Below are 55623 nucleotides of genomic sequence, written 5' to 3'. Positions count from 1 at the left end.
AGCCGAGGCGCTGTTTCTGACCCAGCCGGCGGTTTCCGACCAGGTGCGCAAGCTGGAGGAAGAGTATGACGTTCTGCTCTTCAATCGGAACAAGAAGCAGGTGACGCTGACGCATGCCGGCCAACAGCTACTGGAAGTCACGCGCCGCATGTTCGACGTCGAACAGCAGGCGCTCGATCTTCTTTCGGAATCGCGCGCATTGAGAGCCGGAAAGCTCCGGATCGTCGCCGACGCCGCGCACCATCTGCTGCACATCCTGGCCGCCTTCCGGCGCGCCTACCCGACGGTTCAGGTGTCGATTGACGCCGGCAACACCGAGACGGTCATTACCAGTCTGCACGCCTATGAGGCCGATATCGGTGTGCTCGGTGAAATCCCTCAGGTCGGCGACTTCGACGTTCTCAAGCTCAATTCCACACCGATCGTCGCCTTCGCAAGCCGCGACTATCCTCTTGCAGCAGGCGAGAGCGTCACCTTCGCGGAACTGGCAAATCACCCGCTCGTCATGCGCGAACGCGGCTCGAAGACCCGCCAGAAGCTCGAGGCGATGGCCGAACAATGCGGCGTGACGCTCACGCCGCTAATCGAGGCCGAGGGGCGAGAAGCGGTGCGCGAGATCGTCGCCGCCGGCGGCGGTATCGGCTTTGTCTCGTCCGCCGAGTTCGGCCAGGACAACCGTCTCGTGCCAATCAGGATCGATGCCCCGGAAATGCTGATGGATGAGGCGCTCATCTGTCTGCGCGAACGCAGCAACGGCAAGCTTGTCCATGCGTTCTACGAAATAGCGCGCAAACTCACTCAAAGCGGAGGAGAAGGAAAAGTCTCTTGAATCGCGACATGGGCAAGGACCTGGTCACCGGCCGGACTATGGTTGACCACCCCGACACCCTTGATCGGCTTCAACGGCCCGCAGATCAGCGACGCGGTCGCCCCTCAGCTTGATCAACTGGAAATGACCTGTTATGACCAGTTGGGTATGAACCCTCTCTGGGAAGGTAAGCGATGTCATTTCAGCCGAGCGAAGTAACGTCAGCAATGATAGATGCGGCGCGTGCTGGTGGCGCCACGGCCCTGGAATATTATGCCGCGACCGAGACGATCGGCATGGTCGAGAAGGCCCCCCGTGACTATCAGCTGGCAGCAGACATTGCGACGGAACGAACAATTGTCGCCCTGCTCAAAGAGAAATGCCCGGATGCAGGCATTGTCGGCGAGGAAAAGACAGGCGACACGGCAGGTTCCGGCCGGCGGACATTCATCATTGACCCGATCGACGGGACGTCGAACTTCGCGTTTCATATTCCATTTTTCGCGCAGGTCATTTCGCATGTGGAAGACGGTCGGGTAATGGCAGGCGTCGTCTTCGACCCCGTCCGTGACGAGATGTTTGTCGCGGAAGCTGGCCGAGGCGCATACCTGAACGGCAAGCGGCTGCCTGCTTGTGGCGACGTTGCGCCAGAACGGTCCGTGGTCGGCGTCGGACTTCCCATCCCTGGACAGATCCAGGGTGTTTCGGTGGAGCGCTATCACACCGCCTTGCGTGCGGTGATCGATCGGGCGGCCGTCACCAGACGGCTTGGCTCTGCGGCACTTTCTGTCGCCTATGTCGCGGCCGGACGGCATCACGCCTGTTTCGAAGATGGGCTAGATACGCTCGACTACCTTGCTTCAGCGCTGCTGGTCAGAGAGTGCGGAGGTGTCGTCACGGACTTCCAGGGAAACGAGCAGAATGGCAATGGCGCAGTTCTCGCGAGCGTGCGGGCTCTTCAGCCATGGCTGCTCAGCCTCTTTGTGGAATGACCCGGCTTAGCAGGTTTTCAAGAACGCGCGGCTCGTCCGTGGTGATTTGATCAACGCCGGCTTGAACCAGACGGTCCAACGTCTCCTCGACCCTGCTGTGGTCGGCATTCAAGGTGTAGGCGTCCACCTTCATGCCGGCCGATTGAAAGGTCGAAATGACGTTCACGCCGGCATCGAGCCCCGCAAGTATGATGGGGTATTCCAGATAGACATAGGCGGCGAATGGCACCGCGCTGACAGCGTCGCGCGCGAAAGCCTCGAACGCTCCGCTTCGTTGCAGCTGTGTCAGCGTATCGTCACGGCAAGGATCATAGCCGATCTTGAGCCCCGAGAGGCCAGCCCCGAGGCTGAGAAGCCCTGCCGGATCATCTCCCGAAAGGATGAAGCGGCTCGCGCAGGCCGCGAGACAATCGTGAAACCGCCGACGATGATCTGCCGAAAGTGTTCCTATGTCGTCCTTGAAGTCCAGCTGCATCAATGCGCCCGGATGAACCGCCTCGCCGCCCATCTCGGCGGCAAGATCACCAAGAAGTATGGGCCGCACGTCTGCCAACCGACCATCATCGTTGCGCATCAGTATTGATCCGACGTCCGACGACGTGAAGTCGCGCACCGGACCGGCGGCATTGGTTTCGCGATCGAACGTCGCATCGTGCAGACAGACGAAATCGCCGTCACAAAGCGCGCGCAGATCGACTTCCATCGACGCGCCGCACGCGGCGCCCTGCATCATGCTGGTGAGCCCGAACGCGCAGTCTGTCCGGACCTGGCGCAAACGGTGCCACTTGAGAGCGGGCCGAAAGCTCATCTGCTGACTGCGGCCGAACGGAAGACGTCGTGCCCGTCCTTGAAGACGGAAAAATGAACAGGATCGAGGAATATATCCTGACCCGGTTCGAGTACCGTCTCGGTGTCGGCATGTATCTTCACGCGGTTGATGCCGTCGGTTGTCGCCTCGACGGTGCGGTACGCTCCGAAATGCACTATGCGGGTAATCTTTGCCGATGCCGAGATACCTCCGGCCTGAGCCGCGATCGCCAGCTTCTCCGGCCGAACCGCAAGTGTCGCCTCCCCATCCGGCAACGGAACGCTGACTTTGAAGCCGGCGGCATCCATTACGCCCGACGAGACATGACCATCGATCATGTTCATCGCGCCGATGAAGCCGGCAACAAACTTGTCCTGCGGCTGCGCATAGATATCGGCGGGCCCGCCCACCTGATTGATCTTGCCAACCGACATCACAACGACCCGGTCCGCTATCGCAAGCGCCTCGTCCTGCCCGTGGGTTACGAAGACGGTGGTGATCCCAAGCTCGCGCTGAATATTGCGCACTTCCTCGCGCAAACGCTCCCTGAGATGTTGGTCGAGGCTGGCGAACGGCTCGTCCATGAGCAGGATCTTCGGCTCCAGAACGATGCATCGCGCAATCGCCACGCGTTGCTGCTGACCGCCCGAAAGGCGCAGCGGGCTGCGCTTGCCGTAACCTGTGAGGCCGACCAGATCGAGCGCCGCATCCACCTTGCGAGCGATTTCCGCCCGGCTCAGCTTTCTGAGCTTCAGCCCGAAAGCGATGTTCTCGAAAACATTCATATGCGTCCAGAGCGCATGGCTTTGAAAAACCATCGCCGTCGGGCGGTTCTCCGGCGCACTCGCCGTCACGTCGACACCATCGATCAAGACGCTGCCTGCCGTCGGCTTTTCGAAGCCGCCCATGATGCGCAGGAGCGTCGACTTGCCCGATCCCGAGGGCCCGAGCAGGCAGACCAGTTCACCCGACGCGATTTCGAGGGAGATGTCGCTGACGGCGGCCATGTTGCCGTAGCGCTTCTCGATACCCTTCAATTCCAATTTCGCCATTTCAACAAAACTCCGACAACACGCGTGCGTGCGGCGTCATGCGCCAAATCCTTTTGCAAACTGGTTCGACGCCAGCACCCGGCGCGCGAACAACAATGCGATGAATGATGGCACCCAGAGCAGAACGGACAGGACCGCTCCATATTGCACTACGATCTGCCCGGTGATCATCTGCAACATCACCATCGGCATCGTGCGCAGCTTGGGTGCCCCGACCAGCCATGCACCTTCCGTCTCGTAGAACGTCGAAACGAATGTGAGCAGCATCGCGGCCCCGATAGCAGGTGCCGCCTGAGGGATGGTGATGCGAATGAATGTTCGCACCGGCCCGGCCCCCACGTCGCGGGCGGCCTCCTCCAGTCGGCGGTCGACGCCGCGAAACGCCGCTGACGGCAGCCAGATCATGATCAGCATCGTGTTCAGCAGCTGCACGAGGACGATACCCCAGAACGTGCCCACAAGTCTGAGGCTCAGGAACAGCGTCGCGATCATCACGATCAACCCGAACCGCGGAAACGCGTTGATGGCGAGGAACGACATCATGAAGGTGCGGCGCCCGACGAACTCCATACGGGCAAAGGCATAGGCCGCCGGCAGGCAGATCACTGCCGATAGCAGTGTCACCGTGACCGAGAGCGCAAGCGACAGGCGCAAGGCTGAGAGAACATCGGCGCGTGCCAATGTCGTGTGCCAGTATTTCAGGCCCCACTCGGTCGGAAGCAGGGCCGGATAGGTCCATTTCTCGGCGAAAGCCCAGAGAAACACCGTCGCAATGGGCATCACCACATATGCGATCAGGACGAGCATGATGATGCTGCCCACGATCGTGCTGGCGCGGATCTTCATACGTCCTGCTTTCTCGTCAGCATGACGACATAGAGGATGCCAAAGACAGAGCAGGTCAGGAAGGTGATCACGGCCTGCGCTGCGGCAAAATCGGGCTGACGGACTTCCGAAAATGTCCTCAGCATATAGGGGCCCATCATCTCCGGAGATGCCGGTCCCAGCATGTAGGGGATGACGAACGAGCCGAAGAGGCTGATGACGTTCAAGGCCATCACGACCAGAAGCGACTCGACCATCAGCGGCAGGATGATGCGATGGAATATGACGACATAGCCGGCTCCGACATCACGGGCCGCCTCGATGGCTTCCTGTGATACCTTCGCCATGCCCGCGGTCAGGATAAGCAAGGTCAGAGGCATGTGATCCCAGACCAGACCGATCACCGGCCCCCACGGGGTCAGATACGGCGAACTGTACGAATTGAACCCGACGACTTCCAGCAGCGACTGAAGCAGGCCGTTCGGGCCGATATATCGAATGAGCGCATAGGCGACGATGATCCCGGGCACAAACATTGGAAAAAGTGCCAAGGCCTGAACGACGGCGGCCAGGCGGCTGCGGGTGAAATGCAGATAGATGGCAATCGGCAGGCAAATGGCGATCAGCAGGATCAGCGTCACCACCGTCGTCCACACGGTGCGAACGTAGTTGGCGACACTGTAGGGATCGGTGAAGAACCGATGATATCGAGCAAGGCTCCAGGAGACGGAGCCATCGGCTGCGGTCTCCTGGAGCGTTTGCACGATCGATACGCCGGCGGGATAAAGCAGCAGGCAGACCATGACTGCAAGCGGCGGGCCGATGAGCAGCAGCCCTTTCAGGTTTCGTGTAGAGGTGCCTTCGCTTCCCAAACCAGCGCTCCGATCTCTTAGTTACGCGCGATCGCGGGCGCGACGTTGCGATACCAGCCGTCATTGACGGCTGCTTCCCACTCGCCGTCCGGGAAGGCCGGGATCGACTTCGGGATGATGTCGGCATTTGCGGTGCGGATCTCGTCCGAAAGATAGGACCATTCGATCGACGGGAACCCGGCGATCTGATCGACGATCTGTTCCTGGACAGCCGGAGAAATGAGGACGTTTGCGAGTTTGGTCGCAGCCTCGATGTTCGTGGCATTGGTCGGGATGGTGCAATAGGCAAACCCGCCGACGAATGCCAGGTCCTGCAACTGCGCCAGCTTGATGTGAGAAGGCAACTCGCCCGATTTCAGGCCGGACAGGGCCTGGTCGGACCAGGTCGGTACCATCGACACGACGCCCGAGACGAGCAACTGAAGTGACGGCGTGTTGCCGGCAGTGTAGGATCCGCCCTGATAGAGCGAAGGGGCGAGATCCTTCAGGATCTCCCAGGCGGGCGGCAGCATCGCGTCAGCCTTTTCCTTGCTGAAATTGGACGCAGTGAATGCGGACGGGTCCCGACCGTTGGCCTCGTGGATCGCGCGCCGTACGAAATTGCCGCCGGATCCGCCCTTGTCGGGGCGATTGTAGATGAACTGGCCGGGCGTGGCCTTGATCCAGGCGGTCAATTCCTCCCAAGTCTTCGGAGGCGTTTGCACCTTGTTGGAATCGTAGGCCAGAACCACCTGCGAGCCACGGTATGGAAGGCCGAAATTGGTATCGATCGCCAGCGTGTTGAGCTTTGCGTAGTTGCTCATCGATGCCTTTGAAAAATCGACCCAAAGACCGGCATCGATCGCGCCGACGGTGTTGCGCGGATTGAAGGCTTCCATCACATCGACCTGTGGATCGCTCTTCGTCTTCAGCGCGGCAAGCGCGCGATCGGCCAGGGCCATCATGCCCGAATTGCCGTCAGACACTGTCACGTTGACAACGAGGTCCGGGAGTTCCTGCTGCAAGGCCGGAACGACCACATTGGACCAGAAGTCCGCCACGTTCTGATCGCTCCCCACGATCACTTCGACCGCTCCGTCAGCGCTGAAGGCCAGCCTGGGACTGATGGCAATTGCCGCAGCAGCTGCCGCTGCGGATGCAAGGAATTCCCGACGTTTCATATGCATGCTCCCACGTTGCGTTTGATGTGTCGTTCTTTACCAGGTGGCTTCTGCCATGCTTTGAAGAAGCTCACTTTCTCGGGGCAGCGCCTTGCCGCCATGTGCCGTCACCGAGGCCGAGCCACAGGCAACGGCGGCTCGAAGCGCCTTCGCCATCGGCCAGCCCTGCAACAGGCCGTAGATGAAGCCGGCGTTGAAACTGTCGCCGGCACCGGTCGTATCGACGACTTCGACTTGCGGCGCGCCGATTTCGATGACCTGGCCGGCATGGAGTGCTGCGGCACCGCGTGCGCCGCGTTTGATCACGGCTGTCGGGCAGTATCCGGCAATGGCCAGCAGCGCCCCATCATGGCTCGCGCTGCCTGTCAGCCGCGTTGCCTCGGTCTCATTGCAGATGAAGCAATCGGTGTGGCGCAGAATGTCAGCGAGATTGCCTTCAGCGATACCCTCGTCGACATGCTGGCAATCCAGACAGCAAAAGATGCCGATGGAGCGGGCGAAGGCGAACAGATCTGCCAAATCGTTCCGGCAGGTGAGCCCTTGCACGATGAGGACCCGCGGCCCCAGCCGTTCGATTTCGGCTTTGGACGGAAGCGTCTCTTCCCCTTGGAAGTGACTGATGAATCCCCGATCCTGTGCCATGGAGAATGCGGCGCTCAGGCGGATCCGGGCCTCTGCGCGCCGCTGGAACAGGGACACGTCAATCGCGTTGCGCGTTGCCGCCGCAATCATCAACTGGCTGAAGAGATCTGTTCCGGTCTCGCACCACCAGCCGGCCTTCACGTCGAGCAAGGAAAAGGCACGAGCCGTCGTGTAACTGGCGCCTGGGACGGCATCGAAGTCCTTCGACCATACGTCGGCGCCGAGCCTTGGCACGTCGCCGAGGCCGGAAAAAATCAGGTCGTAATAGTACTCTCCAGCCAGCACCACATCGTACGGAGCGGCCCTGCCCTGTCTTGAAAGTATCAACGCCATTCTCCGGCAAAGGGTTGATGGGCGGCGATGTATTGCTCGACCAACGGCTCCGCGCGCGAGTAGGACAACACAAGCGGATGCGCGACCAGAGCCTCGACGGCCAGATCCTTCCGCCGCTCTGCAATCGCCCTGACAGCGAGCCGTTCATAACGCTTGATGTTGTGCACGAGTTGCGCCTGTGCCTCCGGCATCGCCCCAATCTTTTTCGCCTTGATGCCGTCGCGGCCGACGACGCAGCTGACTTCCACGACGTCATCGGGCCTAAGGCCGTCGATAGCCTCACCGTTGCGCACGTTCAATCCGATATGGCACTCGGCGCCCGATTCCATCGCATCGATGATGTTGAGCGCAACACCGGCATAACCCTCGCCGACGCCGTCCGCCGCATGCGCACTGACGGCGCGGATTGCCCTGTCGGCATCTTCCATGCTCGGCGCTTCGGGCCGAGCGTAATGCATGTAGGTCGCCTCACGGCGCTGTTCGTAGGCGAAGTAGGCAGCCAGGGCAGCATCCGCGTCGCGCTCGACGCCGATGTCGGATAGTTCCGCGATCAAGGTACGATTGAGGTCGCGCACTTCTTCACCACGGGTGCGCGCATCGGCCTGGATGTCGCCAAGCGCCTTCTCGGCATAGTAGAAGTAGTAGAGATATTCGTTGAGCCAGAGCCGATGCCGCCGGATGATCGCCGGATCGAAAATGCGCTGCGCCGTTTCGGCAAGAAACGCATCGTCATCCAGCAGACCCTGCAGAACCTCCTGCCCTCCGACGACTGCTGACCGGGTGAACGACAGGTGATTGAGGCCGAAGACTTCGGTTTGCACGTCCCTGACGGCAACGCCGAGCTTTTGTGCCACCGCTTCCTGGGCAGCATTGGCGCCGTCGCAGATGCCGACGACACGATCGAAGCCCGCGTCGCTCAGCGCCTGTGCCACCAGACCCGCGGGGTTGGTGAAGTTGAAGAGCCAGGCATCCGGGCTGACCTCTTTCAGCAGCTGAGCATATTCAGTGATGACGGGAATGCTGCGCAACGCCATGGCAAAACCGCCAGGTCCGGTGGTCTCCTGGCCGAGAACGCCGTGCGACAAGGCAATCCGCTCGTCCTTGACACGCCCATCCTCGCCGCCGGGCCGAACAGTGGTGACGACGTAGCGCGCGCCCTCAAGGGCTTTCTCGGCAGTTACGGTGGCGGAAATGCGGACGGGCGACTGCATCCTCAGAGCAATCTCGCGGGCAAGCCCGCCGAAGATTTCGAGTTTCGATTGATCGACGTCATGCAGGCAGATTTCGGTAAGCCCGCTGCGTTCGGCCCTGCGAAGAGCCGAAGCTACGAATAGGGGCGCTCTTACGCCGCCGCCGCCAATCAGAGTGAGCTTCATCGGATACCTCGGTTGTCTAATAACGCCAGTCGTAACTGGTCATATCCAGACATGTCAAGATAGGCCGTTGCCTTGCTGCCATATTTCGTGCAGCACTAGAATCGTCACAAACGGTACGGAAAAGATGCCCGCAAAGAAGCCGACAGTTCGAAGCAATCCGTTGGCGGAACGCGCCCGGCTGAAGCCACTCGATCGCGATGACCAGCAGCCTCTCTACAGGCAGGTCAAGCAGAACATCCTGGATCTGACGCGAGACGGCACCATCCCCGCCCATTCCAAACTTCCCTCCGAGCGCGAGCTGGTACAGGCCTATGATGTCAGCCGCATTACAATCAGGCAGGCACTTGTCGAACTCGTCCAGGAGGGCCATCTGCAAAGTCAGCCGGGCAAGGGCTTTTACGTTGCCGAAAAAAGCGAACCGTTCGAGTTGCATTTGCTGACGAGCTTTACTGCCAACGCGATCGCCAAGGGCATGGTGCCCGGCAGCCGCCTGCTGGAAGCCAAGATCTATGCTGCTCCGCCGGAGATTTCGCGCGCGCTCTACCTGCCGGAAGCCGCTGACGTCGTGTTGTTGAAACGCCTACGCACGCTCGACGGCGTGCCAGTGGTCATACAGTATGACTGGCTGCAGCCGGCCGCTTGCCCGGGACTGCTGGATCTGGACTGGTCGACTGGAAACCGTTCGCTCTACGCTGAATTGCGCGAGCGCTACGGCCTGCGCCCCGTGCGGGGACAGACAACGATCAGCGCGCGCTATCCCGACGAAGACGAAGTCACCTTGCTCAAGCTGGAGCAGAAAACCGCGGTACTGACATTGGATCAGATCGCATTCTCAGCCGAAAATCGCCCTATCAACATATCAACCTCCGTGCACCATCCCAAGCGCTACCCCTTGAGCATTCAGCAAGGCGAATAGGCCACAGAGCCAGATCGGTGACGAAAAGGAAATACCCATGGCAACGACACCCCGAAGACCAGCAAATCCGAAAGATGCAGCCGAGGCTCTGTTCAAGCCGGCAAAGAAAGTGGCAGCGCCCGCGGTCGAAAGACCTGCGCTCCCGAATGCCAAGGAACTCGTTTCGCTCAAGATCGACAGCGATGTGCTGGCGCATTTCCAGGCGGACGGACCCGGCTGGCAAGACCGCATCAACGATACCTTGCGCGCCGCCATGAAATCGTCGGCGTGACCGTCCTCGCCAGACGCAGCTGGCATTCACGCCGTTGAGTGGCCTGGAGAGGCGGAAGCGGCTGTTGTCCAGGGATATCAAAGGGTGTGCCTTGTCGAAGGAGAAGACTTCGGCAGAATAGCCGAAGGATTAATCCGGCCCTTCCCGCATCCATCCTCCGTTCCACGTTCGGCGCCGACAAAGGCGAAAAGGCGCCGTTTAGGCACGTGGGCAGGCGGTGCCCGAGATCGCCGTGACGGCAAGACCACAGTCGATTGCGCTCGATGCGCATGAAATGTCCCCCTGCCCTTTACAAAGCGGATTAGGCGTGAACTCATTCGCGTTTGGAGGAATGGAGGAGCATGGCAGCGATGCCATCGAAATTCCATGGTTTCACATTCGGAACATGTTCGCGAAATCGAGCGGGTAGGACAAGGCCTGGCAACCGGCCGCGATGAGGTCGTCGTCAAATCGTGGCTGCGGTGTCTCGATCAGCACAAGCTGGATCCGGCGCAGACTTGCGAAGCCTATATCTTGCCCGAGCTTCGCCTGCGTGAGCATCGGCAGGAGGCCGAAGACCTTATCAGGATCGCGCGCTCTGGTCTTGAAAACCTCTATAATCAGGTCGCCGGACAAAACTACGTCCTCCTGCTTTCCGATCGAAAAGGCGTGACGGTCGAGTTTCTGGGCGATCCCTCCTTCGACAACAACCTGCGACGAGCCGGTCTCTATCTCGGATCGGATTGGGCGGAGGCGCGCGCGGGCACGTGCGCGGTCGGAGCCTGCCTGGAAACCGGCGAAGCGCTGACGATCCACCAGAGCGACCATTTCGATACGACGCATACTCCGCTCTCCTGCACCGCCGCGCCGATCTACGATACCGAAGGAGGGCTTTCGGCCGTCCTCGACATTTCGCTGCTCAGTTCCCCGATCCTGAAGGCGAGCCAGAACCTTGCACGCCACCTCGTCGCCGCCACCGTGCGGCGGATCGAACTCGCCAACCTGATGGCGCGCACGCGCCATGAATGGGTGCTACGTTTTGCCCGCTCGCCGGAGTTCCTCGACGTCGATCCCGAGGCTGCGATCTCGATAGACGGGCGCGGCCTCATCATCGGCATGACCCATGGGGGCGCCCGCATCCTTGCGCGCGCGGCCGGGCTCGACTGGCGTGACCCGCAGAATCTCATCGGGCAGCCGATCTCCCGCTTCTTCGATATCGGCGTCGATGGCCTGGTTGATTTGACGCGCCGCAGGCCGACGGAGGAGCGTCTTTTGACCGCCCGTGACGGAAACGCGCTCTTTGCCCATGCGATCGAACCGCAGTTTCCTGTTGGCAGGACGGCCGGCAAGATGGCAACTCTTTCGGCTACGCGCCGGCTCGGCGGCAATGTGCCAGTGATTGCCGCCCTCGAGGAGCGGATCGCCAAGCTGGCGCCAACTGCGCTACCGGTCCTTATTCAGGGAGAGACCGGTTCGGGCAAGGAGCACCTCGCGCGGGCCATCCACGACAGCAGCGGCCTCAAGGGCAAGTTCGTTGCCATCAACTGCGCAGCGTTGCCCGAACACCTTATCGAGAGCGAACTCTTCGGATATCTGCCAGGCGCTTTTACCGGCGCATCGCCCAAGGGGCGCAAAGGGCTGATAGAACAGGCGGATGGCGGAACCCTGTTCCTCGATGAGATCGGCGACATGCCCCTGGTCTTGCAGACCAGATTGCTGCGGGTCCTGGCGGAACGGGAAATCCTGCCGCTGGGTGGGGTGGAACCGAAACCGGTTAGCCTGCGCATTGTCTCGGCGACACACCGGCCGTTGCAGCAGCTTGTGCAGGAGGGACGGTTCCGTGAAGACCTGTTCTATCGCCTGAATGCCGCTGTGTTCCTTATGCCGCCGCTTCGCGACCGGCCGGATTTCGAATGGTTGCTTGCAGCACTGCTCGATAGGCACAGGAGCGAAGGGCGACCTTTACACGTTTCTTCCGACGCACTGGCCGCACTGAAAGCCCATGGCTGGCCCGGCAATATCCGCGAACTGGACAACGTCCTGGCTGTCGCGGCTGCCGTTTGCGACGAAAACCGGATCGAGCTCGCCGACCTGCCAGAGCATCTCATAGCCGCGCTGACGAACAAGAAGGAGGGGCCGCCCCCAAGCGGACAGTCCGACGACGGCGCGTCGCTCCAGATCGTGCTCTCATCCTGTGGTTGGAACATTTCCGAAGCGGCCCGACGCCTGGGCGTCGATCGCTCCACCGTTCACCGCCAGATCAAGCGGCACGGGCTGCGCGCCAAGCACTAGCACGCAACAGGTGTGGTGCCACACCTGTTGCAGCCGCTCAGGTGAACAACTTCAACAAACGCCCTTAAGTTGCTGATTACAGGTTTCAATCACCCCTGAGAGAATTCTGGCACGTGCCTTGCTCCGTATTGTCGCAACAAAGACAGAACGGAGGAAACATGCGCGCACTCAGATTTCATGCAGCCAGGGATTTGCGGCTTGAACAGATCTCGCCACCCGATCGCAAGCCCGCACCGGGTCAGGTCCTCATCCGCAACCGGTTTGTCGGCATCTGCGGCACGGACCTGCACGAATACGCCTATGGCCCGATCTTTATTCCCAAGGAGCCGCATCCCTATACCGGCGCCCATGGCCCGCAAATCCTCGGACACGAGTTCGGTGGCGTCGTCGAAGCGGTCGGCGACGGCGTCAGCACCGTCGCAGTTGGAGACAGGGTCTCGGTTCAGCCCCTGATCATGCCGCGCGCCGGCGACTACTTTGCCGATCGCGGGCTCTATCACCTGAGCACGGATCTCGCGCTCGCGGGGCTCAGCTGGCAGTGGGGCGGGATGGCGGAATATGCCACGCTCAACGACTACAACGTCCAGAAAATCCCAGATGCCATGAGTGACGAGGAGGCCGCCCTCGTCGAACCGACCGCGGTTGCCGTCTACGCCTGCGATCGCGGTGGCGTGACGGCAGGAAGCAGCGTGCTCATCACCGGTGCAGGGCCGATCGGAATTCTGACGCTGCTGGCTGCAAGGGCAGCCGGTGCCGCCCAACTCTTCGTTTCCGACATCAACGATGCGCGGCTCGCCTTCGCCAAATCGATCCTGCCGGATCTCATTACGATCAATCCCAAGCGGGACAGTCCCGGCGACGTCGTTCGCTCCATTTCGGAAGGCAATGTCGGCTGCGATGTCGCGATCGAATGCGTCGGCAACGAACATGCGCTCAAGGCCTGCGTCGATGCTGTGCGCAAACAGGGCGTCGTCGTGCAAACAGGCCTGCATCCGCACGAGAACCCGCTCGACTGGTTCCAGGTCACCTTCAAGGACATCGACCTGCGTGGTTCCTGGGCTTACCCGACTCATTACTGGCCGCGCGTCATCCGGCTGATCGCATTGGGCCTGCTGCCCGCGAGCAAGGTCGTGACGAACACCATCACCCTTGACCAGGCCGTTGCCCAAGGTTTCGACGCCCTGCTGGATCCAGCCGGAAAGCAGCTGAAGATCCTGATCGACCTTTCAAAATGAACCATAGCTGCGCCGGGGAAGGAGGAGCCGCCCCGGCGTTGCCACCTGATATTCGAGCAAAACGGAGGAGATACCATGCTTGAAGACAGCCCCAACACGAAGATAGACACAGCCCTGGCCAAACTCGGCAAGGCGCTGGAGCGCGGAGACATCGAAGCGGCGGTCAACCTGTTCCAGGCGGACTGCTACTGGCGCGATCTGGTCACGTTCACCTGGAACCTGCGCACGATGGAGGGCCAGGATCAGATCCGCGACATGCTGACAAACCAGTTGAAGACGATCAAACCATCGCGCTTCCGCCAGGATGAGAAAGAAATTGCGACGGACGGTGACGGCGTCACGCAAGGCTGGTTCGAATTTGAAACCGATGTTGCCCGTGGCTATGGCCATATCCGTCTGAAGAACGGCTTGATCTGGACGCTTTTGACCACGATGAGCGAGATCAAGGGACATGAAGAGCCCAAGGGTCTGAAGCGACCGATGGGGGCGGAACACGGCCACGACCCCAATCGCAAGACATGGAGTGAAAAACGCCAGGAGGAAGCAGCGCGCCTCGGCTACGAGACACAGCCCTATGTCGTCATCATCGGCGGTGGCCAGGGCGGCATTGCACTTGGCGCCCGCCTGCGCCAGCTCGGCGTGCCGACGATCATCATCGAGAAGAACGAACGCCCCGGCGACAGCTGGCGCAAGCGATACAAGTCGCTCTGCCTGCATGACCCCGTCTGGTACGACCACCTGCCCTACATCCCCTTCCCGGAAAACTGGCCGGTCTTTGCGCCGAAGGACAAGATCGGCGACTGGCTGGAGATGTATACCAAGGTGATGGAGCTCAACTACTGGAGCTCGACCACCTGCAGATCCGCCGCCTATGACGAGGACAAGCAGGAGTGGACCGTCGTTGTCGAGCGCGACGGCAAGGAAGTGGTGCTGAGGCCAAAACAGCTTGTGCTGGCCACGGGCATGTCGGGCAAGGCCAACATTCCCAAGTTCAAGGGACAGGAGACCTTCAGGGGCGAACAGCAGCATTCCTCGCAACATCCGGGGCCAGACGCCTACAAGGGCAAGAAGGTGGTCGTCGTCGGGGCAAACAACTCGGCCCACGACATCTGCGCCGCCCTGTGGGAGGCGGGCGCCGACGTCACCATGGTCCAGCGCTCCTCTACCCACATCGTGCGGTCGGATTCGCTGATGGAGATTGGGCTCGGCGACCTCTACTCCGAGCGCGCCGTCGCCGCCGGCATGACGACACGCAAGGCCGACCTCATCTTTGCCTCGCTGCCCTATAAAATCATGCACGAGTTCCAGATCCCGCTCTACGACAAGATGCGCGAGCGCGATGCCCGGTTCTATTCGGACCTCGAAAAGGCCGGTTTCATGCTCGACTGGGGTGCCGACGGCTCCGGCCTGTTCATGAAATACCTGCGCCGCGGCTCCGGATACTACATCGATGTCGGCGCATGCGACCTCATTATCGATGGCTCGATCAAGCTGAAATCCGGCGCTGACGTCGATCACCTGACCGAAACGTCGGTTGTGCTCAAGGACGGAACCGAACTGCCGACGGATCTCGTCGTCTACGCCACTGGCTACGGCTCGATGAATGGCTGGGCGGCCGATCTCATCAGCCGTGAGGTGGCCGAAAAGGTCGGAAAATGCTGGGGGTTGGGCTCCGACACGCCAAAGGACCCCGGGCCCTGGGAAGGCGAACAACGCAACATGTGGAAGCCGACACAGCAGGAGGCTCTCTGGTTTCATGGCGGCAACCTGCATCAGTCGCGGCACTATTCGCAGTATCTTTCGCTGCAACTGAAGGCCCGCCAGGCCGGCATCGAAACACCGGTCTACGGCTTGCAGGAGAGCCATCACCGCGGCTGACGTCTTGAGGGCTGGCCGGAGCCGGGTATCCGGCCAGTCCCGTCATAGAGCTCGCGCCCCATGACCTTCAGGGGGCTCTGGCATTTTCAGCTCAATGGAAAGCCCATTGCCGAAACCAGTCTGAGCCACGGCTTGCGCCATCCGCCTTTTCGGTCAGCGGTATCGAGCGCATACATCGTGACCTGCGCCCCAAGCCAGCGAAAGGGCTCGGGCGGCACGACGTTGGGCAGTTGTGTCGCAAAATCCAATCTGCTCTCCGAAGTCTTCGAGCCGTCGAGAATATCGAGCGCGATGCGCGCGCCGAACCGCGAAGCCGAGACCCCGAAGCCCGAATAGCCGCCGGCATAGACGACCTTGCCTGAGTGATACCTCTGGAAGTGCACCGCCATGCGCGTGCTGAGATCGATCGGGCCGCTCCAGGCGTGAGTGAACCGGAGACCCTGCAATTGCGGGAACGTGTCGAAGAAGGCATCGGCGAGCGGTTCGTAGGTCTGGACGTCGCTATCGACGCCCGGCGACGTCGTGCCCGCAAACGCGTAGCCGAGCCTCCCACCGAAGATGATGCGGTTATCCTTCGTCAGGCGCATGTAGTTCATCTGGGTCCGGGTGTCGTAGACACCCTGCCGGCTCTTCCAGCCGATCGACGCCATCTGCTGTTCGCACAACGGCTCGGTGGCAAGCACCCGATCGCGGATGGCGACGACACGGCGCCTGATGCCACGATGGCCGGAAGCAAACGCGTTGGTGGCCAGAAGCACCTTCGGTGCGGTCACCGAGCCAAAGGGCGTCTTGACCTCGATCTTGGCGCCAACCTCGTCAAGCGTCAGCAACTCCGTACCCTCGAAGATTTCGACGCCGAGAGAAAGGGCGGTTCGTTTCAAACCCCAGGCGAGCAAGGCCGGATGGACCGTCCCACTGATATCCTTCGACCAGATGCCGGCCTTGTATCGCGGCGACCCGATCTGCGCCTGGACCGCGTCTTGATCGAGAAACACGGCCTGATGACCATATTGAAGGTGCAGTTCGTGCTCCCTGTGCAGGGCGTCAACATGATCTGCGTCCACCGCGACCGTCAGTTCGCCGCCCCACTCCGCGTGGCAATCGATGCCATGGTCGGAGAGGGTTTGCATGAAACCATGCATGTTCTCCTTACCGAGCCGCTCCAGCTCGGCAATGTCGTTGGGAAACACGCGCACCGCATTGGACAGGCCGTGCATCACCGACGTAGAGACGACGCCGCCCGGGCGCCCGGAAGCACCGTTGGCGACGGTGCCTTTCTCGATCAGCACCACATCGAGATCGGGCTGGGCCTGCTTGGCCTGGATCGCCCCCCAGAGGCCGGTGAAGCCGCCACCGACGATCAACAAGTCAGCTTTCCGATGGGCCGTCAGCGGCGGCAGGGCTTCGGGCGCATCCGGCCGATCCAGCCAGAACGGCAACATCGTTACGTCGGCAAGCGAGATCACCGACGATCGTTGCGTTGGGTGTGCCATGGGGTCACCCGTCGGTCTTTGCGGTGTGCAAGACGTAGACTTTGCGCATCGTCTCGAGCACCTCGAACCGAACCTCCACCCCCTTCGGCAGCACGTAGCTTTCGCCCGCTTGAAACGTCTGCACCGATCCGTCCGGGCTGGTGATCGCGACCTTGCCGGAAAGGATTACGCTGTACTCCACCCCATCGGGATAGGAGAGCATTTCGGCGTAGGGCGTCGATTGCCATGTGCCGACGACGATCGAACCGTCGGCGCTTTCGAAATGGACATCGCCCATTTCGTCGGCAAAACCCGAAAGGATCGCCTCGACCGGTACGACGCTGCACTTTTCCAGCTCGCGCAGCCCGACACCGTTGCGATCAATTTTCATTACCTTGGTCATATATGCTCCTGTATGCATGGTCAGCTTTCGGCGGGACACGAGGCTACCGGGTCCCGCCGGATGTGTTTGGCGAGGCTATTTCGCCCGATAGACTTCCGTTCCCGCGACATAGGTCGCCTCGACATGCCGCTTTCGGATAGACCGATCGACGGGGTCTGGCAGCTTGGCGTCGAGTACGACGAAATCAGCCCATTTGCCCGTGGAGATCGACCCGATCTGGTTGGCCCACGGTGTCATGTTGGCGCCGGCCTGGGTGTAGGCAAACAGTGCCTCGTCGAAAGTGACGGCCTGCTCGGGATGCCACGGGCCGTCGCCGAGCCCGAAGGGGCTTTCGCGGAAGACGGCATCGTTGATCTGGGTCAGCGGGCTTAGCGGCGAGGTCGCCCAGTCGGATCCGAACACGACCGGAACCTTGTGCTGAAGCATCGACTTCCAGACATAGGCGTGGGACTCGCGCTCATGGCCGACCCGTTCGGTGATGTATTTTCCGATCGTGCCGGTGGCATGGTTCGGCTGCATCGATGCCACGATGCCAAGCGTCTTGAACCGCTCGATATCCGAGGGATTGATGATCTCGATATGCTCGACGCGGTTCGGATACTTGGCGTGTGATTGTGCCTTTTCGAATGCGTTCAGCGTCATCTGGACGCCGGCATCGCCGATCGCGTGAACGGCCGTCGGGAAGCCGTTTTCATTGGCGGCTTTGATCAGCGCGCTCAGATCCGCCTCCGACTGGAACGGCTCACCCTTCCACCCCGTGCGGTCCGAGTAGTTTTCCAGCATATAGGCCGTGTGGGTCGACAGCACACCGTCGACGACCGACTTGGCATATCCAACCGTCAGAAGCGGACCCTTGACCTTCGTCTCACCGCTGGCAGCGACACGACTGTCGACGGCTTCACGATCCTCTGCCGCCGCTGCGATGTTGGCGGCCTTGTCTTCGAAGAAGCCGTACCAGACCCGGAGTGACAGGGACTTGTCCTCGACGAGTTTCAGATAATCGTAGACAGCGGCAATGGACGACATGTCGTGAACGCCGGTCAGGCCGACGCTGTTTGCAAACTTCACGGTCTGCAGCAGCGCTTCGGCACGTTCCTTGTCGGAATAGGCCGGCTTCTTGTTGGTGACGAGGTCGCCGGCACCTTCGAGCAGGATCCCGGTTGGTTCACCGGTTTTGGCGTCGACGACGATCTCGCCACCGGCCGGCACCTCGGATTTGACCGTGACACCGGCGATTTCCAGTGCCTTGCTGTTGACCCAGATCGAGTGGAAATCGATATCGCGCAGAACGACGGGGCGATCCTTGACCACGGCATCGATGTCTTCCTTCGTCGGAAGCTTGCCTTCCTTCAGCGTATAGTCCCAGCCTCCTCCGGTGATCCACACGCCTGGCGGCAGGCGTTCATCCGCCTCCTTGATCTTCTTCAGCCACGTTTCCTTGTCGGGGATGTAGGAGAGGTCGACACCGGTGACATAGTCCGTGCCGCTTGTCAGATGCGTATGCCCGTCGATGAAGCCGGGCGTAACCGTCTTGCCGCCAAGGTCGAGCACAGTGGTCTTGCCGTCGGCGAGCGCCCGGATCTCGGCGCTGGTGCCGACTGCCACGAACTTTCCGTTCTCGACCGCGAAGGCTTCGGCGCGCGGCGTGTTCGGATCGACGGTCCGCACGTCGCCGTTGACGGCGATAAGATCGGCGGCCGCGTTGGCAACCGTAGAAGATGCCCCGGCCGCTAGCGCGGCGAGCATGGTGCCAGCCAGAAGCTGGTGCAGCAGAACCCTTGTTTTCTTGATGCGCACGTCTTTCCCTCCCGAAGTCCGAACAGATGAAGCGGATGCAGGGAGTAAGCGGCAATGCGGCCGGAAGCGGAATACTCCAAAGGGCTAGGTCCGCTGATCGGCGACCGCAGCAAACATCCGTCATCAGCCAGTAACAGGCCGCGGCCGTCTCTTGCGGCCATTTTCAAACTGACCTACGCTCGCGCGAGGGAGGACGCAGGCATGAACGGGAGTACCGCGACGAGCGAGCCAGGCGCAGTGACGCAGTCGCCTGCGATCAATGAACTGGCGATGTCACTGATCGGCAATATCGGTCGAATGGATTTCCAGGAACGCCTGGCCGAAGCGCTGAAGCAGCATGTTTCCGTGGATGCGGGGCTGATCCTGCTCTATCGGGGTGAGAGCGCGCCGAAGATACTCTTCAATGATTGGCAGACGCATCGCGGCCTGTCGGACATCCGGCATTACCTTCAAGGCCCCTACCGGCTCGATCCGTTCTATCAACTCGCGGTCGAGAACGAGGATGATGGGCTATATCGCCTGAGCCAGATCGCGCCTTCGTTCGACCGCACGCAATACTACCGCGAATACTACCAGCACTCCGGGCTTCACGACGAGTTCAACTTTATCGTCAGCCTCGACGATGCCTCGAAGATAGCGATCTCTCTCGGGCGCAAGCGGACGAGCATCGCCTTCAGCGAGCAGGAAGTGCAACTGCTTGAGAGCCTGGCACCGATCCTGCGGACGGCGGTCATCCGCCATTTCCGCGACCTCCGGCCCGAGACGCTTGATGGCGAGGGCTCAGCGTTGCAGAAGGCGCTTGCCCAGGCGATCGGCAATTTCGGCCGCAGCATCCTGACGGAGCGCGAATGCCAGGTCGCTCAACTCGTGTTGCGCGGCTACTCAGTCAAGGGTGCTGCAACGCAGCTCGGCATCTCGCCGGCAACAGTGAAGCTGCATCGGCGCAACCTCTACTCGAAGCTCGACATAACGTCACAGACGGCACTGTTTGCGTTGTTCATTGACGCCGTCTCGTCGGCGAAGAACGTCTATGAAGACCCGCTGTCGGGCTACCTCGCCAAGCGCGGGCAGCTGACGGGCGAGCTCGCCTGCAACTGACAGGGGTCTGTTGCAGGCTACCGAACTCTTGTGGTCTTGAGGCGCTCGGGCGCCTATACGGCCAGGCTGCTCTTTGCCGAGGGCGTGGACACGATGCGTGACGCCACCAGGCCGAAGACGACGACGCCAAGGATGATCGTCGAGATGGCGTTGACCTCAGGGGTCACCCCGAACTTGATCTGCGAATAGATCTTCATCGGCAGTGTCGAGGCCCCGGGACCTGTCGTGAAACTCGATATCACCAGGTCATCAAGCGACAGCGTGAACGACAGCAACCAGGCCGAAACGAAGGCCGGAGCCATGTTCGGCACTGCCACCTTCATGAATGCCAGGAATGGCGGACAGCCGAGATCTCTTGCTGCTTCCTCCAGCGACGGGTCGAGTTCGACCAGCCGGGACTGCATCACCACGGCCGCAAAACACATGGTGAAGGTGGCATGGGCAAGCGTGATCGTCACCGGGCCGCGATCGATGCCCAATGTCACGAACATCAGCAGCATCGACACGCCCATCACCACCTCCGGCATCACCATCGGCGCCACCAGCATGCCGTTGAAGATATGGTGCCCGCGGAAGCGGCGAACTCTTACCGCCACGATCGCTGCGAGCGATCCGAGCACGGTCGCAAACGTCGCCGAGATCGCCGCCACCAGAAAGCTGATCTTTGCGCCCTCGACGATCGACTGGTTGCTGATCGCGGCAGTGTACCATTGCGTGGAGAAGCCTCCCCAGACGGTGACCAGCCGCGAGGCGTTGAAGCTGTAGACGACCAGAACCACGATCGGCAGGTAGAGAAAGGCAAGCCCGGCACAGATGGAAAGCCGATTGAACCAGGATGGCTGAGACATAGTCGCTTCTCACTTAGAGGTTCGAGACAAACGTGTCTGAAACAGGACGATGGGGATCACCAGGATGACGAGAAGCAGCACCGTAACCGCCGAAGCGACCGGCCAGTCCCGGTTGTTGAAGAACTCGATCCAGATCGTCCTGCCGATCATCTGGGTGTCCGCACCTCCCAGGAGATCCGGCACGACGAATTCGCCGATGACCGGGATGAAGACCAGCGCGGATCCGGCGGCAACGCCCCTGAGGCTGAGTGGAAAGGTGACGCGCCAGAACGCCGACAGGCGCGAACATCCAAGGTCGCGCGCCGCCTCGATCAGGGTGCGGTCACTGGCACTGAGGTTGGCGTAGATCGGCAGCACCATGAATGGCAGATAGGTGTAGACGATGCCGATATAGATCGCGGTCTCGGTGTTCATGATCCGCAGCGGTTCGGAAATGACGCCGAGGTTCAGGAGCAGCGAATTCAGTAGCCCGTCGTTGCGCAGGATGCTCATCCAGGCATAGACGCGGATCAGCATCGAACTCCAGAACGGCACGATCACGAGGAAGATGAGGAACGAGCGCGACCGAGGCGAACAACTTGCAATGCCGTAGGCCAGCGGATAGGCGATCGCCAACATCAGCGCGGTCGAAATCGCCGCCACTTTCAGGCTGGTGAGGTAGGCGAGCAAATAGGTATTCTCACCCAGGACGAAGATGAAGTTCTCAAGATTGAGCCTGATGCTGAGCAGCGATCCCTGCCACGCATAGAGCGGCTCATAGGGCGGCATGCCGAGGCGAACGGACGAGAGGCTGATCGCCAGCACGAGCAGAAAGGGCATGAGGAAAAAGACGGCGAGCCAGCCATAGGGGACGAACACCAGTGCGCGTCGGCCCAGATCGGGTTTTGATTGCATCATGTCGTTCCCTAGTCGGCCAGCAGACGGGCGGCCTGCGGCATCCATGAGGCAAACACGGTGTCGCCGACCGACAGATCGTCCTCCGCGCCCAGGTTGACGCGCAACGCGTCCAGCGTTGCCCCGCTCTTGAGGCGAACCCGGTAGTGCCGTCCCGATCCAGCGTAGCTGAACTGTTCGATAACGCCCTCAAGACCGCTGCCCTGCCTGGCGAGCTCGACCCTCTCCGGCCGCACCGACACCCAGAAGCGCCCATTGGTGGAGACATGGTCCGCAGCGGTGGCAAACACCGGACCGCCCGCCTCCGCACTTTCGACGGCCAGTTCGCTGCCCGAACGGGTGGTAGCACCACCTTCGAACACGTTGGCCTCACCGAGGAATTTCGCGACATAGCGGGAAACCGGAGTTTCGTAGACTTCGGCAGGCGATCCGATCTGCAACACCTTGCCCTGCCGCATGATCGCGATACGCGATGATACGGTCATTGCCTCATGCTGGTCGTGGGTGACGATGATGAACGTCAACCCCAGCTCGCGCTGAAGCCTGACCAACTCATGCTGGGTCTCCGTGCGCAGGTTCTTGTCGAGCGCGCCGAGCGGCTCGTCCAACAACAGCACTTTAGGCCGCTTGACCAATGCTCGCGCCAAGGCGACGCGTTGCCTTTGCCCGCCGGACAGCTGTTGCGGCTTGCGATCGAGCAACGCGGTCAGTTGCAGCTTTTCGGCGACTTCGCTGACGCGCTGCCGGATCTCGGCCCTTGCCAGCCGATCCTGCTCAAGGCCGAAGGCAATGTTCTTGCCCACCGTCAAATGCGGAAACAGGGCGTAGGACTGGAACATCATGTTGGTTGGCCGGCGATGAGCCGGAACGTCCGTGACCTCTTCCCCATCAAGCCGGACGGCACCGGATGTCGGCGTCTCGAAGCCGGCGACCATGCGCAGCAAGGTCGACTTGCCGCATCCTGATGGACCAAGAAGCGAGAAGAATTCCCCCCTCCCGATGCCGATCGAAACGTCGTCAACGGCAGTGAAGAAGCCGAAAGATTTGGAGAGGTTCTCGATGGATACGTAGGATTGCAATGCGAATGTCCTTCTGCTTCCGCTTCTCAGGCGACGTGCTCAGCTGCCGGCCCTGAAGGCCGTCCATACCCGTGTCCGTTCGCGCGCCTGACGCGGCGGCAGCGACTTGTCAACGAAGAGCTTGGCGCGGACTTCGGCAGGCGGATAGACGTTCGGGTCGGTGCGGATCGCCTCCTCGACGAGAGGTGTCGCTGCGGCGTTGGCATTCGCGTAGAACACGTGATTGCTGATGTCGGCGACGGTCTTCGGTTCGAGAACGTAGTCGATGAAGGCCAGGGCCTGCTCGGGATCAGGCGCATCCGCAGGCACGGCCATCGTATCGAAGGAAATGATCGTGCCTTCCTTCGGGATCGAGTAGGCGACCGCGACACCATTGTTGGCTTCGTCCGCACGTGCCGCGGCGATGCCCGCGTCGCCGCTCCACATCATCGCCAGGCACAGCTGGCCGGATGCCATGTCTGCCACCAGCTGGCCGCTCTGCATGTGCCGGATGTAAGGGCGCAACGTCAGAAGCAGATCCTTGGCCTTGTCGAGATCCTCTTGGCTAGTCGAATAGGGGTCGAGACCGAGATAGTTCAAAGCGATTGGGATCACTTCGTTCGGCGCATCGACGATGCCGATGCCGCAGTCTTGAAATTTCTGCGCCAGTTCCGGCTTAAAGAACAGGTCCAGGCTGTTCGTCGGCGCTTTGCCGACACGCTCCTCGACGAGCTTCGGATTGTAGGCGATCCCCGTCGTCAGCCACATGTACGGTACGAGATACTGATTGCCCGGGTCGTGTTCGGCAACGAACTTCAGGAGATCCTTGTCCAGGTTGTTATAGTTCTTGAGGCTGGACGGATCGATCGGCTTCAGCGCACCCGATTGGATAAGGCGCTCGCCGACAGTCGCGCTTGGAAAGGCCACGTCGAACCCGCTTCCGCCTGCCAGCAGACGCGTCTCCAGAACCTCCAGCGAATCGAAGAAATCCACACGGGCGTCCACGCCTGTTCGCTTGGCGAAGGTCGAAACCGTGTCTTCGGCGAAATAGTCGGAGAAATTGTAGATAAACAGCTTTTCGTCGGCCCTCGCGCTCTGCTGTCCATAGAGCAAGGCGATCGAGGCGATAGCAACCGAGTGCATCAGCGAACGGTACGAACCGGTCATGTTCCCTCCCAAGGCAGAATGGCCTTTGTTTCGGGAAAAACTGCTGGGGTAACCGGGAAGCGTCAACACTCCCTTTGGCTAGGCTGGGCGGCGGTCCTGCCGCCAGGCACAGGACCTCCAGCGCCAAAATGCTTCATGCTGGACGACGTCGGGATGATTGCGATCAGATCATTACCGCCATGTTTTCAGGCACATGAACCGAGAATAGGCGCATCCTCGGTTCGCCGCTTTTGCAGTCCTCAAGCTGGTCGCGTCTGTCCCACAACAGACCTCTTGTCACCCAACCGTCGATGGCGCGATTTCAGTGGCCCCGGCGTCGGTTTCAACCGCAGGCCGAAAATCAACGGCCGCAGATCCTCGCTGCCGGTGAAGAGGATGGCGCGGATCATCGTGCGGGCGGAAGAGGAAACGTCGGGCGACGTCGAGATAGCCGTCGTAAACCAGACCACCATTGACAGCGATGAGCGCATCCCTGTCTCGGCGGTAGAGCAGTGGTATCCTGTACCAGGGAACTCCGGGCCGCTTGTGATGCAGCACATGGAGATTGTTGTAGAGAAACAGGAGCCCGAACAATGGACTGTTTTCGACGATCGCCGTACGCTCGTCGTGGTGGTCGGCATAGCGATGCTCGGCATAGGAACGCAGCCTTGTGAGAGCCGCACCGACATAGACAAAACCGAAGCCGTAGAGCCACAGCGGCATGCCGCAAACTTCGATCACCCAGACGAGGATCGCGGCAACACCGATCGCATGCCGGATCCAGATCGCCGCCCGCCGGCGGTCACCGTTGAGCACGAGCGCCGCCTCCTGTGCCAGGAAGCTGGCGATCATGACGATGGGCCCGAGGGTCAACCGCCCGAGCAACGTAGTGTTCCAGTCTGCGAGCAACCGACCGGCGCCTCCCATGCGCTCCCAGGCTGCCTGGGTGAAATAGGACGATTCCGGATCCTCGATCGGATCGGTCAGGTGCTCGTCGCGGTGATGGGTCAAGTGCCCTGCGCGATAGATCGCATAGGGGAGCCAGAGGGACAGCGGCGGCCAGCCGACCGCATCATTGACGAAGCGGTTGCGGGTGGGATGCCCGTGAATGACTTCGTGCTGGAGCGATCCGTGCCAGGCGATCAGCCAGCCGCCGAGGCCGATCACGGCCATCACCGGCAGCGACTGCCAAAACCAGGTGAGAGCGAAAAATCCGCCATAGATGATGATCGCCAGCGCGACCGTCTGCCATTCGATACGGGAGATTGGGGAAATCGTGCGTTGCGGGGGAAGCGTGTCGTCCGGCCTGTGCTTGATCATGAAACGGATTCCGGGGGAGTCAGCGAATGGATTGATGCGGCCAATATAAAATCCGGGCGCGGCACGCCGCGCCGCATCGCTTTGCAGTTAAACGAGAAAATGGAAAACCCGGTTGCGTAAACCGCGGTGACTGTAGAATATGCATTCTACGTACTTTGTAGAATACTGGCCTGTCGACAATCGAGGGCTTAAACGGGGTGCCCCTGTTGGGAACGGGTTTCGCAAAGTCTGTCGGCGCGCCCGGTGGAACACCTCCCGCCATCAGCGAAACGTTCCGCCCTGCCTCAGCCGATCACGGCGTAGCCCTGGCGTGCGGCATCGCGATCGAAATCCGCCAGCACCTCGTAGTCGTTATCGCCAAGCAGGCTGATGCCCTGCAGCGAGAGCGTGTCGCAGACATCGGCAAACGCCGGGTCGGCTATCGTTTCCGACAGGGCCTGGCGCAGGATCACCAGGTTCTCTGCCGGCGTCGACATGGCTGTGATGAAAGGCAGGCCCGGCCCCTTGGCCGTTTCCGCCAGGATGCGCAAACCGGCCACGCGATCGGGATCGAAGCGCAGGGTGTTGCCGAAAGTCACGCAGTCGATCGCCGCCACATCCGCCGCCCCGCGCGACACAGCGTCCATGCTTGCTCCGTGGCCGCCGGTCTCCAGCACGCTTGAGAAGAACCGGCCATCGACAGCGTGTGGCGCCACAAAGGCGCGAAACAGGTTGTATCCGGAATTGCTGCCGGGCTCGTTGATCGCCGCGCGCCCGCCCCTCAGATCCTCGAACGACGTTGCCGACGACTGAGCATTGACGACGATGAAACTGCATTTGAGCGGACCGTCACAGCCTGGGAGCCGATAGACGGGCGATGCGACCAGTTGCACCTTGCCGCGCAGATGCTGGACATAGGGATATCCGCAGGTCTGACCGAACAGCAGGTCCGGACGCATCCACGCCTCGTTGTAGCGGATTTCCTCGTCAAGCGCTTCCGGTGCCTCAAGCCCGTAGGCAAGGATGCGCTCGCTCAGCGCACGCCAGAAAAGCCGCGTCGCCTCCGCGACTGGCGGCGGGCTGGCATACATTGCGAGGCTGGCGAGAGACATGGCAGAACTCCGGAAAAGCACCTTAAAAACCCATGCAATGCATAGAATTAAACTGCAATGAGGTTTCTTCGGTGAAAGTTTGTGACAGCGCTTTTCGTCGCTGGCAAACGCATCCCTCGGGAAATCGGTAATGCGGCCGGATAGCCTGCTCATGTGAGCAGGCTATTGCTGTGAGCAGCATCACAGACTTCCGCCCTGACCGGCTATGCGACCAGATCAGGAAAGCGCCTGCACGGACTTGATCTTGTCGATGCCTCCGACGATTGGAGCAAACTCGTCCCAAACGCCGTGCGCGCCTTTCTGCCACTCGTCCAGTGCCTCCGGCTTCAGGACTTTTCCGCCGTTCTGAATGGCAAGCTCGATCGATTTTGCTTCGTCTTCGACAATCAACTGGTTGAAATAGGCCGCACCCTCCTTCGACGCCTGTTCAAAGACGGACTTCTGTTCGTCGTTGAGGCGGCTCCAGAAATCGGAGGAGTAATAGACGACGCCGGATGCCCAGATATGGCCGGTTTCGGTCAGATAAGGCACCACCTCATAGAGCTTGAAGCCTGCATAGGCCGACTTGGTGAGGTCCATGGCATCGGCGACGCCAGTTGCAAGTGCGTTGTAGGTCTCAGTGATCGGTATGCCGATCGGCGTCGTGCCGAAGGCGCTCCAGAGCTTGGTGTGAAGCGGGCTTTGAATGACCCGGATTCGCTTGCCCTGAAGCTGCTCGGGCTTTGTCACCGGCTCCTTGGTCAGCAGATGGCGGGCACCGTAGTTGATGAAGTCGGCGACCACGAAATTCTGAGACAGCAATTTCTGCTTGAGCTCGCCGCCTATCGCGCCGTCGACCGTCTTGCGGACATGATCGGCATCGCGAAAGAGAAACGGCAGGTCGAGCAGTTGCAGTTCCGGCGTCCAGCCGGACAGCGAAGACACCGTCGACAGGCTTGCCTGAACCGAACCGAGGCGAACACCCTCGGCGACTTCCTTTTCACCGCCGAGCGCGCCGCTCTTGACGATATTGAAGCGGAACTGTCCGGGCAGCTTGGCTTCGACCAGCTCGCTGATCTTCAGCCAGATCTTCGTCTCGGGCTTGTCGTCGCCGAAGAGCGAAGCGATCGTGATCGCCGTTGTGCGGGCATGGGCCGGACGCAGGACCGCGGGTGTGGCCAGAGCGGCTCCCGCAAGGGCAGTCGTCTTTAGGAAGGCACGTCTGTTGAAAGCGTTCATGACGAAGATCCTGTTGGTTAGAAAACAATTGCCCAGGCGCAAAGGATCGCGAGGGAGACAAGAAGAGCGCAGAGATACGGAACCACCGCCTTGAAGAGTGCGGGGGCCGGTATTGCCGTGACGCCGCTGACGACGAAGATCAGCATGCCGAGCGGCGGCGTCAGCCCATGGATCATCAGGTTGACGACGATGATGACGCCAAAGTGGATCGGATCGATGCCGGCTGCGACCGCCGCCGGCAGGAGGATCGGCCCGAAAAGCAGGATCGCTGCACCGATATCGAGCACCAGGCCAACGACCAGAAGAATGACGTTCGACAGCAGGAGCACAGCGAGCGCGCTGCCGCCGAGCAGCAGCGTCAGGTCGGACACCAAGCCGGCGACGTCGTCGACCGCAAGGAGGAAGGCAAAGGGGCCGGCTGTTCCGATCAGCAGGCCGATCGCGGCTGCTTCGGTCGCTGCCTGACGGAACGCCGCATAGAACGAACGGATTCCGAGCCGCGCGGCAAGTCCGAGAAACAGCGTGTAGAGCGCAGCCAGTGCCGCAGCTTCCGTTGTGGTGACGATGCCGAAGCGAATGCCGAGAACGACGATGATGCCCAGGCCGAAGGCGGGAATGGCCTGTCTGGCCGATTGCCAGCGTTGCGTGCCGGTCGCACGGGCTTGCGGCACCTGTTCGCGCACGGTCAGGTGGATCGCAACCGCAAGGCAGATCGCCATCAGGCCACCGGCGAAGAAGCCGCCGACAAGCAGGGAGCCGACCGAGAGGTTGGTTGCGGTCGCCAGAATCAGGAACGCGATCGATGGCGGGATGACATTGTCGAGCACCGACGTGGACGCGATAATGGCTGCGGCCTGTGCCGGCGGATAGCCATGTTTGACGAGCTCCGGCTGGAACGTTGAGGCACCGAAGGCAGCGTTGGCAACGGAAGAGCCCGAAGCGCCTGAGAAAAGCACGCTTGTCAGAAGCGTGGTCTGGGCGAGGCCCGCGCGCCGATGCCCGACGATAGAGGCAGCAAAACGGACAAGCTGGTTGGCGACGCCCGATGCGGTCAGCAAGCCGCCCGCCAGCAGGAAAAACGGTATCGCCAGAAGCAGAAACTTCGAGATCCCTGTTACCGTCGACGAAACGATCGCGGGTTCGGGCAGGCTGCTGCCAAAGGCGATGGCGACATAGGCGGCCGCAAGAAACGCATGCGGAAGGGGTGCCGCCAGAACCAGCCCAAAGGCCGCGACGAGGCCGAGCACGATGCTTGGAGGCCAGTCGACCTCGATCGCGACATGCGGAATCACCGCATAAATCGCAGCGCCGATAACAATGGAAAGCAGACCCTGTACGCCTCTCCCTTCGCCGACCCGCTGCAGGATCAAGACGAGGAAGATCAGCAAGCCGCCGCCACCGAGAAAGCCGAACCGAAACCATTCCGGCACGCCCAGCGTGGGCGAGACACCGCCGAGCATGCTCATGATCTCATGGCCGCCGAATGCCAGCACCAGCGCAGTGACGACCGTAAAGGCGTCGGCTCCAACTTGCGTTGCCGGATAGAGCCGCGACGGCAGCATCTTGGCAAAGACGTCCAGGCGCATGGCCAGCGCGCTATTGAGGCTCAACGGTGCGCCGATCGCAATCAGCGCGACATGCAGCCAGATGCCCAGGTCCTCAGCGCCAACAAGGCCGGTGTTGAAGAAGTAGCGCATGCAGACGCTCGAAAGAACGACGGCAAGCAAGACGGCGAGCACCGATGCGGCCGCGATGCCCAGGCTCGCTTCTATCCCCCTCAGTGTGCGCTGCGCCAGCAGGCGCCCAATGGAGGCCGGCTCGGTCGAGTGGATTTCGGTAATGGCCACGCAAACATACCTTTTGACGAGAGGCTCAAGCGCTCTTCACGGTGGACAGATCGCGGTCAAACAGGGTGGACCAGGTGAAGTTGCGCGCCGGTGCAACATCACGCTGAACATCAAGGCGCGGCAGGACCTTTTCGCCGAAGCGATAGGCCTCTTCGAGCAGTGGCATGCCTGACAGGATGAACGTCTCCACGCCGGCCTGCTGATAGGCTTCGAGCGTGCGAAGGACAGTGTCCGGTGAGCCGACGATCGCCGTGCCCGGTCCCGGTCTGACCAACCCGATGCCCGCCCAGAGATTGGGGGCGACTTCAAGATCGCGCAGATTATCCGGTTTGAGGCCACCATGCATTGCCGTCATGCGTTGCTGACCGACGGAATCGCTTTTGCCAACAAACCGTTGGTTGGAGGCAATCGCGGTGTCGTCCATGCGCGCGTAAAGATCGGCTGCCGCCTCCCAGGCTTGCTCATCGGTGTCACGCACGATGACGTAGAGGCGAATGCCATACTGGAGTTCACGCCCGTATTGGGCGGCACGGACCCTCACCGTCTCGATCTTGTGCCGGATCTGCTCCGGCGTCTCGCCCCAGGACAGATAGGTATCGACATGCTTGGCCGCGACATCGATCGCCTTGTCGGATGAGCCGCCGAACCACAGCGGCGGAGGGGCGATCGTTTCGCTGACGGGTAGCGCGAGCTTGGCGCCTTCGGTCGAAAAATACTTGCCCTTGTGGGTGACGCTTTCGCCGGCAAACAGTCTGTGCCAGAGCTGCAGATACTCATCCGCCATATCGTAACGCTCGTCATGCGGCAGCATCATCCCGTAGGCGCCGAGCATCTTGGCGTCGCCGGAGACCACGTTGATCAACAGGCGATCGCGCGAAAACTCCTGGAAGGTGGCGGCCATCTTGGCAAGCAGCGTTGGAGCGACCAGCCCGGGATGGATCGCGACCAGGAAACGCAGACGTTCGGTGTGGGAGAGCAGCGCGCTCGCCAGTACCCAGACGTCGTGAGCGCCAGTTGCAAACAGGGCGCCGGTATAGCCAAGATGGTCATAGGCTTGCGCCAGTTGCTTGTAGTAGCCGTAATCGACCTTGCGGGAACCCTCCGGCTGCCAAGGATAAGCGCCGTCGGGCGCGCACATATACCAGAATACGTTCACGTTAAGGTCCTCAATATGCTGTCTTCAAGGGTTGGCCGACCGTTATGGAATGATGGAAATGCCCATGACGGTGGAGCGTGTCGGCTTCCTCCTGCTGTTCGGCGAGAACGGCGCCATCGATCGGGCCGACCGCAAAATCACGCGAGCGTACGACTCGCTCCCAAACATCGGCATCCGTCGCCGTGCGGTCATCCGCAGCGAGCAGGCGTGCTGCCGTCTTCGGGTCGTCGGCAATCTCCCTGCCGATACGGTTGAGCTCCATGGCGATGGCAGCGCGTTCGCCGGCGGAAAGCCCGGTTCGCCGCAGCGTCCAGAACAAGGAGCGGTTCGGGATCGCTGCGCCGCAGCGTACAAGCAGCCGCAGATCGGATCGCTCGATAGCCTTTTCCAGCCGCGGTGACATTGCCACCCAGGCATCGACACGCCCCTCCAGCAACTCCGTCAGCGAATCCCGGGTGCCACTCTCGATCCGCTCGACGTCGGACAGAACAAGGCCCTTTCCTTCCAGACTGCGCGCGAGCAGATAGGTGTGAAAGGATCCGTCGATCAACGAAATCCGGCGACCAACAAGATCGGCGACGGATGAAATGTCGCTCGCCTCGCGAACGAAGATGGCGCCATTGGAAGGACGCGGAGCTGAGGCGGCGATGTATTCGACACCAAGGCCACGCGCATCAGCTTCAAGTGGCGGCGTCGATCCGGTACCGCCAAAATCGATGACGCCTTGTTCGATCAGCGCGGCGGTATCCCGCCCCTCGCCGTAAGGAACGAATACCGGATCGAGTTCAGCAAACGCGCCTGGCCACAGACGTGCCAAACGCAAATGCAGGTTGTTGGGGTGAACGCCAATCCTCATGACCATTCCAATCGAAGTCTTGCAGTGCCAATACGATCAATCTACTTTTTTATAAACTGAATGCGAGAAAGGTCGTGCCATTGCCGGCAGCAGTGCGAGATATTTAATCTATAAAATCTACCGACATTAAAATGTTCTGCCGCAGGTACGTTTCATCCCGGTCTGCGCATTGAAATCCACCGAATCTCACTTTACTTTTTTATGAAGCGAGAGAGGCAATCATGACGAAACCGGCACCGACTAAGGTCTGTCGCAGCGTTGGCGAGGCCAGCGAGTTGTTGAAATTGATGGCAAACGCTAATCGCCTGGCAATCGTTTGCTATCTCATGGAGGCGCAAGCCTCGGTCTCGGCGCTGGAAGCCGAGCTCGGTATCCGCCAGCCGACGCTGTCGCAACAGCTCGCGGAGTTGCGCGAGGCAGGTGTCATCGAAGGGCGGCGCGACGGCAAGGCTATTGTCTACAGGGTCGCCGATCCCCGCGTGGAAACGATCGTTCTTGCGTTGCGCAAGATGTTTGACGGGCTGGATGATGTTACCGGCCGCTTCGGCATGGCGAAGTTGCCGGTCGACGAACTGATGTTCGATTGAGCGCCAGATGATCGATTTTTACACCTGGATCACGCCGAACGGGCTGAAGGTCGCGATCGCCCTCGAAGAATTCGGCCTGGACTACCGCGCGCATGCTGTCGACATTACGAGCGGCGCGCAATTCTCACCAGATTATCTGGCGATCAATCCGGGCGGCAAGATACCGGCGATCATCGACCATGCGGCTGGCATCACTCTGTCGGAGTCCGGCGCCATCCTCTTCTATCTCGCAGAAAAGACCGGTCGCTTCCTTCCACCGAGCGGCGCTGCACGGCACCAAACGATCGAATGGTCGATGTGGCAGGCGGCCAGTTTTGCCCCGACGCTCGGCCACGCCCACAATTTCCTGACCTACAACCCCGGCATGGCGCCCTTTGCCGAAGAGATCTTCCGGAGGGACACGCAACGGCTATACGAAACGCTCGATGCCAGACTTGAGGGCCGCGAGTATCTGGTCGACGACTATTCGATCGCCGATATCGCGACCTGGCCCTGGGTCTCGCGCTTTCAACGCCACAAGATCGATCTCTCGGACTACCCGAACGTCCGGTCTTGGTATCTGCGGCTTGCGCTTCGCGCCGCCGTCAAGCGCGGCTATGAAGTGCCCCATGTCACCGGCGTCATCCCCCTGCCCTGATCGACCGCAGGGTCAGGGAGAAAACGTTTGAACGGGCACCTGCGGCGGCGACTCAGATTGCAGCGGCAGCCGCGAAAGCACGTTCAAGATCGGCCTTTAAGTCCCCAACGTCTTCGAGGCCGATGTGAAGCCGCAGCACCGGCCCTTCCGTAGGCGCGGTCAGGATACGCCGATCCGCGAGTTCGACGTGAAGCGCGAGGCTCGCAAACCCGCCCCAGGAATAGCCAAGCCCGAACAGTGACAAGCCATCGAGGAAAGCCTGGGCTCTCGCCTTGAACTCATCTGTCCGTGTGACTTTCAGCACGAAGGAAAAGACGCCGCTCGCGCCTTTGAAATCGCGCTTCCAGATGTCGTGGCCGGGAAAGCTCGCAAGTGCGGGGTAAAGGACGCTGGCGACATCGCCGCGTGTTTCCAGCCACTGCGCGACTTCAAGCGCACTCTTCTGGTGCCGTTCGAGACGCACGCCCATGGTGCGCAATCCGCGCAGCGCCTGGTAGGCGTCATCCGGTGCGCCACATAGTCCGAGTGCCCCGTTCATATGCCTGAGGCGCGGCCAATATTGCGCATTGGCGGATACCGTCCCCATCAAGATGTCCGAATTGCCCGTCGGATACTTGGTTGCCGCCTGGATCGAGACGTCGACGCCGAAGTCGAGCGGCCTGAAGAACAGCGGCGTCGCCCAGGCATTGTCCATCGTCACCACGGCCGAGATGCGGTGCGCGGCTGTGGTGATCGCGGGCACGTCCTGCATCTCGAATGTGTTGGAGCCAGGCGCCTCTAGGTGAACGAGCTTGGTGTTCGGCTTGAACAGGGTCTCGATCGCGGCCCCAATGGCGGGATCGTAGTATTCGACCTCGATGCCGAACCGCGCAAGCAACGTGTCGCAGAAATGGCGAACGTTGCCGTAGACGGAATCGACAATGAGCGCGTGGTCGCCCGGAGACAGCAACGCCAGGAACGCGAGCGTGACGGCAGCAAGCCCCGACGGCACCAGCAAGGTACCGGCGGCTCCTTCAAGCTCGTTGATGGCCTCGCAAAGAGCATCCGTCGTCGGCGTCCCGCGTGTGCCATAAGTGTATTTCTGGTCGTGGCTCTCCATCGCCTTGGCGTTCGGGAAGAGCACCGTTGAGGCACGCACCGTCGGCGGATTGATGAATCCGTGGTAGTCGAACGGATCGTATCCCGCCCGCTGCAGCTTGGTATTGATTGCGAACTTCTTTGAGATGTCGTCGCTGTCGTTCATGAAATCCTGCACTTCAATGCCGAGGGACTCGGCGTTCTGAGATGGCGTGCATGCAAAAAGCCGGCGCTGCCTCGCGCCGGCTCGGGATTGCATCGATCACCGCTTCACGAGCCGCTCTTCGGCAGGCCGGGTGGGTTGGTCTGCGCCTTCTCGATCGCTTCGGGACCCAGTTTCCAGGTCTCCAGGATCTTGCGATAATCACCGCTTGCGATCAGATCATTGATGACACCGGTCAACGGTTCGGCCAGGCCGCTGCCCTTGCGGGTCGTAACGGCAATTTCGGCCGAGATCGGCCAACCGCCACTGACGGTGCCCACAAGCTTGGTCTTGCCATTGATTGCGGCGGAATAGGCCTGCGTCGCGTTGACACTGAACACCACGTCCGCCCGCCCGGACTGAACGGCAAGATCCTTCACGGCATCATCGTCGTAATACTGCACCTCGATCGCCGACAGGCCGGCGGCAAGGTTTTGCCTGTCCCATTCGAGCAGGATCTTTTCCTGATTGGTTCCGGCATCGGTAATAACCTTCAGACCGGCGATGTCCTTCGGCGTCTTGATCGCCCGGATGCTGCTGTCGGCCTTGACGTAGAAGCCCAACTCATCCTTGCGATAGGTGGAAAAGTCGAACTTCTCCTTGCGCTCCTCCGTCACCGTGACGTTGGAAATGACTGCATCGAACTTGCCGGACACCAACCCAAGCGGCCAATCCGCCCAGGCGACGGAAACCAGCTGCAAATCGCGCCCGAGGCTGTCGGCGATCGCTTGCGCCAGATCGACGTCATAACCGATGACCGTCTTGCTGTCGGATGCATAGTCGTGCAGCGGAAGATGGCCGCTGGTGCTGATGCCGATTGTCAGTGCGCCGTCCTGGACAAATTTGAAGTCCGCAGGGACCTCTGCGATGCGCTTGTCGTTCTTTTCCACCCGCAACCTGTTTGCCTGCTCAGGGCTGAGATCGAAAGCGTCGGCCGCCAACGCCGCCGATGCACCAAATATCATGGCGGCCATCGCGCCGGCTGCCAGAAGTTTTCTATTATCGAGAATGCCCATTCTGCCCGTCCCTTCATCTCTCGGTTTCAAGCCAGGTGCTCAGCCCTGATCTGACACCGACTATTGTCTATTAAAATAGTAGACAAAAGAAATGATTGATCGTCATTCTGCCGGAGTGGGAAAAATCCGTTCGGGATGCGCCGAAGCGCTTTCGAAACCAATATCTCAAAAGGACTTGATATCGGATTGTACTTAATGCATTTTTTGTATTGTCACATGAGCACATTCCGCTAGCGGTCGATCAAACGCGGTTCTTCGTCAGAGGAGATCCCCAGACGCAGATCAGCGGAGACGACAAATCCCAAGCGGACCATCTCAACATCTCGTCGATATGCGTCGGCCCAGAAGAAATGACCTTGCGGGCGCAGCTTTGTTCCTCGTTCGAAGTGGCCTATAGCGGTCATTGCGCACGAGGACGAAGACCATGGCCAACGGCAACCGCTTCAGGACCTATATCGACCGATGGGCGCTGACGCCCGATGGGGATCCGATTGTCACGCATTCGAGCCGTCTCCTTCCGGTCCTTTGCGGCGGCGCGCCTGCCATGCTGAAGATTGCGACGGTGCCGGTGGAGAAATGGGGTGCTGGCCTCATGATATGGTGGGACGGGATCGGCGCTGCGCGCGTGCTCGCGCACGATGACGATGCCATCCTGCTTGAGCGCGCGGTCGGGGGCCGCTCGCTGGCGGAAATGGCAGCGAATGGCGCAGATGACGAAGCGAGCCATATCATCTGCAACGCCGTTGCGGCCCTTCACAAACCACGCAAGGCACCAGAGCCTTGCCTTATCCCGCTCGCTGAGCGCTTTCAGGCGCTCACAACGGCGCCAGAGGGTGAGCTGCTGGAGCGGTCCGCCAAGGCTGCGCGCCTCCTTCTTTCCGACCCCCGCGATGTCGTCCCCCTTCACGGCGACATTCACCACGGCAACATTCTCGATTTCGCGGATCGCGGTTGGCTCGCTATCGATCCGAAACGGTTGAAGGGTGAACGTGGGTTCGACTACGCCAATCTCTTCTGCAATCCAGACCATGCAATCGCCACGGCTCCCGGCCGTCTGGCAAGGCAGGTGGCGGTAGTCGCTCAGGCCGCACAACTGGAGCGCACACGCCTGCTGCAATGGATACTCGCCTGGGCTGGCCTTTCAGCGGCATGGCACATCGAGGACGGCGAGGTGCAGCATATCGTGCCGACCCTGCAAATCGCGGAGATCGCCGCAGCCGAAATCGACAAAGGCTGAAGCCGCTCGCCGATCCGTTGGGAATAAGGTCATTCCCGGCCCGCGCCCTCTCACGGCCGACACGCGAACCACCGCATTCCTCAGCTGATTGTGCTCTTCGCGACAATTGAACCAAACGCAAGGCGTTCATGTTCATTCTTTTCACCGCCCTATCGAAAGCGGGTGAACAGCGCACGACAAGCCGCATACGGAGGTCACGTGCGCTACCAGCAATTTCTATCGGGTTTGGCGCATCTTGGACATCGAATTCTGAGCCATCTCGGCAACGCCCGGTTGACAGCCCCACGGCCTTGTCGCAGAAATTCTGAAAATGATTTTCAGAATCGCTCGCGCGGCACCCGGGTCGCCGGGGCAAGGACAAACGGGCAAATTGGCGGCACGATACCGCGAGGAGCAATGCGCATGACCAGTCAACGGCTCATCATGCTGATCTTCTTCCTGCAGCCGATCGCTTTCGGCTCCTGGCTGCCGCGCATTCCCGACATTCAACAGAAGCTCGGCCTCGGACCGGCGGAACTGGCAATCGCACTGCTGGGCATGCCCGCCGGCATCCTGCTCACCCTGCCGTTGGCTGGCCGGTTCGTTGCTCGGATCGGCGGCCGCGCCACCATTCTCTACGGATTTGTGGTGTTCCTGGGCCTGGTGTGGCTGCCGACATGGGCGCCAAGCATCGAGATTCTTTTCGTAACGCTCGCCGCCGTCGGGGTAGCGCTGGCGACATTGGAACTGGGCCTCAACGTCGAAGCCGACGCAATCGAGAAGCGATCCGGCCAGTTGATCATGAGCACCTGCCATGGCTTCTGGAGCCTCGGCATCATGGCGGGTAGCCTGGTCGGCATCGGTTTGGCGGCGATTGGTATATCGCCTGAATGGGCGGTGTTCATGACAGCGGCGGTGATGTTGCCCATCAGCCTGCTGGCAGCCAGGACACTGCCCGATCTTCACGCCACGGAAAAGCCCGATGCGCCCATCGTTGGCGCAAGACGCCGCGGTCCAAGCCGCGCCTTGCTCGGCATCTGCTTCTTCGTCTTCGGCATCACAATGACGGAAGGTGCGGTGGCGGACTGGTCGGCGGTCTACCTCCGCGACGTTTTCGGACTAACCGGTGCTGGCGCCGGCTTCGGCTATTCGATCTTCGCGTTTATGGTTGCTGCAGGACGCTTTGGTGGCGACCGCCTCAAGGCCAGCTATGGACCGATTGCAGTGGCCCGCGCCTGCGGCGTTGCGAGCATCGCAGGGCTGGCCCTCGTCGCGGTGAGCCCTGCGGCCTGGGTGGCTCTCGTCGGCTTCGCGGCCATGGGCTTCGGCGTCTCGGTCGGCTTCCCGCTTGCGGTCACGGCCGCCGCCGACCAGAACGACCGGCCGGCGGCAGCCAGTGTCGCCATCCTGTCTTTCGTGGCGCTTCTCGGTTTTCTGATTGGACCGCCAATGATCGGGCTGGTCGCGGAACACAGCGACATGCGCCTGGGCCTCGGTATGCTCATTCCATTCCTCGCCGTGAGCCTGGTGTTGACCGACAGGCTGAAACCAGCGCCGAACGCAGTTCCCTCGCCGGCGTCGACCTGACGGCGCAAACACCTGTGGAAGCCGCTCAATGGGCTGCCTTCGAACTGCCAGCTTGCCCGCGCGGCGCAGCCTGTTGTGCAGAACACGCCGCCGAAACTCGTCACGACAAGAAATGATGAGAGCAAAGGTTGCTGTGGCGGGAGGGCCCTCCTTTACGATTGTTGCGCGGCGATTTGCTCCGGCGAAATGCACGATCGAGCGACGGGCCCCATTTCGAAACCAAAAATCGTCAAGAATGGTTACCCTTCAAGCCGTCAACCATTGGGGAGGAAAACCAATGCAAAACGTGCTGAACCTGCGCCGTGAAGTCACCGGCGCGACCACCCTCGATGTCACCGACATTACCGCCGAAGCGGCAGCCTTGCCCGGCTTCGACGGTCACGAACAGGTCTGGCTGGGTCGCGACACCGAGCGTGGCCTCGAGGCAATCGTCGCTGTTCACACGACGGTCCTCGGCCCGGCATTGGGAGGGACGCGCATTTGGCCGCATGTGACTTTCACGGCCGGCGTTACCGACGCCCTGCGCCTTTCACGCGGCATGAGCTTCAAATCGGCCATTGCCGGTCTGGCGCTTGGCGGCGGCAAGGCAGTCATCATCGCCGACCCGAAAAGGGATAAGTCGCCAGCGATGCTCGAAGCCTACGCAGAGATGCTGAACGCACTCGTGGGCCAATATATCACGGCAGAAGACGTCGGCATGACGCTTGCGGACGCGGATTTTCTCGCTGAGCGCACGCCGAATGTCAGCGGAACGACCCGCGGCGGCAGCGGCAATCCATCGCCCTTTACGGCATTGGGCACCTTCCTCGGCCTCAAGGCTGCGCTGCGTCATCGCACCGGCAGCGATGATCTGAAGGGTATCCGCGTCGCGATACAGGGACTGGGTTCGGTCGGTTGGGGGCTCGCCAAAAGGCTTCACGCCGAAGGCGCCAAGCTGATTGTCTCCGATCTCGACCCGGCACGCACCGAACGCGCTGCCGAAGAACTCGGTGCGACAGTCGTCGAGGGCCAGGAGATCATTGCTGCGGATGTCGAGGTATTCGCGCCCTGTGCGCTTGGTGGCGTCTTGTCCGCCGCCACGATCCCGCTGCTGCAAGCCAAGATGGTCGCCGGAGCCGCCAACAATCAGCTTGCCACGGTCACCGACGGCGAACGTCTGCGGGAAAGAGACATCCTCTATGCGCCTGACTACGTGATCAACGCCGGCGGCGTCATCAATGTCGCTGCGGAAATCGGAAGCGGCCGCTACAGCCTCGACGACGTGATGGCCCGCGTCAGCCAGATCCCCTCGACATTGACGCGCATCTTCGAGCGGGCCGCGCAAGAAGGCCGCACGACCGACGATGTGGCCGAAACCATGGCCCGGGAGATCATCGAGGCAGCTCGACGGTAGACCAGACCCGAGGTTCGCCGTCCGCTTAGGTGTTATATCGGGCGTTTTCGAAACGCACGAACGCACCGAGAAGACGGATCGGCGACCTCATCGACAGAGGTAAAGGGGTCCGCTGTTCGTTTTTCAGCGTGGCCCCGATCCTCGGCCCGTCAGCAGCCATGAGAGGCTGACGCTCAACACGCCGGCGATCATCGCCAGGCGATTGGCGCGTGGAGCGGCCCGATCATTTTCCCAATCGAACCATGTTTTCGTTTCCACGCCAACGATCTTGGCAGCGCTTTGCGCCGAGACATTCAGCGCGTCGCGCGCGAGTGACATGCGGCCGCCGATCGTATCGTCCTGTAGGCAGGCCATGTTTTCCCAATTGTTGAAGTTCATCGGTATCCCTTTCCATTCTGGTGCCAGTGGTGCGCCCGGCGCCCTTTTGCAGACGCCGGGCTGATCTTCAGCGGACGGTTGCCTTAGTTTCCGAGCCAGACCTTCACCTGATCGGGATGATCTGCGATGTATTTATCGACCGCGGCATCGTACGAGGTCTGCTGCGCCTCGAACATCGCGGCTTCCAGGTCACCGATCGGCAGTTTCATACGGGAAAGGAAAGCTGCGACATCCGGGTTCTCCTGCTTGAACCCCTGGCGCGCCAGCACATCGACATGCTCGGCCTCACCAAGCGAACCCTTCGGATCGGCGATGTAGCGAAGCTCGTACTTGCCGAACATCCAATGGGGACTCCACGACGTTGCAACGAACCATTTCTCGGTCCTGACGGCGCGGTCGACCGAGGTCAGCATGCCGGCCTCGCTGGAGATCTGGAGGTTGTAGCCCTCGAGCCCGTAGTCCTTGAGCGCCTTTTCAGAAAGGCGCGTCAGGCCTGCTCCGGGATCGATGCCCTGGACCGTCGAGCCGAGCTTCTGCTTGATTTCGGGCTTCTGCAGATCCTCGATCGAGTTAAGCTCGCTTTCGGGAATATAGGCCGGGACGACCCAGCCGAGCTTGGCGCCGTGATAGACGGTGCCCAGCGTCTCGACCTTGTCTTTCACCTTGCCGTGATAATCGGCATGGGTCTGCGGCAGCCAGGCCATCATCATCGCATCGAGATCGCCGCGGCTCACGCCTTGATAGAGGGGCGCCACGTCGGTCTGAACGAGTTCGACTTCCCGCCCCAATTTGTCCTTGATGATCTTTGCTGCGAGCTTGGTGACGAATTCCGCATCGGACCATGCGGCCCAGCCGATTTTCACGGGCTTTGCCTCCTCGGCGAAACTGGCACCGACCGGGCCGGCAACAAACATGCCTGCAAGGCCGATGGTTGCGATTGTCTTGAACATATCAATCCTTCCTATGCATTTCGGATGAGGACGGGCACGACCCGTCGCGGAGGGCACCGCACTCAAACCGTCTTTGCCTCGGGTTCGCGCACGGCGAGTTTCACAAACGGCAGTCGCCAGATGGCCCTCTTCTTTCCAAGGCTCTGGGTAAGGCGGTCGAGAATGACCGCGAGGATGACCACGGCCAGACCGCCTTCGAAGCCGGTGCCGACATCGAGCCGCTGAATACCCGTCAGCACAGTGTTGCCGAGGCCGCCAGCACCGATCATCGAGGCGATGACCACCATGGAGAGAGACAGCATGATCGTCTGATTGATGCCCGCCATGATCGATGGCATGGCATTGGGGAGCTGGACCTTGAGGAGAAGCTGGGTTGGCGTACAGCCAAAGGCATTGCCGGCCTCGACGAATTCCACGTCCACCTGCCGAATGCCGAGATTGGTGAGGCGCACGACCGGCGGCATCGAAAAGATGACGGTCGCAATTGTGCCGGGAACCGCGCCAAGCCCGAAAAACATTGCCGCCGGGATGAGGTAGACGAAGGCCGGCATTGTCTGCATGAGATCGAGTGTCGGCCGGATGACTGCCGCGACGGAATCGCGACGGGCCATCGCGACGCCGAGCGGCAGGCCGACGATCATCGCAATGACCGTCGAAGCAATGACCAGAGACAATGTCTCCATCATCGCTGCCCACAGTCCCATCTGTCCAACCAGCGCGAGAGACAGGCCCGCAAAAACCGCGAAGCTGAACGAGACGCGCCACAGGGCGAGAAGGGCGAAGATCGCGATGCCGACCGACATTGGAATTGAAAGGAGGCCGCTCTGCAAACCGCCCGTGAGGAACCCGATCGACGCGGCAGTGAGATCGAGCGCGGGTGAAAAATTGTCGAGGATGTAATTGACGGCCGAATCGATGCCGTCTCCGATGTCGAAGCTCATGGATTTATCCGATTGGCTGGGAGTTTCAGTTGGCGCGGTCGAGCGTCTCGAGCAGGACCGACTTGCTGATGGCGCCGATATAGCGGTGCTGGTCGTCAACAACGGGAACCGGCCACGCGCTCGCCGCCACTTGGCCAAGAACACCAGAGAGTTGCTCGCTGGCGAGGATGGGCGCCGCGTCTGCAAGGAACGCCTTGCGATACGGGTCCTCAGCCTTTGAACGGATCTTCTCCATCAACGACGCCTGGCTGACCATGCCATGGTATTTCATGTCGCGGCCGACAATGATCGCAAATTCCCGGTCGCGGCTCTTCATCTGCTCCAATGCGGCAGCAGCGGAAACACCCTGGCGCTCTATGATCGTAATCTGATTCCTTCGGGCCACGTCGCCGGCCTTGAAAACCTGGGAGACGTCGACGTTGCGGAAGAACGACCGGATGTAGTCGTTGGCCGGACTGCCGACGATTTCGTCCGGCGTGCCGACCTGAACGACGTTTCCATTCTGCATGATGCAGATACGGTCGCCGATGCGCATCGCCTCGTCGAGATCGTGGCTGACGAAGACGATCGTGCGGCTTCGTTCGGATTGCAGCCGAACAAGCTCGTCCTGCATTTCCGTGCGGATAAGCGGATCAAGTGCAGAAAATGCCTCATCCATCAGCAGGATCGACGGCTCACCTGCCAACGCCCGGGCAAGGCCGACGCGCTGCTTCATGCCGCCTGAGAGCTCGTCCGGGCGGCTTTCACTATAGCCCTCGAGGCCGACCGCTTTCAGCGCCGCCATGGCCTTGGCTTTGCGCTCGACTTCCCCAACGCCCGCCACTTCCAAGCCGAAGGCGGCATTGTTTACAACATTGCGATTTGGGAGAAGCGCGAAGGACTGGAACACCATGCTGATGTCCCGGCGGCGAAGTTCGATCAGGGCCTTGCGCGACATCGTCGTGATGTCCTGGCCGTCGATCTCGATCGATCCGGACGTCGGCTCAATCAATCTGTTGAGCAAGCGCAGAAGCGTGGATTTTCCGGAGCCGGACAGGCCCATGATCACAAAGATCTCGCCGGTCTTGATATCGAAACTGGCGTTGGTAACCCCAATGGAGCAACCGGTTTCTCTGTGAATGTCTGCCTTGCCCTTGCCGGAGCGAAGAAGCTTCAGGCCATCTTCGGGATAGTCTCCGAAAATCTTGTAGACGTTCTTCAACCGGATCTTTGGCGACCTCTCGGAAGAGCCATTCTCATGTTCAGTCGTAAAAGCCATAAAAACTTGCCGCCTGCTCAATAGCTGACGCACTCTCCTTGTTTGTGATCTTCAACATTCCTCAAGCAAAGACCACTTGAGGAAACGATTTCCATAGACATGGACCCCGATGATCGGGTCATGATCAAGTCAATCCTCGGCAATCGTCAGATGAGCATCATTATAACGATACGTTCTGAGTTGGTTGGCGCGGAGAAACTGCGTTTCTACAATGGCTGATGACGGCCGAGGCGCGAAGGATTGCCTTTATTACGACGCATAGTTCCGGATGTCCATTGAAAATTCTACTCTTTTGGCAATCTTGATGCGCCACGGCAACTCAACGACGTACTTTGGACAGCCGAACACCCTGCAAAACAACGCTCGTGCGGACTCTGGCTGGCGTCCGCCGGCTGGCGCTTTCGGGGCTATGGACGACGTCGATGCGGCAAGGCTGACGGTCATCCCACGACCTCATTGCGATAGACGCCCCATAAATCCACTTGTCTGACACACCCGACGAGACTATGTCGCCTGACCGTAACTGCGCACCAGGCTCCGTCGCAGTGATCAAGCCTGACGAGCACACCACCCTGCAGGCGGGCTCGTTCGGATGCTGTCGCTGCAGGTGCGGTTCGCAACGCTGCGTCAGCTTTCACCCAGTTGCCGACGGTGGCCGTTCTTTGGCCGGAGAGCAATGCCGCAGACATCCAGCCGGTTGCTCCGTCCGCGTCGCGCACCATTCGCCAATTACCGGACTCCTCCACAACCTCGAGCGGCAGGCCCGGTATGACGTAGAGCCAGATGATCGGATAGTCCGTGGACGGCCCGACCCGAAGTCTGGCAGCACCACTCTTCAGGGAGACGAAACGGGGGATTGCAAGGCCGGTGACACGCCCAACGCTCCTTGCATCGGCGACCGGTGCCGCAAGGTTTTTCCGGTTCCCTTCGCAGTTCTCGAACGCAAGCCACGACAGCAGCGCGCAGGACATCTGGACGATCAGCGAGGTCATCAGGTGCTCAGCTCATCGTTCGCAGCGCGCGGCACCCTTGAGCGCTGCCGTCATGCCTTTCAGCGAGAACGAGTAGCTCGTTTCCGTGCCGCGCCGCGAGCGTGCATTCAACGTCATCGTCGCCCCCGCCTTCATCGCCGCAACGAGTTCGGCGTCGCGGCCCTCCCGCCGCGTCCATGCGGCCCTGCCTTGCGGCGCCAAGGTGAAAGCCTTGTCACCGACTGTGGCGGTCAGGTTCGAACCGGGTTCAAGGTCGTAGCCCATGATCGCTTGCGGCACGTATCCACTGCTCGGACGCGGCGACGGCGCGACAAGGAAGAAGTTGTCGCCATGGTCGACGTGATCGGGATTCATCGTCGTTGGGATCGAAAGTATGTAGCAGGTGTCGCGGCCGTCGTTCTTATACGAATACACGCCCCAGGCGCCGAAAGAGTTGAGCTTCACCGGCTGCGCCTGCGCAACGGCGCAGCTGGTCAATAGGATCGCGCAGGCAGCAATAACACTGGATTTCATCTTGTTTCCTTAGCATGGAGGGGGCAGGTGGCGCGTCTCGACCGCGCACAAGATGCGCCATTCGCGGTTGCAATCGTTGCCAAAGCATTAACGAAAAGCACCCGCAAAAATGCACCACTACCAACGACCGAGACCGAAGCCCAGCGTGCGCCTGATCTGGCCGGCGAATGAGGCGCGGATAAATATATCGTGAGCCGATTGTGTTCGCCTGATGGGTCGACACCCGGCCATTTGGCAGCGAACATGAACGGGAGATGAACGGATATTTGACCTACGCCCGGAGTAACCGCCCATGTTCGGCTTGACATTCGCATCGCACACCCTGTCGCAACGCTATGATATTGCCGGTTTAATGGCGGTGACGACTGCTATTGCCTATTGTGACAACCTGACGGAAACCGATATTTCCGTGACGCATGAACGCGGCGTGATCTACCTAGACGGCGTTGTGTCCTCCATCGCCGTGCGGGAGGAGGCTCAGAAAGTCGCCAACGAAGTGACCGGCTCACCAATCCGAAACCGGCTCCGAGTGGCCAGTTGACCGATCGCCCTAAGACAAACGAGAGCTTCGGAATTGCCAGCCTCACCTCTTTGTCAGGCGCTTTGCGCTGACATCGAAACAGGCGCACGTTTCTATCTGAGCGCGAAATGAGCGGACAGACGTGGCCGTTGAACCCAACGGGTTAACGCGATGGAAAGTCGATACTGCTAGCACTGCTGGGTTGAATTAGGAGACCCGAAATGCTGCCAGCAACATGGAAGCCGATTGAAGCCGGTGGCCTGATCCGGCTCGGATCTTCGCGTGACGGAGGCTATGTCGTTCCCAAGCGCGCGGTGCTTGCCTCCAAGACCCTGATCAGCATGGGATTGAACGACGATTGGCAATTCGAGAAGGCGTTTCGCCGGCTTGCGGATGCAGATGTCGTTTGTTTCGACCACTCTGTCACCTGGAAGTTCTGGCTCCGGTACTATGTCGAACAGGTCTTGCGCCTTCGTTGGGGCAGGTTGGGGCGCTACCTGGATTATCGCTTGTTCTTCAGTCGGCCGGGCGTGGAGCACCGGCAGATCAGGATCGGCTATGATCAGCCGGGGGAAGTTAACGTCCCGAGCCTGTTGAAGGAATTTTCCGGCAGCAACATCTTCCTGAAAATCGATATCGAGGGATCCGAATACAGAATCCTCGACGACATAGCGATGAATTCGAGCCGCTTTACCTGCGTCGTAATCGAATTTCATGATGTCGACCTCCATCGAGATCGGATCCTTCGGTTTGTCGAGGGAATGACGAATTTTTCAATCGTCTTTCTTCATCCCAACAATTTTGCCGGCACTGATGACCAAGGCGACCCACTGGTTCTGGAAATGTGCCTCGTCCGGGGCGACCTGCTCGACCCCGCGGTGCCTGGCGAACCAAGGCCCGAACTGCCGGCAAATACGTCAAGCCGCGCTGATATTGAGCTGCGATTCGCTCCAGCGGACACAAGTCAGCCGCCCGAATTTCGTCGCGACAGGGCGGTTGGGGCCGAATGACCTCGGCGCGGAAATGATCCGCGTCAACAGCATTGCGCCGGCAGTGACCCGCACGTACTCGCTGGGATCAGCATTGAGCGATGCCAGTGAAGAAGAGAATCTGACGCACACGCCCATCCGGCGGCAAGCTGGATTGAGGAAGAGCGAAGTGGATCCAGCGCTAGCCCGCCGGCGGTGACCAGGGGCCAGTGGCCCCTGCCCGCCGGCGTTGCCGCGCTCTGCTTACTGTTGAGCCGGCGCCCCGGTTTGAAGTTTTTCCTGGATTTTCTTGGCAACAGCCGGGTCGTCCTGTGCGGCCGACAGTATTGAGGAATACTCCTCAACTGAAATAGCGGAAGAAGATTCCACAGCCTCGACCATCTCCTTGCTCGCTTCTGCCTCAAGCTTTTCCTTAGCTGCGGCGTCCGTCGTTGCGTCGATTTTTGCAGAGTATTCCTGCCTCACCTTGTCGACCTGGAGGTAGGCCACGGCAAAAGCCTCGATCTTCTGGTCGCTGATGGCGGCGTTTGCGCCCGTGTTGTCAGCTTGACCCTGGCTCGGCTGTGTCGTTTGCGACTGGGCAGTTTCAAGCGCGAAGGCCGGGCCGAAGGCCGCAACACTGAAGACAGCAGCGGTCAGCGATGCAACGAGTGTGTGACGAATGTTCATGTCTATTCCTTTGTGACGTGTTCTGCGGCGATCTAGCGCCGTGCTCAATTGCTCCTTCAGACGGAATGCATGTGGAACGTCACGGACAATGAAACCCTCGAAAGGGACCGTTGCGGCAGCGATAGGGTAATTTTCTGACCATTGAGCGGCGGCTTTGTGGCTCCCACCGAGGCCCGCCGCCGACCTCGGCGAACGAGGCCCGGCGATGATGGGACATGTAAAACTGCAGCTTCAGCCGCGGCGCAGCTGGTCCGATTTTCGACCGAGAAATTTGATCCGCCCGCGCGACGGTCGCATGATTACCACCCGAACCGAGACCCGGTTTGGCGCCTAATGGGCGGTATAGGCTCCGTCGACCAGGTGGTAGCTACCGGAGATAAAGCTGGCCTGTTCGGACAGCAGAAAACAGACGAGCGCGGCAACTTCGTCCGGTGTGCCCCGTCGGCCCATCGGCTGAAGCGCTTCCAAACGTCGGTTGCTCGTCAGATCGGATCGTTCGGATACCAAAGGCGTTTCGATCCAGCCGGGGCCGACGGCGTTGATGCGGATGCCTCGTCTCGCATATTCGATTGCGGCGACCTTGGTCAGTCCGACAATTCCGTGTTTTGCGGCGGTATACGCCGATGCCATCGGCAAGCCGACCGAACCGAGGATGGATGACATGTTGACGATCGCGCCACCACCCTGCCCGAGCATCGCGGCAATCTGGTACTTCATGCAGTAGAACACGCCATTCAAGTTGACGTTCATCAGCCTCTGCCAATCGTCGATCGCATAATCCGCCGTCACTTTTCGCACGCCGTCGACACCTGCATTGTTGACCGCCAGATGCAGGCCTCCGCATGTCTTGACAACGGACGCGACCAATTCCTCCACCGCCGCAGCGTCGGCGACGTCGACCTCAAAGGGATAGGCTGTGCCGCCGGACGAACAGATTTCTGCAGCCACTTCACGCGCGGCATCGGCATTGACATCTGCCACAGCTACCGTTGCCCCTTCCTCGCCGAGTTGGCGAGAAATGGCTGCACCTATTCCGGAGCCCCCTCCGGTTACAAGTGCGACTTTCGTGGCGAAGCCAAGCTTCATTGTATGCATCCTCGTTCCCGACTCTAATCGACCAGAGACAGACACAAGCTGCAAGAAGTTTCGTTGGATGTCATGGGTTTTGTCAGGCCGCCCTGCGACCCTCCAAGTCCAATCGCCCTGATCCATCCGTATTACGGGGCGTTCTCCACCACGGAACCAAGCATAGCATCTTGGCCGAAGGCCACTTGAGTGTTAAAGACGAAGCAGTGCTCACCGATTTACTAGTAGGTGGATATGGACAGTCGCGGCGTTACCCGCCGAGCGATTCTGCTCGGCAGCTTGGCATTAACGGCATCTGGGTGCACATCAACGGCGGAGCAATATGGCGGGACGATCCTTTCTGCCTTCGGCGGCGGGCCGTCGTATCGATATCGACGAAAAAGTGTCGGTTATGACGGAAACGAACCCCCTGGCACAATCGTCGTCAACACATCCGAGCGTTATCTCTACCTCGTCGAGGGCGGCGGTCGGGCCATTCGCTACGGCATTGCCGTCGGAGAAGATGGGCGTACGCTCAAGGGACCGGCCTCGATCGGCCGCAAGGCCGAGTGGCCGTCTTGGAGACCGACAGAAAGCATGATGGAGCGCAAACCGCGCTTGCGACAATACGCCGGCGGCGTCAGCGGTGGGCCGCATAATCCACTTGGAGCAGCTGCCCTGTATCTCTACCGGGGCGGGCAGGATTCCATGTTCAGACTGCACGGAACAAATGAACCCTGGACGATTGGTCAGGCAGTATCGAGCGGCTGCGTCCGGTTGACGAACGAAGATATCGTCGATCTGTACAACCGCACTCCGGTCGGAACGAAGGTTCTCGTGATTTGAACACGCATTTATGTCGGACGATGCAAAATGTGTTCTTTTTGCACTAGGCGTAAGCGTAGAACGCCCTATTAATATAAGCGTTGCCTTCGATAAACCGATTCCATTCTAAGGAGAGGATGTCTTGATGAGCAGAAACCTAATCGTAATCGTTACCTTGCTTTCCGTCGTGGGCCTTAGCGGCTGCGATACTATTGGCAAAGGCAAAGGCAAGTCGCCGCCGCCGGTAGCCGCCGAACCGGCACCTGTCTACAAGTAACTTGAACTTCGGATGGGTGGGAAGGACGAACGTCCTTCCCACATCATTCTAGCCGGCGGATCAGCTTTGACGTTGCCGGCCAGTAGAAATGTGCTCATCGGAGTTCAGGAGATAGCGCATAGTGATGCCGCTTTTGAGAGGCCGACTAATGCTGATGGCAGGGCTCGCATTTGCGATAGCTGGCTGCCAGTCAGAAGATCAGAAGCCACAACCGCGTTTCGTCTCAAGTAGCAGCAACGCACCGGCGGTGACCGCAGGTGCGGTCCGCGAAAGCGGTTACTTCATCGAATTTCGATCCCGCTACGCCCTCAGTTACGGCCACACTTACGTCGTTTTCGGACGAACGAACAAGGCTGGCGGAATGATCAACCCGGAAGTGGCCGGACTTGCACCGGCAACCGCCAGCGCGACACCCTATGTCATCGGACATTTTCTGCCCGTACCCGCCGAAACCGGAGCGAGCGACGGTGACCTCGAGGAGGAATACAGGTCGGCAAGCTGGCGCGTCATGCTGACGGAGGCCGAGTACAACAAAACGGTCGCCTTTATCAGGCAGCTCAAGGCCAAATCGAAATTCTGGCAGGCGTCGGTTTACAACTGCAATGCATTCGTCGCGGACATTGCCCGTTCGATGGGATATAAGACGCCCGGTATCTGGCTAAGGCCACAGGAATTCGTTACCAAACTTAGGCAGATGAATGCAGGCTAAAGGCGATCAATCCAGAGCTTTGCGTCCAATCAGTTGTAGATCGCAGAAGGGCTTCGGTGATTTGAAGTGATCGTATCGATGGCCACCCTGGGCAAGATCGTGTGGGTGATCGGCATCATCGCATGGTACTTTATTCGCGTACCATTCGAACGCCGCGCAAAACGCGTTAACGTCGTCAGCAACCGCCGCTCGCCCGTCGACATGTTTGGGCTCGCATCAGGACTGATCGGCCTCGCAATCGTTCCCGCCATGTATGTCGCCACCGGCTTTCCACAGGCAACCGACCGTTCCGCCAGTGCGTGGTCCGTGGTCGTCGGGACGGTCGTTTTCTTCTCCGCCCTTTGGGTCTTTCGCAGGACTCATAAGGAACTCGGCCGCAACTGGTCCATCACGTTGGAGATCCGCGACAAGCACGAATTGATCTCCGGTGGCCCCTACGCATTCGTTCGCCACCCGATGTATACGTCCTTCATGTTGATGGGTGTCGGCCAGGCCTTGTTGTTGCCCAACTGGGTGGCAGGGCTGGCGGGACTGCTCGGGTTCGCCGTACTTTTCTTTCTGAGGGTCGACAAGGAGGAGCGTATGATGCTGGAGATTTTCGGTATTCAGTACCGTGACTACATGCAGCGGACCAAGCGCATCGTCCCCTACCTTTACTAAAGGCGATATCATGCGAGGCCGAGCCATCAAGCTTTCGGTGCCAAGGCGCCTTGTCTGCGACCTGATGCGGTTTTCGATCGGGATTCCGCGCGTTACCGTGCAGCGGCAGATGAACCTCGACCCGCTGCAAAAGGCCAGATTGTCGCAGTCAAACAAGCCGTCCTGGACCGTCCTGTTCCTGAAGGGATATGCGCTTCTATGCCGGGAGACACCGGAGCTCCGGCGTGCCTACGTAAAGCTTCCCTGGCCCCAGCTCTACGAATATCCGGAAAGCGTTGCCTCCATCGCCCATGAGCGCGAGTACGAGGGGGAGCGGGTGGTCCTGCTGAGCAAGATCAAATGTCCGGAACGCCGGGCCATCCCTGAACTTGCCGCATCGATCGACGACGCGCGGTCGCGACCGGTGACAGAAATTAAGGAATTCCGACGGGCCCTGAAAATCGCGCGCGCACCGGGACCAATCCGCTGGCTGCTCATGTGGCTTGGGCTCAATATTGGGTCACGGCGGGCGCATTATTTCGGCACGTTCCAGCTATCGGTCTATTCCGGTCTCGGGGCAGAATCACTCAATCCGCTGACGCCCCTCACGACCCTATTCAACTACGGTCGCATCGCGCAGGACGGCACAGTGACAGTGCGCATCCACTACGACCACCGGGTCATGGACGGCGCCAATGTGGCTCGCGCGCTCGAGCGCTTCGAAGCGATCCTCAACGGTGAGGTCGCTGACGAGGTGTCGAGCCAAGAGCACGGCGCAGCGGTTCCTGCGGCGGCACTCTGATGGAAGACCACATGAAGGCACTGGATGAAACCCGTCTGGCAATCGTGGTCGTTGGAGCCTCACGCGGTATTGGCAGGGCGATTGCCAAAGTCGCTGCGCGCGACGGGGCCCCGATCGTTCTGGTCGCACGCTCCCTTGACGATCTGGCGGCAGCGGCGAGCGAAATTCGCGAGGCCGGAGGCGAAGCCTTCACCCTCGAACTCGATCTCTTCTCGGCCGATGCTTCCGTGCGCCTGGCGGGCTTCCTGAGCGCAAACAAACTGTCATGCGATGTGCTCGTCAACAGCGCCGGCTACGGTTTGCGCGGGGGCGCAACGACACTCCCCATCCCCGAGCAGCTGGGGATCATTGACCTCAACATACGTGCCCTCACCGACTTGTCGCTTCATTTCCTGCCGGCAATGGTGGCGCGCGGCCGTGGCGGTGTGCTTAACCTTGGATCCATTGCCGGTTTCATGCCCGGACCGGGCATGGCGCTCTATTACGCCAGCAAGAGTTACGTGCGGTCATTCTCCTTCGCTCTTCACCAGGAGTTGCGCCGCACCGGCGTCACGGTGACATGCGTTGCTCCCGGACCGGTTGCGACAGAATTCCTCCGTCGCTCCGGCGCGGATCGCGTAACGCTTTTCAAGGTGTTGCCAAGGGTCGATGCGGATTACGTTGCCGAGCGGGCCTGGCGCGGTTTCAAGGCGGGGCGACGCCTGATCATCCCCGGCATCTCCGCCAAGCTGGCTGCCTTTGCAGCCGCGTGGCTGCCATCGGCAATCATGCTGCCCCTGATCGGTCGATTGCAGCGACGCAGCAGCGACCTTTGTCCTTGCGGTTCCGGTATCAAGTTCAAAGATTGCTGTGGGAGCCGTTCGCGCAGCGCCGAATTGCGACAAAGCACCGGAAGCCGCTGAAATGATTGGCAACGCCGACACTTAAAAAAATTCTGCGCGACACTTGAAGTGCGGCCCGCGCGCTCCCACCTAGCGAACAACCCGCTGGTCCGGGCCCCTCTGGCGAGAGCTTCCGGCGCTCTTGCGATGTCGGACCTTATCCGACATTTGCGCCGGCGGAGCTTTATTCCGTGGATACTTCCTTTCTGTTTATCGAATGGCTGAGCAAGCCAATCTGGATGTGGCTCAGCTTCATCACGCTGGTCATCGCCATCCTCTCCTTTGATCTTGGTGTCCTGCATAAGGAAAACAAGGAAATCGAAGTCGGCGAGAGCATCAAGCTCTCGGCTCTCTACATTTCGCTCGGCCTCGCCTTCGGCGGCTGGGTCTGGTGGTATCTGGGCGCAGATGCCGGCCTTGCCTACATGACCGGCTTCGTCGTCGAAAAGACGCTGGCACTCGACAACGTCTTCGTCATCGCCCTGATCTTCTCATTCTTTGCCGTACCCCGGCTCTATCAGCACCGGGTGCTTTTCTGGGGCATCCTCGGCGTCATCGTCCTGCGCGCCATCATGATCGGTGTGGGCGCGACGCTTGTCGCTGAATTCTCGTGGCTGCTCTATATCTTCGCTGCTTTCCTTGTCGTGACCGGCCTGAAGATGCTGTTCATGAAGGAGGCCGACCCGGACATTTCTAACAATGCGCTGGTGCGTTTCATGCGCAACCGCTTCAACGTGACGGAAGGCCACCATGGCGAGCACTTCTTCGTCAAGCAGGCCGACCCGAAGACCGGCAAGCTGGTCTGGTTCATCACGCCCCTGTTCATGGCGCTGGTGCTGATCGAAGTCGCTGACGTGATCTTCGCCGTCGACTCGGTGCCTGCGATCTTCGCTATCACCACCGACCCGTTCCTCGTCTACACCTCGAACATCTTCGCTATCCTCGGCCTGCGTGCGCTCTATTTCGCACTGGCTGCGATGATCCACCGCTTCCGATACCTGAAACCGGCGCTTGCTGTGGTCCTGATCTTCATCGGCTCGAAGGTCTTTGTTGCCGATCTCATTGGCCTTGAGAAATTCCCGGCCGCCCTGTCGCTCGGCATCACCTTCGCCATCATCGCGAGCGGCGTGATCTGGAGCCTGGTCAAGACCCGCGGGGAGCCCGTTCCCGCCGAGTAATCTTCGGGCGCGCTACGCCAGAAGGCTGCCCGCAAGGGCAGCCGATGCCTTCCACTGACAATCAACGAACCGTGGGTGCTCGAAAGCGCGCCCTCGGCTTCGCGTTTATGGGTGTTATGCCTCGTCACCCGGTGAGGCAACCAACGCACGGATCTTCGTCGCCTTCTCGAAATGGTCGAGCTTATGGGTCCTGATCCACCATTCGGCCGCCTCCATCAGAAGCTCCGGGTCATCGTTCCTGTTTGCAAAGAACGGATAGAACGAGACACCGACGCCAGGTCCCTTTTGCGCGATCTTCCGATCGCAGATCTCTATGATTTTCCGTTTCAAGGCAGCTCTCACGTCCAGCTCCGATCGGTTTTCTGATAGCCTCACGCCCGGCCTCGCCTTCGGCCAGGCTCGATGGGCGAGGCTCTCCCCCGCAAGGGATTAGCCACACCCTGCTGGACGGTACAATCCTTGACAGACCAAGCGGCTGACTATTGCTCGGCTGCTTTGATTGCGGAAACGCTGTCGGCGTGATTTCCCCTGCCCCACGTGCCGATCTTGACGTCGATGCTTAACGTGTATATACACGCATTATGGCACATTGTTATTGCATCCTCCTGCGCAAGGCTTCCAGGCGAGTAACGTCGCTCTATGACGAAGCGCTCGCGCCCATTGGCGTCAATCTGGCGCAGTTCAGCCTGCTCCGAAATATCCAGCGGGCGGAGCCCATTTCGCTGACGGATCTGGGACACCGGACAGAGCTCGACCGTTCGACGGTCAGTCGAAACGTCAAGGTTCTGGAAAAGATGGAGCTGGTCGCGATGACGAACGGTCAGGATCAACGCGAATCGGCTGTCCAACTGTCCGACAAGGGGCGGCAGGTGCTTACAGACGGCGCCCCACTCTGGGACGGCGTTCAGACGGAAATAGAGGCCAAGCTCGGCAATGAAGCTTCCGCGCAACTGACGGCCTTGCTGCAGGCTCTCTGACACAATCAACACAATCGATCCACGGAAGGAAATGGCCGATGTTCGGACCGGTGCTTGCGCGCTATCTCGCCAGACGCGAAATCCATTATGGCTGGGCTGTTGCGGTCGTCACGTTCCTTGTCATGCTGGCGACCGCCGGCGCGATGGGGTCCGCCGGCGTCCTGATCAAGCCGCTTGAAACCGAATTCGGCTGGTCGAATGCCGAGATCTCGTTTGCGCTTGCCATCCGCCTCGTTCTTTTCGGCCTGCTCGGGCCGTTCGCAGCCGCTTTCATGAACCACTTCGGCGTGAGAAAGGTCGTCTCCTCGGCGCTCATTCTGATCGTCAGCGGCATAGTCGCATCGTTCTTCATGACTGAGTTGTGGCAGATGGTCGCCCTTTGGGGTGTGGTTCTGGGCGTCGGCACGGGCATGACCGCCCTGGTGCTCGGCGCCACCATTGCCACCTGCTGGTTCGACAAGCGGCGTGGCCTCGTCATCGGCCTGATGACCGCCAGCAATGCCACGGGGCAATTGGTATTCCTGCCGCTGCTTGCCTCTCTCACCGAGGCGATTGGCTGGCGCACGGCGCTGACGGTCGTCATCGCGGTTCTCACCTTCGCCTTCATCCTTGTGCTGCTTTTCATGCAGGATCGGCCCGCGGACGTCGGTCTCGCACCCTACGGCGGCCGCGCAATTGTCCCCGCCCCGGCACAAAAGCAGAGTTTCGGAGCCCTGTTGCTTTCGCCGTTGAAGGCGCTGCGCGATGCCGCCCGGACCAACACCTTCTGGGTGCTGTTTGCCACCTTCTTCGTCTGCGGCTTCAGCACCAATGGCCTGATCCAGATGCATTGGGTGTCTATCTGCGGCGACGTCGGTATCGCCGCCGTCAGCGCGGCCGGTTTGCTGGCCCTGATCGGCGTCTTCGACCTCGTCGGCACGGTTTTCTCCGGCTGGCTTTCCGACCGTTACGACAATCGCTGGCTGCTCTTCTGGTTCTACGCTCTTCGCGGTCTGTCGCTGTTGTTTCTGCCGTTCAGCGGCTTCAATTTCTACACGCTCTCGATATTCGCGATCTTCTATGGCCTCGACTGGGTCGCAACCGTACCGCCAACGGTGAAACTTTCGGCGGAACGCTTCGGTGCAGAACGGGCGGCCCTGGTTTTCGGCTGGGTGTTTACCGGACACCAACTCGGCGCTGCGAGTGCCGCGTTCCTCGCGGGGGCCAGCCGCACTTCGCTTGAAACCTATACACCGGCGCTGATCGCTGCCGGAACGCTGTGCATCGTGGCCGCACTTCTGGTGCTGACCATTGCCAAGCGCGTACCGTCAACCCTGGTGCCGCAGGCGGCATAACGAGCTTGTCCTTGCCGGCCGCGGTTTCAAGCCGCGGCCGGCAATTGCCTATTGAACCGCCGTCGTCCCGTAGACGAGGTTCGGGAGCCAAAGCGAAATCTGCGGGAACATGCTGAGCAGCACGAGCAGCACCATCATCATGCCGAGATAGGGCAGCACCTCCCGCGCATAGGCCATCATCGGAACCTTCAGCACCATCGACGAAATGTACATCAGGCCACCGACCGGCGGCGTGATGCCGGCAATCGTCAGGTTGGTGATGAAGACGACACCGAAATGCACGCGGTCGATGCCGACGCCATCGATGATCGGGATCAGCATCGGCGTCAGGATGATCAGCGCCGCCGAGCCCTCGATCGCCGTGCCGA

At 60.4% G+C, this 55623-nt stretch carries 57 protein-coding genes (2 of these 57 running past the window's edge); 25 read left to right on the top strand and 32 right to left on the bottom strand.

Features of this window, described 5'->3' with window-relative positions; genetic code table 11:
* Positions 1 to 829, top strand: the 3' portion of a protein-coding gene (locus tag LPJGGPFB_RS22145) for a LysR substrate-binding domain-containing protein (RefSeq protein WP_173422285.1). The gene continues 62 nt to the left of window position 1, outside the view; 829 of the gene's 891 nt are visible here — the last part of the coding sequence; the start codon falls outside the window, past its left edge; its stop codon occupies positions 827 to 829.
* 173 nt (positions 830 to 1002) lie between these two features.
* The gene (locus tag LPJGGPFB_RS22140) at positions 1003 to 1800 is read left to right on the top strand and encodes an inositol monophosphatase family protein (protein WP_173422044.1); all 798 of its coding nucleotides are present in this window, start codon (positions 1003 to 1005) and stop codon (positions 1798 to 1800) included.
* On the opposite strand, the gene LPJGGPFB_RS22135 is transcribed toward LPJGGPFB_RS22140, so the two are convergent.
* Genes LPJGGPFB_RS22135 through LPJGGPFB_RS22105 form a run of 7 tightly spaced genes read right to left on the bottom strand, consistent with a single transcriptional unit; the run spans position 1781 to position 8868 of the window.
* Positions 1781 to 2608, bottom strand: a complete 828-nt coding sequence (locus LPJGGPFB_RS22135; RefSeq protein ID WP_173422043.1) for a glycerophosphodiester phosphodiesterase — start codon at positions 2606 to 2608, stop codon at positions 1781 to 1783. The genes LPJGGPFB_RS22140 and LPJGGPFB_RS22135 overlap by 20 nt on opposite strands.
* On the bottom strand, positions 2605 to 3660 hold the full coding sequence (locus tag LPJGGPFB_RS22130) for an ABC transporter ATP-binding protein (protein ID WP_173422042.1): 1056 nt from the start codon (positions 3658 to 3660) through the stop codon (positions 2605 to 2607). Before LPJGGPFB_RS22130 ends, LPJGGPFB_RS22135 begins: the two co-directional genes overlap by 4 nt.
* Before the next feature lie 36 nt (positions 3661 to 3696).
* A complete protein-coding gene (locus tag LPJGGPFB_RS22125; RefSeq protein ID WP_412728352.1) occupies positions 3697 to 4467 on the bottom strand; it encodes an ABC transporter permease in 771 nt (256 codons plus the stop codon).
* A gap of 35 nt (positions 4468 to 4502) precedes the next feature.
* Entirely contained in the window at positions 4503 to 5357 is an 855-nt protein-coding gene (locus tag LPJGGPFB_RS22120; RefSeq protein ID WP_234902957.1) for an ABC transporter permease, read from the bottom strand.
* Positions 5358 to 5374: 17 nt separating this feature from the next.
* Positions 5375 to 6517, bottom strand: a complete 1143-nt coding sequence (locus tag LPJGGPFB_RS22115; protein ID WP_173422040.1) for an extracellular solute-binding protein — start codon at positions 6515 to 6517, stop codon at positions 5375 to 5377.
* Between the two features lie 36 nt (positions 6518 to 6553).
* A complete protein-coding gene (locus LPJGGPFB_RS22110) occupies positions 6554 to 7486 on the bottom strand; it encodes a carbohydrate kinase family protein (protein ID WP_173422039.1) in 933 nt (310 codons plus the stop codon).
* A complete protein-coding gene (locus tag LPJGGPFB_RS22105; RefSeq protein ID WP_173422038.1) occupies positions 7483 to 8868 on the bottom strand; it encodes a family 4 glycosyl hydrolase in 1386 nt (461 codons plus the stop codon). The genes LPJGGPFB_RS22110 and LPJGGPFB_RS22105 overlap by 4 nt, the downstream gene beginning before the upstream one ends.
* 124 nt (positions 8869 to 8992) lie before the next feature.
* Here LPJGGPFB_RS22105 and LPJGGPFB_RS22100 point away from each other — a divergent pair, with 124 nt between their 5' ends.
* From LPJGGPFB_RS22100 to LPJGGPFB_RS22080, 5 genes are all read left to right on the top strand, one after another.
* On the top strand, positions 8993 to 9784 hold the full coding sequence (locus LPJGGPFB_RS22100) for a GntR family transcriptional regulator (RefSeq protein WP_173422037.1): 792 nt from the start codon (positions 8993 to 8995) through the stop codon (positions 9782 to 9784).
* A 37-nt stretch (positions 9785 to 9821) separates the two neighbouring features.
* Positions 9822 to 10055, top strand: coding sequence for a BrnA antitoxin family protein (locus LPJGGPFB_RS22095; RefSeq protein ID WP_173422036.1), 234 nt, complete (start codon positions 9822 to 9824; stop codon positions 10053 to 10055).
* A 366-nt stretch (positions 10056 to 10421) separates the two neighbouring features.
* Positions 10422 to 12326, top strand: a complete 1905-nt coding sequence (locus LPJGGPFB_RS22090; protein WP_173422035.1) for a sigma-54-dependent Fis family transcriptional regulator — start codon at positions 10422 to 10424, stop codon at positions 12324 to 12326.
* A gap of 158 nt (positions 12327 to 12484) precedes the next feature.
* Positions 12485 to 13561, top strand: coding sequence for a 2,3-butanediol dehydrogenase (locus LPJGGPFB_RS22085; RefSeq protein WP_173422034.1), 1077 nt, complete (start codon positions 12485 to 12487; stop codon positions 13559 to 13561).
* A 75-nt stretch (positions 13562 to 13636) separates the two neighbouring features.
* Positions 13637 to 15439, top strand: coding sequence for an NAD(P)/FAD-dependent oxidoreductase (locus tag LPJGGPFB_RS22080; RefSeq protein ID WP_173422033.1), 1803 nt, complete (start codon positions 13637 to 13639; stop codon positions 15437 to 15439).
* 86 nt (positions 15440 to 15525) lie between these two features.
* Here LPJGGPFB_RS22080 and LPJGGPFB_RS22075 read toward each other — a convergent pair whose 3' ends face one another.
* From LPJGGPFB_RS22075 to LPJGGPFB_RS22065, 3 genes are all read right to left on the bottom strand, one after another.
* On the bottom strand, positions 15526 to 16932 hold the full coding sequence (locus LPJGGPFB_RS22075; RefSeq protein ID WP_173422032.1) for an NAD(P)/FAD-dependent oxidoreductase: 1407 nt from the start codon (positions 16930 to 16932) through the stop codon (positions 15526 to 15528).
* A gap of 4 nt (positions 16933 to 16936) precedes the next feature.
* Positions 16937 to 17314 (bottom strand): cupin domain-containing protein, encoded by a 378-nt coding sequence (locus tag LPJGGPFB_RS22070; protein WP_173422031.1) that lies wholly within the window; start codon positions 17312 to 17314, stop codon positions 16937 to 16939.
* A 75-nt stretch (positions 17315 to 17389) separates the two neighbouring features.
* Positions 17390 to 19111 (bottom strand): amidohydrolase family protein, encoded by a 1722-nt coding sequence (locus LPJGGPFB_RS22065; protein WP_210264538.1) that lies wholly within the window; start codon positions 19109 to 19111, stop codon positions 17390 to 17392.
* Positions 19112 to 19312: 201 nt separating this feature from the next.
* On the opposite strand from LPJGGPFB_RS22065, the gene LPJGGPFB_RS22060 reads away from it, so the two are divergent.
* Positions 19313 to 20209: a helix-turn-helix transcriptional regulator gene (locus LPJGGPFB_RS22060; protein ID WP_173422030.1), complete on the top strand. Its 897-nt coding sequence runs from the start codon at positions 19313 to 19315 to the stop codon at positions 20207 to 20209.
* Positions 20210 to 20262: 53 nt separating this feature from the next.
* On the opposite strand, the gene LPJGGPFB_RS22055 is transcribed toward LPJGGPFB_RS22060, so the two are convergent.
* The 10 genes from LPJGGPFB_RS22055 to LPJGGPFB_RS22010 form a co-directional block, all read right to left on the bottom strand.
* Positions 20263 to 21057: an ABC transporter permease gene (locus LPJGGPFB_RS22055; RefSeq protein ID WP_173422029.1), complete on the bottom strand. Its 795-nt coding sequence runs from the start codon at positions 21055 to 21057 to the stop codon at positions 20263 to 20265.
* A gap of 9 nt (positions 21058 to 21066) precedes the next feature.
* Positions 21067 to 21954, bottom strand: coding sequence for an ABC transporter permease subunit (locus tag LPJGGPFB_RS22050; protein ID WP_210264537.1), 888 nt, complete (start codon positions 21952 to 21954; stop codon positions 21067 to 21069).
* Between the two features lie 8 nt (positions 21955 to 21962).
* Positions 21963 to 23030, bottom strand: a complete 1068-nt coding sequence (locus LPJGGPFB_RS22045) for an ABC transporter ATP-binding protein (protein WP_234902956.1) — start codon at positions 23028 to 23030, stop codon at positions 21963 to 21965.
* A 39-nt stretch (positions 23031 to 23069) separates the two neighbouring features.
* Positions 23070 to 24176 (bottom strand): polyamine ABC transporter substrate-binding protein, encoded by a 1107-nt coding sequence (locus LPJGGPFB_RS22040; RefSeq protein ID WP_210264536.1) that lies wholly within the window; start codon positions 24174 to 24176, stop codon positions 23070 to 23072.
* Between the two features lie 276 nt (positions 24177 to 24452).
* On the bottom strand, positions 24453 to 25475 hold the full coding sequence (locus LPJGGPFB_RS22035) for a fatty acid desaturase (protein ID WP_173422027.1): 1023 nt from the start codon (positions 25473 to 25475) through the stop codon (positions 24453 to 24455).
* A gap of 284 nt (positions 25476 to 25759) precedes the next feature.
* Positions 25760 to 26566, bottom strand: a complete 807-nt coding sequence (locus tag LPJGGPFB_RS22030) for a phosphate/phosphite/phosphonate ABC transporter substrate-binding protein (RefSeq protein WP_173422026.1) — start codon at positions 26564 to 26566, stop codon at positions 25760 to 25762.
* A 216-nt stretch (positions 26567 to 26782) separates the two neighbouring features.
* Positions 26783 to 27784 carry a TRAP transporter substrate-binding protein gene (locus LPJGGPFB_RS22025; protein ID WP_173422025.1) on the bottom strand — a complete coding sequence of 334 codons (1002 nt, stop codon included), beginning with the start codon at positions 27782 to 27784 and terminating at the stop codon, positions 26783 to 26785.
* A 17-nt stretch (positions 27785 to 27801) separates the two neighbouring features.
* A complete protein-coding gene (locus tag LPJGGPFB_RS22020) occupies positions 27802 to 29631 on the bottom strand; it encodes a TRAP transporter large permease (protein WP_173422024.1) in 1830 nt (609 codons plus the stop codon).
* A gap of 25 nt (positions 29632 to 29656) precedes the next feature.
* A complete protein-coding gene (locus LPJGGPFB_RS22015; RefSeq protein ID WP_173422023.1) occupies positions 29657 to 30787 on the bottom strand; it encodes an LLM class flavin-dependent oxidoreductase in 1131 nt (376 codons plus the stop codon).
* Positions 30788 to 30797: 10 nt separating this feature from the next.
* Positions 30798 to 31643 carry an ABC transporter substrate-binding protein gene (locus tag LPJGGPFB_RS22010; RefSeq protein ID WP_173422022.1) on the bottom strand — a complete coding sequence of 282 codons (846 nt, stop codon included), beginning with the start codon at positions 31641 to 31643 and terminating at the stop codon, positions 30798 to 30800.
* Positions 31644 to 31864: 221 nt separating this feature from the next.
* Here LPJGGPFB_RS22010 and LPJGGPFB_RS22005 point away from each other — a divergent pair, with 221 nt between their 5' ends.
* Together LPJGGPFB_RS22005 and LPJGGPFB_RS22000 are read left to right on the top strand one after the other, a co-directional pair.
* The gene (locus LPJGGPFB_RS22005; RefSeq protein ID WP_173422021.1) at positions 31865 to 32230 is read left to right on the top strand and encodes an ArsR/SmtB family transcription factor; all 366 of its coding nucleotides are present in this window, start codon (positions 31865 to 31867) and stop codon (positions 32228 to 32230) included.
* Between the two features lie 7 nt (positions 32231 to 32237).
* On the top strand, positions 32238 to 32867 hold the full coding sequence (locus LPJGGPFB_RS22000; RefSeq protein ID WP_173422020.1) for a glutathione S-transferase family protein: 630 nt from the start codon (positions 32238 to 32240) through the stop codon (positions 32865 to 32867).
* Positions 32868 to 32919: 52 nt separating this feature from the next.
* Here the strand turns inward: LPJGGPFB_RS22000 and LPJGGPFB_RS21995 are convergent, their stop codons facing one another.
* Both LPJGGPFB_RS21995 and LPJGGPFB_RS21990 read right to left on the bottom strand, forming a co-directional pair.
* Positions 32920 to 34110, bottom strand: a complete 1191-nt coding sequence (locus LPJGGPFB_RS21995) for a cystathionine beta-lyase (protein WP_173422019.1) — start codon at positions 34108 to 34110, stop codon at positions 32920 to 32922.
* Positions 34111 to 34214: 104 nt separating this feature from the next.
* The gene (locus LPJGGPFB_RS21990) at positions 34215 to 35162 is read right to left on the bottom strand and encodes an ABC transporter substrate-binding protein (RefSeq protein ID WP_173422018.1); all 948 of its coding nucleotides are present in this window, start codon (positions 35160 to 35162) and stop codon (positions 34215 to 34217) included.
* A 424-nt stretch (positions 35163 to 35586) separates the two neighbouring features.
* On the opposite strand from LPJGGPFB_RS21990, the gene LPJGGPFB_RS21985 reads away from it, so the two are divergent.
* The 3 genes from LPJGGPFB_RS21985 (at position 35587) to LPJGGPFB_RS21975 (ending at position 39358) form a co-directional block, all read left to right on the top strand.
* Entirely contained in the window at positions 35587 to 36399 is an 813-nt protein-coding gene (locus LPJGGPFB_RS21985; protein ID WP_173422017.1) for an aminoglycoside phosphotransferase family protein, read from the top strand.
* A gap of 402 nt (positions 36400 to 36801) precedes the next feature.
* On the top strand, positions 36802 to 37965 hold the full coding sequence (locus LPJGGPFB_RS21980; protein WP_173422016.1) for an MFS transporter: 1164 nt from the start codon (positions 36802 to 36804) through the stop codon (positions 37963 to 37965).
* A 277-nt stretch (positions 37966 to 38242) separates the two neighbouring features.
* Positions 38243 to 39358, top strand: a complete 1116-nt coding sequence (locus LPJGGPFB_RS21975) for a Glu/Leu/Phe/Val family dehydrogenase (protein WP_173422015.1) — start codon at positions 38243 to 38245, stop codon at positions 39356 to 39358.
* Between the two features lie 123 nt (positions 39359 to 39481).
* Here LPJGGPFB_RS21975 and LPJGGPFB_RS21970 read toward each other — a convergent pair whose 3' ends face one another.
* The 6 genes from LPJGGPFB_RS21970 to LPJGGPFB_RS21945 form a co-directional block, all read right to left on the bottom strand.
* Complete coding sequence (locus LPJGGPFB_RS21970) at positions 39482 to 39736, bottom strand: transcriptional regulator (RefSeq protein WP_234902955.1); 255 nt, start codon at positions 39734 to 39736, stop codon at positions 39482 to 39484.
* Positions 39737 to 39819: 83 nt separating this feature from the next.
* A complete protein-coding gene (locus LPJGGPFB_RS21965; RefSeq protein WP_173422014.1) occupies positions 39820 to 40686 on the bottom strand; it encodes a glycine betaine ABC transporter substrate-binding protein in 867 nt (288 codons plus the stop codon).
* Positions 40687 to 40748: 62 nt separating this feature from the next.
* Entirely contained in the window at positions 40749 to 41627 is an 879-nt protein-coding gene (locus LPJGGPFB_RS21960) for an ABC transporter permease (RefSeq protein WP_173422013.1), read from the bottom strand.
* Positions 41628 to 41652: 25 nt separating this feature from the next.
* Positions 41653 to 42885, bottom strand: a complete 1233-nt coding sequence (proV, locus tag LPJGGPFB_RS21955) for a glycine betaine/L-proline ABC transporter ATP-binding protein ProV (RefSeq protein WP_173422012.1) — start codon at positions 42883 to 42885, stop codon at positions 41653 to 41655.
* Positions 42886 to 43325: 440 nt separating this feature from the next.
* Complete coding sequence (locus LPJGGPFB_RS21950; protein ID WP_234902954.1) at positions 43326 to 43877, bottom strand: SH3 domain-containing protein; 552 nt, start codon at positions 43875 to 43877, stop codon at positions 43326 to 43328.
* A gap of 12 nt (positions 43878 to 43889) precedes the next feature.
* Positions 43890 to 44390 (bottom strand): invasion associated locus B family protein, encoded by a 501-nt coding sequence (locus tag LPJGGPFB_RS21945; RefSeq protein WP_173422011.1) that lies wholly within the window; start codon positions 44388 to 44390, stop codon positions 43890 to 43892.
* Positions 44391 to 44417: 27 nt separating this feature from the next.
* On the opposite strand from LPJGGPFB_RS21945, the gene LPJGGPFB_RS21940 reads away from it, so the two are divergent.
* From LPJGGPFB_RS21940 to LPJGGPFB_RS21930, 3 genes are all read left to right on the top strand, one after another.
* Complete coding sequence (locus tag LPJGGPFB_RS21940) at positions 44418 to 44561, top strand: hypothetical protein (protein ID WP_173422010.1); 144 nt, start codon at positions 44418 to 44420, stop codon at positions 44559 to 44561.
* A 121-nt stretch (positions 44562 to 44682) separates the two neighbouring features.
* Positions 44683 to 44931 carry a BON domain-containing protein gene (locus tag LPJGGPFB_RS21935; protein WP_173422009.1) on the top strand — a complete coding sequence of 83 codons (249 nt, stop codon included), beginning with the start codon at positions 44683 to 44685 and terminating at the stop codon, positions 44929 to 44931.
* A 200-nt stretch (positions 44932 to 45131) separates the two neighbouring features.
* Positions 45132 to 45920, top strand: a complete 789-nt coding sequence (locus LPJGGPFB_RS21930) for an FkbM family methyltransferase (RefSeq protein ID WP_173422008.1) — start codon at positions 45132 to 45134, stop codon at positions 45918 to 45920.
* Positions 45921 to 46142: 222 nt separating this feature from the next.
* Here LPJGGPFB_RS21930 and LPJGGPFB_RS21925 read toward each other — a convergent pair whose 3' ends face one another.
* Positions 46143 to 46568, bottom strand: a complete 426-nt coding sequence (locus LPJGGPFB_RS21925; RefSeq protein ID WP_173422007.1) for a DUF4168 domain-containing protein — start codon at positions 46566 to 46568, stop codon at positions 46143 to 46145.
* A 330-nt stretch (positions 46569 to 46898) separates the two neighbouring features.
* Positions 46899 to 47654, bottom strand: a complete 756-nt coding sequence (locus tag LPJGGPFB_RS21920) for an SDR family NAD(P)-dependent oxidoreductase (RefSeq protein ID WP_173422278.1) — start codon at positions 47652 to 47654, stop codon at positions 46899 to 46901.
* Between the two features lie 234 nt (positions 47655 to 47888).
* Between LPJGGPFB_RS21920 and LPJGGPFB_RS21915 the strand changes: the two genes are divergently transcribed.
* The 7 genes from LPJGGPFB_RS21915 (at position 47889) to LPJGGPFB_RS21885 (ending at position 52944) form a co-directional block, all read left to right on the top strand.
* A complete protein-coding gene (locus LPJGGPFB_RS21915) occupies positions 47889 to 48479 on the top strand; it encodes a L,D-transpeptidase (protein WP_173422006.1) in 591 nt (196 codons plus the stop codon).
* A 124-nt stretch (positions 48480 to 48603) separates the two neighbouring features.
* Entirely contained in the window at positions 48604 to 48735 is a 132-nt protein-coding gene (locus LPJGGPFB_RS21910; protein ID WP_173422005.1) for an ABC transporter, read from the top strand.
* A 124-nt stretch (positions 48736 to 48859) separates the two neighbouring features.
* Positions 48860 to 49444, top strand: coding sequence for a hypothetical protein (locus LPJGGPFB_RS21905; RefSeq protein ID WP_173422277.1), 585 nt, complete (start codon positions 48860 to 48862; stop codon positions 49442 to 49444).
* Positions 49445 to 49522: 78 nt separating this feature from the next.
* Complete coding sequence (locus LPJGGPFB_RS21900) at positions 49523 to 50104, top strand: protein-S-isoprenylcysteine O-methyltransferase (RefSeq protein ID WP_173422276.1); 582 nt, start codon at positions 49523 to 49525, stop codon at positions 50102 to 50104.
* A gap of 10 nt (positions 50105 to 50114) precedes the next feature.
* On the top strand, positions 50115 to 50885 hold the full coding sequence (locus tag LPJGGPFB_RS21895; RefSeq protein WP_173422004.1) for a hypothetical protein: 771 nt from the start codon (positions 50115 to 50117) through the stop codon (positions 50883 to 50885).
* An 11-nt stretch (positions 50886 to 50896) separates the two neighbouring features.
* Positions 50897 to 51787 carry an SDR family NAD(P)-dependent oxidoreductase gene (locus LPJGGPFB_RS21890; RefSeq protein ID WP_173422003.1) on the top strand — a complete coding sequence of 297 codons (891 nt, stop codon included), beginning with the start codon at positions 50897 to 50899 and terminating at the stop codon, positions 51785 to 51787.
* 170 nt (positions 51788 to 51957) lie between these two features.
* Positions 51958 to 52944 (top strand): TerC/Alx family metal homeostasis membrane protein, encoded by a 987-nt coding sequence (locus tag LPJGGPFB_RS21885; protein WP_173422002.1) that lies wholly within the window; start codon positions 51958 to 51960, stop codon positions 52942 to 52944.
* A gap of 114 nt (positions 52945 to 53058) precedes the next feature.
* On the opposite strand, the gene LPJGGPFB_RS21880 is transcribed toward LPJGGPFB_RS21885, so the two are convergent.
* The gene (locus LPJGGPFB_RS21880) at positions 53059 to 53286 is read right to left on the bottom strand and encodes a DUF6500 family protein (protein ID WP_173422001.1); all 228 of its coding nucleotides are present in this window, start codon (positions 53284 to 53286) and stop codon (positions 53059 to 53061) included.
* A gap of 239 nt (positions 53287 to 53525) precedes the next feature.
* Here LPJGGPFB_RS21880 and LPJGGPFB_RS21875 point away from each other — a divergent pair, with 239 nt between their 5' ends.
* The gene (locus LPJGGPFB_RS21875) at positions 53526 to 53921 is read left to right on the top strand and encodes a MarR family winged helix-turn-helix transcriptional regulator (protein ID WP_173422000.1); all 396 of its coding nucleotides are present in this window, start codon (positions 53526 to 53528) and stop codon (positions 53919 to 53921) included.
* A 38-nt stretch (positions 53922 to 53959) separates the two neighbouring features.
* The gene (locus tag LPJGGPFB_RS21870; RefSeq protein WP_173421999.1) at positions 53960 to 55255 is read left to right on the top strand and encodes an MFS transporter; all 1296 of its coding nucleotides are present in this window, start codon (positions 53960 to 53962) and stop codon (positions 55253 to 55255) included.
* Positions 55256 to 55303: 48 nt separating this feature from the next.
* Here the strand turns inward: LPJGGPFB_RS21870 and LPJGGPFB_RS21865 are convergent, their stop codons facing one another.
* On the bottom strand, positions 55304 to 55623 hold the 3' end of the coding sequence (locus LPJGGPFB_RS21865; protein ID WP_173421998.1) for a TRAP transporter large permease. It continues 994 nt past the right edge of the window; 320 of the gene's 1314 nt are visible here — the last part of the coding sequence; the start codon falls outside the window, past its right edge — the gene reads right to left on this strand; its stop codon occupies positions 55304 to 55306.

The organism is Ensifer adhaerens (assembly GCF_013283195.1).
GTDB lineage: Bacteria > Pseudomonadota > Alphaproteobacteria > Rhizobiales > Rhizobiaceae > Ensifer > Ensifer adhaerens_G.
Note: the sequence above shows the minus strand (reverse complement) of the source record. Positions and strands in the feature narration are given on the sequence as shown.

Excerpts from the sequence above, each read along its gene's own strand:
- LPJGGPFB_RS22035 (WP_173422027.1), bottom strand. The coding sequence starts at position 25,475 with ATGATCAAGCACAGGCCGGACGACACGCTTCCCCCGCAACGCACGATT.
- LPJGGPFB_RS22085 (WP_173422034.1), top strand. The coding sequence starts at position 12,485 with ATGCGCGCACTCAGATTTCATGCAGCCAGGGATTTGCGGCTTGAACAG.
- LPJGGPFB_RS21905 (WP_173422277.1), top strand. The coding sequence starts at position 48,860 with ATGCCGCTTTTGAGAGGCCGACTAATGCTGATGGCAGGGCTCGCATTT.
- LPJGGPFB_RS22080 (WP_173422033.1), top strand. The coding sequence starts at position 13,637 with ATGCTTGAAGACAGCCCCAACACGAAGATAGACACAGCCCTGGCCAAA.
- LPJGGPFB_RS21975 (WP_173422015.1), top strand. The coding sequence starts at position 38,243 with ATGCAAAACGTGCTGAACCTGCGCCGTGAAGTCACCGGCGCGACCACC.
- LPJGGPFB_RS22090 (WP_173422035.1), top strand. The coding sequence starts at position 10,422 with ATGGTTTCACATTCGGAACATGTTCGCGAAATCGAGCGGGTAGGACAA.
- LPJGGPFB_RS22135 (WP_173422043.1), bottom strand. The coding sequence starts at position 2,608 with ATGAGCTTTCGGCCCGCTCTCAAGTGGCACCGTTTGCGCCAGGTCCGG.
- LPJGGPFB_RS21925 (WP_173422007.1), bottom strand. The coding sequence starts at position 46,568 with ATGAACATTCGTCACACACTCGTTGCATCGCTGACCGCTGCTGTCTTC.
- LPJGGPFB_RS21985 (WP_173422017.1), top strand. The coding sequence starts at position 35,587 with ATGGCCAACGGCAACCGCTTCAGGACCTATATCGACCGATGGGCGCTG.
- LPJGGPFB_RS21890 (WP_173422003.1), top strand. The coding sequence starts at position 50,897 with ATGAAGGCACTGGATGAAACCCGTCTGGCAATCGTGGTCGTTGGAGCC.
- LPJGGPFB_RS22115 (WP_173422040.1), bottom strand. The coding sequence starts at position 6,517 with ATGAAACGTCGGGAATTCCTTGCATCCGCAGCGGCAGCTGCTGCGGCA.
- LPJGGPFB_RS21960 (WP_173422013.1), bottom strand. The coding sequence starts at position 41,627 with ATGAGCTTCGACATCGGAGACGGCATCGATTCGGCCGTCAATTACATC.
- LPJGGPFB_RS21900 (WP_173422276.1), top strand. The coding sequence starts at position 49,523 with ATGGCCACCCTGGGCAAGATCGTGTGGGTGATCGGCATCATCGCATGG.
- LPJGGPFB_RS21895 (WP_173422004.1), top strand. The coding sequence starts at position 50,115 with ATGCGAGGCCGAGCCATCAAGCTTTCGGTGCCAAGGCGCCTTGTCTGC.
- LPJGGPFB_RS22055 (WP_173422029.1), bottom strand. The coding sequence starts at position 21,057 with ATGTCTCAGCCATCCTGGTTCAATCGGCTTTCCATCTGTGCCGGGCTT.
- LPJGGPFB_RS21970 (WP_234902955.1), bottom strand. The coding sequence starts at position 39,736 with ATGAACTTCAACAATTGGGAAAACATGGCCTGCCTACAGGACGATACG.
- LPJGGPFB_RS22140 (WP_173422044.1), top strand. The coding sequence starts at position 1,003 with ATGTCATTTCAGCCGAGCGAAGTAACGTCAGCAATGATAGATGCGGCG.
- LPJGGPFB_RS22095 (WP_173422036.1), top strand. The coding sequence starts at position 9,822 with ATGGCAACGACACCCCGAAGACCAGCAAATCCGAAAGATGCAGCCGAG.
- LPJGGPFB_RS21980 (WP_173422016.1), top strand. The coding sequence starts at position 36,802 with ATGACCAGTCAACGGCTCATCATGCTGATCTTCTTCCTGCAGCCGATC.
- LPJGGPFB_RS21990 (WP_173422018.1), bottom strand. The coding sequence starts at position 35,162 with ATGGGCATTCTCGATAATAGAAAACTTCTGGCAGCCGGCGCGATGGCC.
- LPJGGPFB_RS21870 (WP_173421999.1), top strand. The coding sequence starts at position 53,960 with ATGTTCGGACCGGTGCTTGCGCGCTATCTCGCCAGACGCGAAATCCAT.
- LPJGGPFB_RS21935 (WP_173422009.1), top strand. The coding sequence starts at position 44,683 with ATGTTCGGCTTGACATTCGCATCGCACACCCTGTCGCAACGCTATGAT.
- LPJGGPFB_RS22075 (WP_173422032.1), bottom strand. The coding sequence starts at position 16,932 with ATGGCACACCCAACGCAACGATCGTCGGTGATCTCGCTTGCCGACGTA.
- LPJGGPFB_RS21920 (WP_173422278.1), bottom strand. The coding sequence starts at position 47,654 with ATGAAGCTTGGCTTCGCCACGAAAGTCGCACTTGTAACCGGAGGGGGC.
- LPJGGPFB_RS21910 (WP_173422005.1), top strand. The coding sequence starts at position 48,604 with ATGAGCAGAAACCTAATCGTAATCGTTACCTTGCTTTCCGTCGTGGGC.
- LPJGGPFB_RS22060 (WP_173422030.1), top strand. The coding sequence starts at position 19,313 with ATGAACGGGAGTACCGCGACGAGCGAGCCAGGCGCAGTGACGCAGTCG.
- LPJGGPFB_RS21945 (WP_173422011.1), bottom strand. The coding sequence starts at position 44,390 with ATGAAATCCAGTGTTATTGCTGCCTGCGCGATCCTATTGACCAGCTGC.
- LPJGGPFB_RS21930 (WP_173422008.1), top strand. The coding sequence starts at position 45,132 with ATGCTGCCAGCAACATGGAAGCCGATTGAAGCCGGTGGCCTGATCCGG.
- LPJGGPFB_RS22025 (WP_173422025.1), bottom strand. The coding sequence starts at position 27,784 with ATGAACGCTTTCAACAGACGTGCCTTCCTAAAGACGACTGCCCTTGCG.
- LPJGGPFB_RS22005 (WP_173422021.1), top strand. The coding sequence starts at position 31,865 with ATGACGAAACCGGCACCGACTAAGGTCTGTCGCAGCGTTGGCGAGGCC.
- LPJGGPFB_RS22000 (WP_173422020.1), top strand. The coding sequence starts at position 32,238 with ATGATCGATTTTTACACCTGGATCACGCCGAACGGGCTGAAGGTCGCG.
- LPJGGPFB_RS22030 (WP_173422026.1), bottom strand. The coding sequence starts at position 26,566 with ATGTCTCTCGCCAGCCTCGCAATGTATGCCAGCCCGCCGCCAGTCGCG.
- LPJGGPFB_RS21950 (WP_234902954.1), bottom strand. The coding sequence starts at position 43,877 with ATGACCTCGCTGATCGTCCAGATGTCCTGCGCGCTGCTGTCGTGGCTT.
- LPJGGPFB_RS22040 (WP_210264536.1), bottom strand. The coding sequence starts at position 24,176 with ATGACCGGTTCGTACCGTTCGCTGATGCACTCGGTTGCTATCGCCTCG.
- LPJGGPFB_RS22105 (WP_173422038.1), bottom strand. The coding sequence starts at position 8,868 with ATGAAGCTCACTCTGATTGGCGGCGGCGGCGTAAGAGCGCCCCTATTC.
- LPJGGPFB_RS21915 (WP_173422006.1), top strand. The coding sequence starts at position 47,889 with ATGGACAGTCGCGGCGTTACCCGCCGAGCGATTCTGCTCGGCAGCTTG.
- LPJGGPFB_RS22100 (WP_173422037.1), top strand. The coding sequence starts at position 8,993 with ATGCCCGCAAAGAAGCCGACAGTTCGAAGCAATCCGTTGGCGGAACGC.
- LPJGGPFB_RS21965 (WP_173422014.1), bottom strand. The coding sequence starts at position 40,686 with ATGTTCAAGACAATCGCAACCATCGGCCTTGCAGGCATGTTTGTTGCC.
- LPJGGPFB_RS22070 (WP_173422031.1), bottom strand. The coding sequence starts at position 17,314 with ATGACCAAGGTAATGAAAATTGATCGCAACGGTGTCGGGCTGCGCGAG.
- LPJGGPFB_RS22125 (WP_412728352.1), bottom strand. The coding sequence starts at position 4,467 with ATGCTCGTCCTGATCGCATATGTGGTGATGCCCATTGCGACGGTGTTT.
- LPJGGPFB_RS22130 (WP_173422042.1), bottom strand. The coding sequence starts at position 3,660 with ATGGCGAAATTGGAATTGAAGGGTATCGAGAAGCGCTACGGCAACATG.
- LPJGGPFB_RS22050 (WP_210264537.1), bottom strand. The coding sequence starts at position 21,954 with ATGATGCAATCAAAACCCGATCTGGGCCGACGCGCACTGGTGTTCGTC.
- LPJGGPFB_RS21995 (WP_173422019.1), bottom strand. The coding sequence starts at position 34,110 with ATGAACGACAGCGACGACATCTCAAAGAAGTTCGCAATCAATACCAAG.
- LPJGGPFB_RS22010 (WP_173422022.1), bottom strand. The coding sequence starts at position 31,643 with ATGAGGATTGGCGTTCACCCCAACAACCTGCATTTGCGTTTGGCACGT.
- proV (WP_173422012.1), bottom strand. The coding sequence starts at position 42,885 with ATGGCTTTTACGACTGAACATGAGAATGGCTCTTCCGAGAGGTCGCCA.
- LPJGGPFB_RS21875 (WP_173422000.1), top strand. The coding sequence starts at position 53,526 with ATGGCACATTGTTATTGCATCCTCCTGCGCAAGGCTTCCAGGCGAGTA.